Origin of the sequence: Pantoea sp. B_9, from assembly GCF_008632015.1 — a bacterium.
Lineage (GTDB): Bacteria > Pseudomonadota > Gammaproteobacteria > Enterobacterales > Enterobacteriaceae > Pantoea > Pantoea dispersa.
On record NZ_VWVL01000002.1, the window covers coordinates 570,813 to 628,483 of the forward strand.

General features: G+C 59.7%; 50 protein-coding genes (1 of these 50 only partly in view). 13 read left to right on the forward strand and 37 right to left on the reverse strand.

The window, feature by feature from the left end:
- Together mgtE and F3I21_RS09520 are read left to right on the forward strand one after the other, a co-directional pair.
- Positions 1-738, forward strand: partial view of a magnesium transporter gene (mgtE, locus tag F3I21_RS09515; protein ID WP_021506579.1) — the 3' portion only. Its footprint begins 699 nt before the window's first position; only the last 738 of its 1,437 coding nucleotides appear in the window; the start codon falls outside the window, past its left edge; it ends in the stop codon at positions 736-738.
- Between the two features lie 47 nt (positions 739-785).
- Positions 786-965 carry a hypothetical protein gene (locus tag F3I21_RS09520; protein ID WP_010617609.1) on the forward strand — a complete coding sequence of 60 codons (180 nt, stop codon included), beginning with the start codon at positions 786-788 and terminating at the stop codon, positions 963-965.
- Positions 966-1,019: 54 nt separating this feature from the next.
- Here the strand turns inward: F3I21_RS09520 and F3I21_RS09525 are convergent, their stop codons facing one another.
- The 4 genes from F3I21_RS09525 to F3I21_RS09540 form a co-directional block, all read right to left on the reverse strand.
- Positions 1,020-1,796, reverse strand: coding sequence for a DUF3750 domain-containing protein (locus F3I21_RS09525; protein WP_021506578.1), 777 nt, complete (start codon positions 1,794-1,796; stop codon positions 1,020-1,022).
- A gap of 108 nt (positions 1,797-1,904) precedes the next feature.
- Positions 1,905-2,684 (reverse strand): SDR family NAD(P)-dependent oxidoreductase, encoded by a 780-nt coding sequence (locus tag F3I21_RS09530; protein WP_150058753.1) that lies wholly within the window; start codon positions 2,682-2,684, stop codon positions 1,905-1,907.
- A 10-nt stretch (positions 2,685-2,694) separates the two neighbouring features.
- Positions 2,695-3,882: an arabinose transporter gene (locus F3I21_RS23340; RefSeq protein WP_072208956.1), complete on the reverse strand. Its 1,188-nt coding sequence runs from the start codon at positions 3,880-3,882 to the stop codon at positions 2,695-2,697.
- A 53-nt stretch (positions 3,883-3,935) separates the two neighbouring features.
- A complete protein-coding gene (locus tag F3I21_RS09540) occupies positions 3,936-5,252 on the reverse strand; it encodes an amidohydrolase family protein (protein ID WP_150058754.1) in 1,317 nt (438 codons plus the stop codon).
- A gap of 140 nt (positions 5,253-5,392) precedes the next feature.
- Between F3I21_RS09540 and F3I21_RS09545 the strand changes: the two genes are divergently transcribed.
- Positions 5,393-6,301 (forward strand): LysR family transcriptional regulator, encoded by a 909-nt coding sequence (locus tag F3I21_RS09545; protein WP_150058755.1) that lies wholly within the window; start codon positions 5,393-5,395, stop codon positions 6,299-6,301.
- Positions 6,302-6,307: 6 nt separating this feature from the next.
- Here the strand turns inward: F3I21_RS09545 and F3I21_RS09550 are convergent, their stop codons facing one another.
- From F3I21_RS09550 to F3I21_RS09560, 3 genes are all read right to left on the reverse strand, one after another.
- Complete coding sequence (locus F3I21_RS09550; RefSeq protein WP_150058756.1) at positions 6,308-6,676, reverse strand: hypothetical protein; 369 nt, start codon at positions 6,674-6,676, stop codon at positions 6,308-6,310.
- Between the two features lie 125 nt (positions 6,677-6,801).
- Complete coding sequence (locus F3I21_RS09555) at positions 6,802-7,722, reverse strand: NADP-dependent oxidoreductase (RefSeq protein ID WP_150058757.1); 921 nt, start codon at positions 7,720-7,722, stop codon at positions 6,802-6,804.
- 20 nt (positions 7,723-7,742) lie between these two features.
- Complete coding sequence (locus tag F3I21_RS09560; RefSeq protein ID WP_104188668.1) at positions 7,743-8,186, reverse strand: ester cyclase; 444 nt, start codon at positions 8,184-8,186, stop codon at positions 7,743-7,745.
- A gap of 95 nt (positions 8,187-8,281) precedes the next feature.
- Here F3I21_RS09560 and F3I21_RS09565 point away from each other — a divergent pair, with 95 nt between their 5' ends.
- Complete coding sequence (locus tag F3I21_RS09565; RefSeq protein WP_150058758.1) at positions 8,282-9,193, forward strand: LysR family transcriptional regulator; 912 nt, start codon at positions 8,282-8,284, stop codon at positions 9,191-9,193.
- A 25-nt stretch (positions 9,194-9,218) separates the two neighbouring features.
- Here the strand turns inward: F3I21_RS09565 and F3I21_RS09570 are convergent, their stop codons facing one another.
- Positions 9,219-10,100 (reverse strand): NAD(P)H-binding protein, encoded by an 882-nt coding sequence (locus tag F3I21_RS09570; RefSeq protein WP_150058759.1) that lies wholly within the window; start codon positions 10,098-10,100, stop codon positions 9,219-9,221.
- A gap of 99 nt (positions 10,101-10,199) precedes the next feature.
- Here F3I21_RS09570 and F3I21_RS09575 point away from each other — a divergent pair, with 99 nt between their 5' ends.
- A complete protein-coding gene (locus F3I21_RS09575; RefSeq protein WP_150058760.1) occupies positions 10,200-11,129 on the forward strand; it encodes an AraC family transcriptional regulator in 930 nt (309 codons plus the stop codon).
- A 364-nt stretch (positions 11,130-11,493) separates the two neighbouring features.
- Here F3I21_RS09575 and guaA read toward each other — a convergent pair whose 3' ends face one another.
- Together guaA and guaB are read right to left on the reverse strand one after the other, a co-directional pair.
- Positions 11,494-13,074, reverse strand: a complete 1,581-nt coding sequence (guaA, locus tag F3I21_RS09585) for a glutamine-hydrolyzing GMP synthase (RefSeq protein WP_021506569.1) — start codon at positions 13,072-13,074, stop codon at positions 11,494-11,496.
- 72 nt (positions 13,075-13,146) lie between these two features.
- On the reverse strand, positions 13,147-14,613 hold the full coding sequence (guaB, locus tag F3I21_RS09590; RefSeq protein WP_021506568.1) for an IMP dehydrogenase: 1,467 nt from the start codon (positions 14,611-14,613) through the stop codon (positions 13,147-13,149).
- Between the two features lie 168 nt (positions 14,614-14,781).
- On the opposite strand from guaB, the gene xseA reads away from it, so the two are divergent.
- From xseA to F3I21_RS09610, 4 genes are all read left to right on the forward strand, one after another.
- On the forward strand, positions 14,782-16,149 hold the full coding sequence (gene xseA / locus F3I21_RS09595) for an exodeoxyribonuclease VII large subunit (protein ID WP_150058762.1): 1,368 nt from the start codon (positions 14,782-14,784) through the stop codon (positions 16,147-16,149).
- Between the two features lie 125 nt (positions 16,150-16,274).
- Positions 16,275-17,288, forward strand: a complete 1,014-nt coding sequence (locus tag F3I21_RS09600) for a M4 family metallopeptidase (protein ID WP_150058763.1) — start codon at positions 16,275-16,277, stop codon at positions 17,286-17,288.
- Entirely contained in the window at positions 17,285-17,614 is a 330-nt protein-coding gene (locus F3I21_RS09605) for a protealysin inhibitor emfourin (protein ID WP_150058764.1), read from the forward strand. The genes F3I21_RS09600 and F3I21_RS09605 overlap by 4 nt, the downstream gene beginning before the upstream one ends.
- Positions 17,615-17,716: 102 nt before the next feature.
- Positions 17,717-17,899 carry a general stress protein gene (locus F3I21_RS09610; RefSeq protein WP_071813581.1) on the forward strand — a complete coding sequence of 61 codons (183 nt, stop codon included), beginning with the start codon at positions 17,717-17,719 and terminating at the stop codon, positions 17,897-17,899.
- An 86-nt stretch (positions 17,900-17,985) separates the two neighbouring features.
- Here the strand turns inward: F3I21_RS09610 and F3I21_RS09615 are convergent, their stop codons facing one another.
- From F3I21_RS09615 to F3I21_RS09675, 13 genes are all read right to left on the reverse strand, one after another.
- Positions 17,986-20,424 (reverse strand): glucose/quinate/shikimate family membrane-bound PQQ-dependent dehydrogenase, encoded by a 2,439-nt coding sequence (locus F3I21_RS09615; protein WP_150058765.1) that lies wholly within the window; start codon positions 20,422-20,424, stop codon positions 17,986-17,988.
- A 329-nt stretch (positions 20,425-20,753) separates the two neighbouring features.
- Positions 20,754-20,981: a zinc ribbon domain-containing protein gene (locus F3I21_RS09620; RefSeq protein WP_021506564.1), complete on the reverse strand. Its 228-nt coding sequence runs from the start codon at positions 20,979-20,981 to the stop codon at positions 20,754-20,756.
- Between the two features lie 84 nt (positions 20,982-21,065).
- A complete protein-coding gene (gene der, locus F3I21_RS09625) occupies positions 21,066-22,556 on the reverse strand; it encodes a ribosome biogenesis GTPase Der (protein ID WP_021506563.1) in 1,491 nt (496 codons plus the stop codon).
- 176 nt (positions 22,557-22,732) lie between these two features.
- Positions 22,733-23,914 carry an outer membrane protein assembly factor BamB gene (bamB, locus tag F3I21_RS09630; RefSeq protein WP_058758300.1) on the reverse strand — a complete coding sequence of 394 codons (1,182 nt, stop codon included), beginning with the start codon at positions 23,912-23,914 and terminating at the stop codon, positions 22,733-22,735.
- A gap of 19 nt (positions 23,915-23,933) precedes the next feature.
- A complete protein-coding gene (locus F3I21_RS09635) occupies positions 23,934-24,551 on the reverse strand; it encodes a YfgM family protein (protein WP_150058766.1) in 618 nt (205 codons plus the stop codon).
- Positions 24,552-24,590: 39 nt separating this feature from the next.
- On the reverse strand, positions 24,591-25,865 hold the full coding sequence (gene hisS / locus F3I21_RS09640; protein ID WP_031279395.1) for a histidine--tRNA ligase: 1,275 nt from the start codon (positions 25,863-25,865) through the stop codon (positions 24,591-24,593).
- Positions 25,866-25,970: 105 nt separating this feature from the next.
- Complete coding sequence (gene ispG / locus F3I21_RS09645; protein WP_150058767.1) at positions 25,971-27,092, reverse strand: flavodoxin-dependent (E)-4-hydroxy-3-methylbut-2-enyl-diphosphate synthase; 1,122 nt, start codon at positions 27,090-27,092, stop codon at positions 25,971-25,973.
- 38 nt (positions 27,093-27,130) lie between these two features.
- Positions 27,131-28,153 (reverse strand): cytoskeleton protein RodZ, encoded by a 1,023-nt coding sequence (gene rodZ / locus F3I21_RS09650; protein WP_150058768.1) that lies wholly within the window; start codon positions 28,151-28,153, stop codon positions 27,131-27,133.
- Positions 28,143-28,877, reverse strand: a complete 735-nt coding sequence (pilW, locus tag F3I21_RS09655) for a type IV pilus biogenesis/stability protein PilW (protein ID WP_058770850.1) — start codon at positions 28,875-28,877, stop codon at positions 28,143-28,145. Before pilW ends, rodZ begins: the two co-directional genes overlap by 11 nt.
- A 75-nt stretch (positions 28,878-28,952) precedes the next feature.
- A complete protein-coding gene (locus F3I21_RS09660; protein WP_021506556.1) occupies positions 28,953-30,122 on the reverse strand; it encodes a bifunctional tRNA (adenosine(37)-C2)-methyltransferase TrmG/ribosomal RNA large subunit methyltransferase RlmN in 1,170 nt (389 codons plus the stop codon).
- Between the two features lie 187 nt (positions 30,123-30,309).
- A complete protein-coding gene (gene ndk, locus F3I21_RS09665; protein WP_021506555.1) occupies positions 30,310-30,741 on the reverse strand; it encodes a nucleoside-diphosphate kinase in 432 nt (143 codons plus the stop codon).
- A 169-nt stretch (positions 30,742-30,910) separates the two neighbouring features.
- Complete coding sequence (gene pbpC / locus F3I21_RS09670) at positions 30,911-33,217, reverse strand: peptidoglycan glycosyltransferase PbpC (protein ID WP_150058769.1); 2,307 nt, start codon at positions 33,215-33,217, stop codon at positions 30,911-30,913.
- A gap of 6 nt (positions 33,218-33,223) precedes the next feature.
- Positions 33,224-38,104, reverse strand: coding sequence for an alpha-2-macroglobulin (locus F3I21_RS09675; RefSeq protein ID WP_150058770.1), 4,881 nt, complete (start codon positions 38,102-38,104; stop codon positions 33,224-33,226).
- A 146-nt stretch (positions 38,105-38,250) separates the two neighbouring features.
- Between F3I21_RS09675 and sseA the strand changes: the two genes are divergently transcribed.
- Positions 38,251-39,090: a 3-mercaptopyruvate sulfurtransferase gene (gene sseA, locus F3I21_RS09680; protein ID WP_021506552.1), complete on the forward strand. Its 840-nt coding sequence runs from the start codon at positions 38,251-38,253 to the stop codon at positions 39,088-39,090.
- Positions 39,091-39,237: 147 nt separating this feature from the next.
- On the opposite strand, the gene sseB is transcribed toward sseA, so the two are convergent.
- The 5 genes from sseB to trmJ form a co-directional block, all read right to left on the reverse strand.
- Positions 39,238-40,005 (reverse strand): enhanced serine sensitivity protein SseB, encoded by a 768-nt coding sequence (gene sseB / locus F3I21_RS09685; RefSeq protein ID WP_150058771.1) that lies wholly within the window; start codon positions 40,003-40,005, stop codon positions 39,238-39,240.
- A 52-nt stretch (positions 40,006-40,057) separates the two neighbouring features.
- Positions 40,058-41,344, reverse strand: coding sequence for an aminopeptidase PepB (gene pepB / locus F3I21_RS09690; RefSeq protein WP_058758293.1), 1,287 nt, complete (start codon positions 41,342-41,344; stop codon positions 40,058-40,060).
- A 57-nt stretch (positions 41,345-41,401) separates the two neighbouring features.
- Positions 41,402-42,571 (reverse strand): IscS subfamily cysteine desulfurase, encoded by a 1,170-nt coding sequence (locus F3I21_RS09695; protein ID WP_136545942.1) that lies wholly within the window; start codon positions 42,569-42,571, stop codon positions 41,402-41,404.
- An 89-nt stretch (positions 42,572-42,660) separates the two neighbouring features.
- Positions 42,661-43,158, reverse strand: a complete 498-nt coding sequence (gene iscR / locus F3I21_RS09700; RefSeq protein ID WP_031279392.1) for a Fe-S cluster assembly transcriptional regulator IscR — start codon at positions 43,156-43,158, stop codon at positions 42,661-42,663.
- A gap of 135 nt (positions 43,159-43,293) precedes the next feature.
- Positions 43,294-44,037 (reverse strand): tRNA (cytosine(32)/uridine(32)-2'-O)-methyltransferase TrmJ, encoded by a 744-nt coding sequence (gene trmJ, locus F3I21_RS09705; protein ID WP_031279390.1) that lies wholly within the window; start codon positions 44,035-44,037, stop codon positions 43,294-43,296.
- Positions 44,038-44,159: 122 nt separating this feature from the next.
- Between trmJ and suhB the strand changes: the two genes are divergently transcribed.
- A complete protein-coding gene (suhB, locus tag F3I21_RS09710) occupies positions 44,160-44,963 on the forward strand; it encodes an inositol-1-monophosphatase (RefSeq protein ID WP_058758291.1) in 804 nt (267 codons plus the stop codon).
- A gap of 48 nt (positions 44,964-45,011) precedes the next feature.
- Here suhB and F3I21_RS09715 read toward each other — a convergent pair whose 3' ends face one another.
- The 3 genes from F3I21_RS09715 to F3I21_RS09725 form a co-directional block, all read right to left on the reverse strand.
- Positions 45,012-46,025: a hypothetical protein gene (locus tag F3I21_RS09715; RefSeq protein ID WP_058758290.1), complete on the reverse strand. Its 1,014-nt coding sequence runs from the start codon at positions 46,023-46,025 to the stop codon at positions 45,012-45,014.
- Between the two features lie 201 nt (positions 46,026-46,226).
- Positions 46,227-47,204: a nickel/cobalt transporter gene (locus F3I21_RS09720; RefSeq protein ID WP_141496579.1), complete on the reverse strand. Its 978-nt coding sequence runs from the start codon at positions 47,202-47,204 to the stop codon at positions 46,227-46,229.
- The gene (locus F3I21_RS09725) at positions 47,195-47,821 is read right to left on the reverse strand and encodes a DUF1007 family protein (protein WP_150058772.1); all 627 of its coding nucleotides are present in this window, start codon (positions 47,819-47,821) and stop codon (positions 47,195-47,197) included. The genes F3I21_RS09720 and F3I21_RS09725 overlap by 10 nt, the downstream gene beginning before the upstream one ends.
- 158 nt (positions 47,822-47,979) lie before the next feature.
- On the opposite strand from F3I21_RS09725, the gene csiE reads away from it, so the two are divergent.
- Positions 47,980-49,248, forward strand: coding sequence for a stationary phase inducible protein CsiE (csiE, locus tag F3I21_RS09730; protein WP_150058773.1), 1,269 nt, complete (start codon positions 47,980-47,982; stop codon positions 49,246-49,248).
- Here csiE and F3I21_RS09735 read toward each other — a convergent pair.
- Together F3I21_RS09735 and glyA are read right to left on the reverse strand one after the other, a co-directional pair.
- Positions 49,245-50,381 carry a 3-phenylpropionate MFS transporter gene (locus F3I21_RS09735; protein ID WP_127834447.1) on the reverse strand — a complete coding sequence of 379 codons (1,137 nt, stop codon included), beginning with the start codon at positions 50,379-50,381 and terminating at the stop codon, positions 49,245-49,247. The genes csiE and F3I21_RS09735 overlap by 4 nt on opposite strands.
- Positions 50,382-50,505: 124 nt before the next feature.
- Positions 50,506-51,759, reverse strand: a complete 1,254-nt coding sequence (gene glyA, locus F3I21_RS09740) for a serine hydroxymethyltransferase (protein ID WP_150058774.1) — start codon at positions 51,757-51,759, stop codon at positions 50,506-50,508.
- A 337-nt stretch (positions 51,760-52,096) separates the two neighbouring features.
- Between glyA and hmpA the strand changes: the two genes are divergently transcribed.
- On the forward strand, positions 52,097-53,281 hold the full coding sequence (hmpA, locus tag F3I21_RS09745; protein WP_058775647.1) for an NO-inducible flavohemoprotein: 1,185 nt from the start codon (positions 52,097-52,099) through the stop codon (positions 53,279-53,281).
- 51 nt (positions 53,282-53,332) lie between these two features.
- Here the strand turns inward: hmpA and glnB are convergent, their stop codons facing one another.
- The 4 genes from glnB to F3I21_RS09765 all read right to left on the reverse strand — a co-directional run bounded on the left by glnB (position 53,333) and on the right by F3I21_RS09765 (position 57,185).
- Positions 53,333-53,671 (reverse strand): nitrogen regulatory protein P-II, encoded by a 339-nt coding sequence (glnB, locus tag F3I21_RS09750; protein WP_007886217.1) that lies wholly within the window; start codon positions 53,669-53,671, stop codon positions 53,333-53,335.
- Between the two features lie 77 nt (positions 53,672-53,748).
- A complete protein-coding gene (gene glrR, locus F3I21_RS09755) occupies positions 53,749-55,080 on the reverse strand; it encodes a two-component system response regulator GlrR (protein WP_058758284.1) in 1,332 nt (443 codons plus the stop codon).
- Positions 55,081-55,082: 2 nt separating this feature from the next.
- Positions 55,083-55,754 (reverse strand): two-component system QseEF-associated lipoprotein QseG, encoded by a 672-nt coding sequence (gene qseG, locus F3I21_RS09760; RefSeq protein ID WP_150058775.1) that lies wholly within the window; start codon positions 55,752-55,754, stop codon positions 55,083-55,085.
- Between the two features lie 3 nt (positions 55,755-55,757).
- A complete protein-coding gene (locus F3I21_RS09765) occupies positions 55,758-57,185 on the reverse strand; it encodes a HAMP domain-containing sensor histidine kinase (RefSeq protein WP_141496574.1) in 1,428 nt (475 codons plus the stop codon).
- Positions 57,186-57,671 lie beyond the last annotated feature (486 nt).

Genomic DNA, 57,671 nt, shown 5'->3' on the forward strand with positions numbered 1-57,671 from the left:
CCCACCACTTTCCAGCTGGATGACAAAGCGGAAGAGGCCGCCAGCGCCTTCGAACGCTATAACCTGATTTCTGCTGCGGTAACCGATGCTAAAGGCAAGCTGATTGGCCGTATCACCGTGGAAGATGTGATTGACCTGGTGAACGAAGAGAACGAAAGCAACATCCGTAAGATGGGCGGCATCAGCCAGGGTGAAGACGTGTTTGCACCGGTGCGCAAAGCGGTAAGAAAGCGCTGGACCTGGCTGGCCGTCAACCTGTGTACGGCGTTTATCGCCTCGCGCGTCATTGGTCTGTTTGAGGACACCATTTCGCAGCTGGTGGCGCTGGCCACGCTGATGCCGATTGTCGCCGGCATTGGCGGTAACACCGGCAATCAGACCATCACCATGATCGTGCGCGCGCTGGCGCTGCATCAGGTTGAACCCGGCAACTTTTCGTTTCTGATTGCGCGCGAACTCGGCGTGGCGCTGCTTAACGGCCTGTTCTGGGGCGGCATCATGGGCGGCGTGACCTGGCTGATGTACGACAACCTGCAACTGGGCGGCGTGATGATGCTGGCGATGGTGCTGAATCTGCTGCTGGCGGCGCTGATGGGCGTGCTGATTCCGCTGATTATGACCAAACTCAAACGCGACCCGGCGGTCGGCTCCAGCGTGCTGATCACCGCCATCACCGATACCGGCGGCTTCTTTATCTTCCTCGGTCTGGCCACGCTGTTTCTGCTGCACGGCCACTAAAGCGCAGCTACAATCAGCGTTGATCCCTAATCAGCTGGAGAGCAGTGATGTTTAACGTGGATGATTTTGTGCAGGCGAAAACCGGTGGGCCAAAAATGCAGGTGCTGCGCGTTGCGGGCGATACGCTGTGGTGCGCCCGCGTTGACGATCCGATCAAAAAAGAGATCGAGGTGAAGGCCGACAGCGTCAATCTCTATCATGAAGACGGGGATTTCGGCGTCTGTTAACGGCTGCGAGCCCGCGCCGCCCGCGAACCGATGCTGTCGCGGCGCGGCGCTGTCTCAGGGCTTATCCTTCTGTAAATTATCCTGCCCCACCCCGCCGATAAACGGCAGCCGCAGACGCAGCGGGGTGAAATCCAGCCCCAGATTCAGTCCCAGCAGATTCACCTCCACGCCCTCTTCCGCACCCAGCGTGACGCCCAGCACGCCGAGCAGCGACAGCTGCACGCCGCGCCCGGATGGCGGCAGGCCAAGCGGATGCAGCAGCGAACGGAAATCCTTACCGATAGCATTGGCGGGCAAATCGAGCTTCAGCGCCGGCACTTCACGGCCAATGTGAGCGAGGAAGGTGTTGCTGTTGGGGCCCGGCCACGCATGATAGGTGTTGGGCCACGGATAGGATTGAATCGCCGCTTCAATCTGCGGGATCATCGCCTGCGCAGCCGCACCGCGATGTGACACCAGCAAACGCGGACGCGCACCGTACCAGTAGCCGTCCGGCAGATTGCTGTTGCGCCGCACTTTATCGCCGCTGCCCCAGCTGATCACCTCATAACGATTGTAGCGGGTTTCTCCGGCGCGCTTAAAGATAATCCACGGATGCACCGCCACCGCGCCTTTCCAGCCGTAGGTCGGCGCGGCATACACCTGCACAATCGCCTCACTGGCGAAGCGCTGCGGATCCGGTGCCAGCCCGGCCGAATCACGCCGCGCCGTCGCCCAGCCGCCGCGTTCGGTGGTGAACTCACCGCTGCGCGTCGCCTGCGCCAGGCTGGCCGCCAGCGACAGTAACACCACACAGAGAAAAGAGAGTAAAACAGCTTTAACAGGCAACATGCATGAACATCCCGGTGGTGAAAAAACGCTCCCGCCATGATGCGCCGAAACGGCAGCGTCTGTATTCACCAACTATGCGGTGGACAAAAAATGCGTTGCGGTGCCCGGTCAGCTGATTTTTCCTAAGTCAGGCAGGGCGATACCGCTGATATCGGCGCATATCGCCAGCAACTGCTGCTGCAGCCGTGGATTGCGCGCCTGCGGATTAGCCGCCAGCGCCTGACGGTGATAAAAGTACTCTCCGCTGACCCGTGCCTCATCGGCGGTGGCTAACCACACCTGGGTACGATGCGCCTGATCAAGATCGTCGGGTGCCCCGGCACCGCCCATTTTGGTCGGCACCCAGCCTGGCTCCAGCGCGTTGCTGTATACCTGCGGCCAGCGCCGGGCGATGGCAAACGCCAGTATGGCATCATGCAGTTTACTCTCAGCATAGGCCTGCGAAGCGTGCCAGCGCCGCCGCTGCCACAAAATATCATCCAGGTTAGCTTCGGCATGATGATGCATGCCGGAGCTGAGGTAAATCAGCCGCTGCGGCCGTTCAATCAGCGCCGTAAGAATATAGGGTGCCAGCGTGTTGATGGCGAACAGATGCGGCAGGCCATCTGCGGTTAACTGATAAGGCTCGCGATAGCCAACCGCCACGTTGTGGATCACCGCATCAAATCTGCCGAGCGCATTAACCTGCTGCGCCACACTGCGGGCGCCGGCGATGGTTATCACGTCGCCGCTGACCACGGCTTCAGCCTGCGGTAGCGCCTCCTGCGCGGCGCGGGCACGCGCGGCGTTGCGTCCGTGCAGCACCACCTGATGGCCCTGCTCAACCAGCAGTTCAGCCGCCATCAGCCCGAGGCCGGTGGATGAACCGGAAATAAAAATACGTGACATGGAAAACTCCTTAAGCGTGAAGTGAAGCGGCGCGCGATGTCAGCGCCAGCAGCGCCCCGAGCAGCGCACAGGCCGCACCAAACAGATAGACAGCGGCATAGCTGAAGTGGCTGGCGATGGCACCGGCAATCGGTCCGGAAATACCATAAGCGATGTCGAGAAAAGCAACGAAGGCGCCCATGGCGCTGCCGCGACTGGCCGGCGGCACGCGCTTCAGCGCTTCCACGCCGAGGGCGGGAAAGATCAGCGCACAGCCAAGACCGGTAATCAGCGCGCCGGTGAGCGCCAGGGTTTCGTCAGGCGCAAACCACAGCAGCATCTGCCCCAGCGCCTCCACCAGCAGTGAATAAGCCGCCACGCGGTAGCCACCAATGCGATCCGGCAGATGTCCCAGCACCAGGCGCACGGCGATAAAACCAACGCCAAACGCGGTCATCACCCAGCCGGCCAGTTGCCAGTGGCGCGCGGCAAAATAGAGCGAGGCGAAGGCTGTCAGGCCGGCCAGTCCGACGCCCTGGAGCATCAGGCCACAGCCTTCACGCCAGATGCGGCCAATCACCCGATAGAACGGCAAACGTGTTCCCCCGACCACGCGATAACCGCTGGCAGCCGTGGCGATGAGCGCCGCCAGCAGCGGAGCCGCGATGCAGGCCAGCATCGCCGCCGCTAAGCCGACATGCTGATACAGCATCATGCCGGCAGGGGCACCGAGCGACAGCGCGGCAAACATGGCGATACCGGTCCAGGACATCGACAGACCGGCACGCTGTGGCCCGACAGAGGCGATTGACCAGGCCACGCAGCCGGTGACGAACTGGCTTTCGCCCATACCCGCCGCCAGCCGTCCGGCAATCACCAGCGCCAGACTGACCGCCGGTGAAAAGCCCGGCAGTGCGGCCAGCCAGTAAAGCACGCCAGCCAGCGCGCACACCGCCGCGCCCTGCAGCGCCGAGCGCTTACCGCCAACGCGATCGGTCAGTTGACCGGCGTAACCGCGCGTCAGCACGGTGGCGACAAACTGTATCCCGATCACCAGCCCGACCCACAGGTTGCTGAAACCGAGATGCTGATGGATAAACAGCGGGATTACCGGCAGCGGCAAGCCGACCGCCAGATAACCGCAAAACAGCGCGGCAATCACGCCGGTCGCCGGTCGCGACAAATGCGCAGCTTCAGCCTGCGCGCTTAATGCAGACATAACAGCCTCCATAAATGAACAGACAGCGCGGCAGGCCGCCGCGCTGCGGAAAATCAGGCAAACAAAGGATGGTGATAGCCGCTGGCATTCAGCAGATAGTCGCGCGAAGCGGTGATTTCCGCGTTCAGCTGTGCCACATCGACGTTGAGCAACTGACCATGACGTTTACGCAGTTCACCCGCCACCATCACGGTATCAACATCGGCGCGTTGCACCGCCTGCACCACCGTTGCCGTCACGCTGGTCAGCGGGAAAACGCCGATACCATCGGTGCGCAGCATAATAACGTCGGCCTGTTTACCTGGCGTGAGCGTGCCCGTTTGCTGCTCCAGCCCGGCCGCACGCGCGCCGTTAATCGTTGCCGACTGCAGTACGGCTTCCACGCTAATCGGTGCCGGTGCGTCGCTTTCGCCCCGGAAGCGGCGATAGCGCATCGCTGAGCGCTGCTGGTTAAACAGCGCCTGCATTTCACCGAACAGATCGCTGCCGAAGGCGGTATCGAGATCGATACCAAGCGCCGGCGTCATTCCGCGATCGACCGCCTGCTGCCAGGCAAAGCTGTCGTCGTCGAAACCAAACAGCGCATCCGAACGCGGATTCACGGTAATGTTGACGCCCGCGTCCGCCAGCTGCTGCCAGGTGTGCGCCGGTACGCGCGTACAGTGGTTGAAAATGTTGTGCGGACCCAGCAAGCCGGCTTCGGCAAACTCCGCCGGCAGCTGCGCCAGGTCACCAATAAACTCAGTGAGAATGCGCATATCCAGCTCGCGCGCCACGCGCCACCACGCCAGATTGAGCTGACCAAACAGGCCAACCTGCACACGGCTGCCGGCGTGGTTCCAGCGGCTGGCGAGACGGGCCAGATCGCCCGGCAGATGATCGCTGGAAGCCTGCTTATCCATTGCTGCGCCAACCATATGCAGCGCACGAATCCCGCTCTCCTGCAGCGCGTCGAGCGCCGCATCGGTATGCGCCGGACTGCGTGAACTGTGGCAGGCATCAATCACCGTGGTGATGCCGGCATCCAGGCAAGCCAGCGCCGTCAGCCGGGTGCTGAGGTACATATCCAGCGGACGGTAGTGCGCGCCGAGCGTTTCTGCCACCACATCGATATAGGCAAACAGGTCGTCAACGTTGGGCATCAGGCGGCGCATCGCGCCGAGCCACATATGGTGATGCGCATCCACCAGACCCGGCATCACGATATGGCCGCGGGCATCAATCATCTGCGCATCATCGGCGGAAAGGTTTTCCCCCACGGCGGCAATACGATCGTCCTCAATCAGCACATCGCCACAGACGAGGTCGGGCACGCTGGCGTCCAGCGTCAGGATAGTGCCGCCTTTAAAAAGGGTGCGCCGTACAGTCATAACATTCTCCTCAAAAGAGATCAGGAATCCGGCGGTCAGTGCCGGTCACGTTTCGGGGCACACAATAAGTTGCAGCGCATTTTTGATAAAGGTAGGCTCAGGCAAATGATCTTTGCTAAAAATCAAAAATGGAGAACAGGATGAGTTTTGATGGCCGACTATTATCCGGCATGAGCGTGCTGGCAGCCGTGGTTGAAGCCGGCAGCTTCAGCCGCGCCGGTGAGGTGCTGGGGTTGTCCGCCTCGGGCGTCAGCCGGGCGATTTCACGACTGGAACAGCGTCTCGGCGTGCGTCTGCTGGATCGCACCACCCGCACCCTGCATCTCACCAGCGAAGGCGCCAGCCTGTATGAGCGGGCAGCGCCGCATCTGGAAGGGATTGAAGAAGCAGCAAACTACGTCTCCGGCGCCGCCGTGACGGTGCGCGGTACGCTGCGCGTGAGCCTGAATCCGCTGTTTTCCCGCTATGTGCTGGCGGCAAAGCTGCCGCTGCTGCGTGCCCGTTATCCGCATCTGGAACTGACGATTTTGCAGCAGCCCGATGTGGGCGATTTGGTAGCAGAAGGTATTGATGTTGCGGTGCGTTTCGGGCCACAGCCGCCGTCCACCATGACCTCACGCCTGCTGTTACAAACGCGCGTCCTGACGGTGGCCGCCCCGGACTATCTGGTACGCTGTGGTCGCCCGACGCAGCCGCAGCAGCTGACTGAGCACAATTGTCTGCAATACATCGATCCGCGCAGCAATAAGCCCTTTAGCTGGGAGTTTCATCGTGGCACGCAGCGGCTGACGGTCGCCACCCACGGCCATCTGACCACCACCGATCCGGATTTAATGGTACAGGCGTGCGTCGGCGGTGCCGGCGTAGCCCAGGTGCTGGCACTGAGCGTGCAACATCTGATCGCCAGCGGTGAACTGGTCGAACTTTTCCCCGACTGGCCTGACGAAACCTATCCGCTGTTTATCACCCGACCTTCGCGCCGTCTGGCCCCGGCGGCGGTGGAGGCATTTCTCGGGTTTTGCCTGGAGATTTGTGCGGAACAGAACTGACGCAAATTACCGATTACCCTCAGCGCGTGTTTGCCGGTAATAGCCCACCAGCTGAACGATGAAGGTGAGCGTTGCGAGTAAAAACAGTATCCCACCCAGGGGAATCGTGCCGAGCAGGAACCAGCCCATGACGCCTAATTCATACAGCAACTGGCCGCGATCTTCTCCCAGGATGTAACAGGGATGCACGTTGCCTTCGTCCAGCTGGCAGCCCGCCAGACTGGCGACATATCCCGCGCCCATCGCGCAGATCAGCGGCAGAAACGCGAGAAAAGCCGTACCGCACAGCATCACAAGATAAAGAATGATGATGGATGTCAGCGAGCGTTTGCCAGGTGGTGCGCGCCTGCCCGCGGCTCTGAAATTAAACAGCACGTTTCCTCCTGAAGCCTCTGCCGTTAACGCCAGATTATTAACACATCCTTATCCCCTGCGACAGACCGGTAAACAAACGCCCGCGGGGTAGCGGGCGCGTTTTTACTGCGACATGACGCCAGGCGTTAAGGATTGGCGCGGATAATCACTTTGCCGCGCGCATGGCCGGTCGCCACCTTCTCCAGTGCGGAGCGTGCATCATCCAGCGAAAAGATAGCGTCGGTGATGACCTGTAACTGCCCGGCCTGGAACAGGCTGCTCGCCCGGGCAAGATACGGCGTCGCGCTGGCGAAGAAGACAAACTCGCCGTGCTGGCCGCCGACGGGCGTGATGCCAAACTCCACCAGCGTGGCAATGCGCCCGCCGGCGCGCAGCACGGACCAGGAGCGGCTCAGCGTTTCGCCGCCGACGCTGTCTATCACCAGGTCGATATCGCGCGTTGCTGCAAAGTCCTGCGTGCGGTAGTCAATCACCTCATCGGCGCCCAGACTGGTCACCAGCGCGTGGTTTTTCGCCGACGCCGTGGCGATGACATAAGCGCCCGCCTGATGCGCCAGCTGGACGGCCATGCTGCCGACGCCACCCGCTGCGGCGTGAATCAGCACGCGCTCGCCGCGCTGCAGCTGGCCCACATCGAACAATGCCTGCTGCGCGGAGCCAAACGCGGTAGGCAGCGCCGCGGCCTGTTCGGCGCTCATCGCTGCCGGGACAAGGCATACGTCATCGGCGGCGATCACCAGGCTTTGGGCAAAAGCCCCGCCTGCGCCAGGTGGCGTGCGCCCGAATACGCGATCGCCCGCGTTTAAATGGCTCACGCGCTCGCCAACCGCTGTAATCACGCCGCAGAAATCCATGCCCGGCACGTAAGGCAGATCCACCGGGAAAACCTGCTGCATATGCCCAGAGATGATTTTCACATCCAGCGGATTAACGCTCGCCGCTTCAACCTGCACCGTCACCTCATCCGGACTGGCGGCGCGAAGTTGACGTTCGCCAATCGTCAGCACATCGGCGGTGCCAAACGTATTAATCAATGCTGCTTTCATTATCAACTCTCCGGTCTGATTCAGGCTTGTGGCGGAAACTGGCCAAGCTGGAGGAACAGGCCAAACCAATCTTCCATGTGCCAGGTGGTGATCAGACGGGCGTCCTCCAGCGCATGGAACTCATGCAGACGGAAGCTCACTTTCTTGCCGGTCGGCGCGATACCGAAAATTTCGCCGAGATGGGTGCCGCTGATTTCCGCCCGCGCCGCGATGCGGCCAGGTTCCTGAATCATGTCATGCACCACGATCTGCACGTCCGGAAAAGCCTGCGCCAGCATGCGAATGATCGGCTTGATGCCTTCCGGCCCGGGCGCCTGTCCCGGCGCCAGCGGAATGTCTTCCCATGACGGAGCCAGCACGCTATCGACCAGATCGGGGTTGTTGTCGCTGAAGGCCTGATAGAGCGTCTCTACCGCCTGTCGTTCAATTTTCAGACGTTGTACGTATTCTGCTGCTGGATTCATCGTTATTCACTTTCAGGTGAGGGTTGGTTGTGGAATTTTGCGCAGCGCCCTACAATTCGTCCAACAAATATTCAATATGAGTGATTATTTGCCGTATGGATTTTCATGGCATCGATCTCAATCTGTTAGTGGCTTTTGACGCGCTGATGAACGAGCGCAACGTCACGCGGGCGGCAACCCAGGTGGGCGTCAGCCAGCCGGCGATGAGCGCCGCTTTGTCGCGATTACGCACCCTGTTCGGTGACCCGCTGTTCATGCGCAGCGCGGAGGGTTTATTGCCGACCGCGCGTGCGCGCGATCTGTCCGGCCCCATCGCCGGGGCGTTGCGCCAGCTCGAAGCGACGCTGGTGGCAAAGCCCGTATTTGCAGCGGAAAAAGCGCAAATAAACTTCAAACTGGGCGTGTCGGAGTATCCGGCTTTCGTGTTGCTGCCTTCGTTAATGCAGGCGCTACAGGACGCCGCCCCCGGCGTGTCATTGAATGTGCAGGCGTTTACCAACCGCGATCATGCGGTCGATTTGTTAGATGCCGGCGCGATTGATGTCGCCATCGGCGTCATGCCTACGCACAGCGATAGCCGCATCATCTCCCGGCCGGTATTGCGCGACGAATTCGTCACCATCGTCGCCAGCAACCATCCGGCGGCCAGACGCGGCATGGACATGGAGAGCTACCTGGCGCTGCCGCATATTCTGGTCTCGCCGGAAGGTGAACTATACGGCCTGGTTGATCAGGTGCTGGCGCAGCAGGGTAAAAAGCGCCGGCTGGGGCTGACGGTCCAGCAGATGTTTACGGTGCCGTCTATCGTGGCGCAAACCCACATGACGGGGACCGTGATGAAGCGCGTGGCGCTGCATGCGCAGGCCAGTCGCCAGCTAGTACTGTTCCCTCCCCCGCTGTCGTTGCCCGAAATGGTGTTCAACCTGATCTGGCACCGGCGCAGCGACGCGCATCCCGCCCAGCAGTGGTTCAGGGAATTTATTGAACAACAGGCGGCGCGGTTGTAGCGAAGGCAGCGGCCTGGTGACCGTTTCAGTTTCTTACAACTGCGGGTTTCAACTCGTTTTCGACCCATTGGCGGAAGCTGGTCTGACCGATGATGGCCGTCGAGCGGGGGGCCACGTTGTCCATGCCTTCCTCTTTTGCGCGTAGCATGTCGACATAGCCTTGCGCGAAAGCCGGCGTCAACCCTCTTTCAATCGCGGCTTGTTTGTAGGCTTCGTACGACTGGTGCACATAGCGAACTTCCGATCCGATAACGTCAGAGATGATGGCGGCGAGTTCGGCGTAAGAATGCTCTTCGGGCCCGAGAACCGGCACATCCTGCTGTCCCGACCAGGAACGATCGATCAGCAGCGCAGCGGCGGCAGCGGCGCTATCACATGCGGCAGTGTGCGGCAGTTTCTTGTTGGGGTCGATCGGTCCGAACATCTTCCCCTGACGAATGGCATCGACCTGACGCCGCGCATTATCCATGAAGGCTGGCAATGCGATGCCACGCACGGCGGCCCCGGTTTCGCGCAACAGATTGACCATCTGGATCGACCCGGTGGCATTGCCCGCGCTGTGCTCCCATGGCGTGTCGCGACCAAGCGTTGTAACTGCAACGACGTGGGCGACGCCGGCCCGGCGCAGCGCGTCAGCGGCGGGCCGCGCAAAATCGATCGTAGCTGCCGCAGGGGTCGGAGCTGGCGTCGGCGGGCATAGCCAAAAGACAGCGTCCGCGCCCCGAAACGCCCGATCAACTACCGCGGCGTCGCCGTGCGAACCCTCGACGATCTCGACGCTTTCGCGTACCGCCTTCGTTAGTTTGCTGGCATCGCGCACGATAAGGCGCAGCGGTTCGCCGGCGTTCAGCAGGAGCTGGACGACATGGGCACCTATGTTGCCGGTGGGCGTGGTAACAACGATCATTCTGCGATCCTCTCAAGGTAAAAAAAAACAATACCCTGCAGCCCCCAGACGATATACGATTATTCGTCCTTTATTTCTTCGCCATCGTCCGGATTTTCTATGGATCCGTTATCTGACATTCTCGAAATACTCAGACCAGAGAGCTACCTGACTGCGGGACTTGATATCGGTGGTGAATGGGCGATCCGATTTGGAAATCGCCCGGGAACCATTAAATGCCATGTCGTCACAGCCGGTGCCTGCTGGCTGAAGGTAGTGGGCATGGATGCCGCAGTAAGGTTGACTGAGGGCGATTGCCTCATCCTGCCCAGCGGGCGCCCCTTCGTGCTGGCAAGCGACTTAGGAATAGATCCGGTTGAGGCGCACGTCGTACTTGCCAACGCGCGCCCGGGGGATGTGATAGTTCACGAAGGCGGAGGCAGCTTCGCTTTTATTGGCACACGCTTCGAGGTAGACACCCGTAAGTCCGGCACACTACTCGGCACACTGCCCCCGCTGATTCATTTACACGAAGCAGAGGACAGAGCGGCAATGCGCTGGTGCATCACGCAGATGATGACAGAAATGCAGAATGGAAGGCCCGGTGGGACGCTCGCCGCCCGGCACCTGGCTCATCTGATGCTTTTGCAAGCGTTTCGACTCCACCTTTCACGTCAGGCTGGTGATCGCGTGGGTATCCTGTATGCCCTTGCCGATCCTTGCCTTGGCAGAGCGATCGAAGCGATGCATGCAAAGCCGGGGCATCGGTGGACACTTGCAGAACTGGCGGGGCGGGCCGGGCTTTCGAGGTCAATCTTCGCCCAGCGATTCAGGGAAAGGGTTGGGCAAACGCCTATCGAATATCTGACTCAGTGGCGCATGATGCTTGCAAAGGAGTTGCTGACAGGCGGTCGCGAGCCTCTTATAACGATTGCAAATGCTTTGGGCTATGAATCGGAAAACGCGTTCAACACCGCGTTCAAACGCGTGACTGGTTTTTCACCGCGGCGCTACGCTCGGGCGGAAGCGATCGAACGCAATAGCCATTGAGTCGCGCCTGTTCAGGCTATGCTTCGTCCTCGCCGTCGGCCGACTCGCCACAAAACGCTCGCGCCCCTGAGCGACGGCCTTTTTGGCGTCGATCCGTTTTCATGGGCCAGGAGATCTGCTGATGGCGGGAAAGCCGCATACAACAGGCTTTCCCGGGGAGACCTTTACCGTTAAGGACGAGTTTGGTCTGGATAGTGAACGGGACGGTCTTAATCCGGCCCTCGGTTCTTACCGCCAGTTTCACCGCCAGCCTGTTCTGCTGGCTGGCGATAGCCACCGATCGTCGTCGTGATGTTTTTTCTTTCAAATAAACACATTACGGCAACTTTTCAATGGCCCGCGATAGTCCCCGAAGGACCTGATGTTATTCCCACTCAATCGTCGCAGGAGGTTTACCTGAAATATCATAAACCACGCGTGAAATGCCGTTCACTTCGTTGATGATGCGGTTGGAGACGCGGCCGAGGAAGTCGTACGGCAGGTGCGCCCAGTGGGCCGTCATGAAGTCGATGGTTTCGACAGCACGCAGGGAAACCACCCAGTCGTATTTACGGCCATCGCCCATCACGCCGACGGAGCGCACCGGCAGGAACACGGTAAAGGCCTGGCTGACTTTGTTGTACAGATCGGCTTTGCGCAGCTCTTCGATAAAGATGGCATCAGCACGGCGCAGCAGGTCGCAGTACTCTTTCTTCACTTCACCCAGTACGCGCACGCCCAGGCCCGGGCCCGGGAAGGGATGGCGGTACAGCATGTCGTAAGGCAGGCCGAGTTCCAGACCGATTTTACGCACTTCATCTTTGAACAGCTCTTTCAGCGGCTCAACCAGGCCCATCTTCATCTCTTTCGGCAGACCGCCCACGTTGTGGTGCGATTTGATCACGTGCGCTTTACCGGTAGCTGAAGCCGCCGACTCAATCACGTCCGGATAGATGGTGCCTTGCGCCAGCCACTTCACGTCGGTCAGCTTCAGTGCTTCTTCGTCGAACACTTCCACGAACACGCGGCCGATGATTTTACGTTTGGCTTCCGGATCGTTCTCGCCCGCGAGCGCGTCGAGGAAGCGTCCTTCTGCCGCAACGTGCACGATGTTCAGACCAAAGTGGTCGCCGAACATGTCCATCACCTGCTCAGCTTCATTCAGACGCAGCAGTCCGTTATCAACGAACACACAGGTCAGGCGCTCACCAATCGCGCGGTGCAGCAGCATCGCGGTCACGGATGAGTCCACACCGCCGGACAGGCCGAGAATCACACGGTCTTCACCCACCTGCTCACGGATGCGCTCTACCGCATCTTCGATGATTTTGGCTGGCGTCCACAGCGCTTCACAGCCGCAGATGTCGCGCACAAAACGCTCCAGCATGCGCAGGCCCTGACGGGTGTGCGTCACTTCCGGGTGGAACTGCACGCCGTAGAAACGCTTCTCTTCGTTAGCCATGATGGCAAACGGGCAGCTTTCGGTGCTGGCAACCGTCACGAAGTCTGCCGGGATCGCCGTGACTTTGTCACCGTGGCTCATCCACACGTCGAGCAGCGGTTTACCCGCCGCGCTGATGGCATCTTCGATATCACGCACCAGCGCGCTCGGGGTTGTCACTTCAACCTGCGCATAACCAAATTCACGCTCGTTCGAGCCTTCAACCTTACCGCCCAGCTGCATCGCCATGGTCTGCATGCCGTAGCACACGCCCAGCACCGGCACACCGGCGTTGAACACATATTCCGGCGCGCGCGGGCTGTTGTGCTCGGTGGTGCTTTCCGGGCCACCGGAGAGGATGATGCCGTTCGGGTTGAACTGGCGGATTTGCTCTTCGGTGACATCCCACGCCCAGAGTTCGCAGTAGACGCCCAGCTCACGCACGCGGCGCGCGACCAGCTGCGTATACTGAGAACCAAAATCGAGGATCAAAATACGATGTTTATGAATATTTTCAGTCGTCATTGAGGCGTTTCCATTGGGATGGACTTAATAATAAAAGCGCCCGGCTGGAGCCGGGCGGGAAATCTTACGGGATTATGAACCCATGCGGTAGTTCGGTGACTCTTTGGTGATGGTCACATCGTGCACGTGGCTTTCGTTGATCCCGGCGCCGCTGATGCGCACGAACTCGGCTTTGGTGCGCAGATCGTCGATGGTCGGGCAACCGGTCAGGCCCATGCAGGAGCGCAGGCCGCCCATCTGCTGGTGCACGATCTCTTTCAGGCGGCCTTTATAGGCAACGCGCCCTTCGATACCTTCCGGCACCAGTTTGTCGGCAGCGTTATCGCTCTGGAAGTAACGGTCAGACGAGCCTTTGGACATCGCGCCCAGTGAACCCATACCGCGGTAGGATTTGAACGCACGGCCCTGGTAGAGCTCGATTTCGCCCGGCGATTCTTCGGTACCGGCCAGCATGGAGCCAACCATTACCGCCGACGCACCCGCAGCGATGGCTTTGGCGATGTCGCCAGAGAAACGGATACCGCCGTCAGCGATGACCGGAATACCGGTACCTTCCAGCGCTTCAACCGCGTCGGATACTGCCGTGATCTGCGGTACGCCAACGCCGGTAACGATACGGGTAGTACAGATGGAGCCCGGGCCGATGCCCACTTTCACCGCGCTCACGCCCGCGTTAGCCAGCGCCAGTGCGCCTGCACCGGTCGCCACGTTGCCGCCGATGATTTCGAGGTCCGGATATTTTGCGCGGGTTTCACGGATACGCTGCAGCACGCCTTCGGAGTGGCCGTGCGAGGAGTCGATCAGCAGCACGTCAACGCCCGCAGCGACCAGCGCATCAACGCGCTCTTCGTTGCCGGCACCGGCACCTACTGCGGCACCGACGCGCAGACGGCCCTGCGCATCTTTACAGGCGTTAGGTTTACGCTCAGCTTTCTGAAAATCTTTAACGGTAATCATGCCCAGCAGGTGGAAGCTGTCGTCAACAACCAGCGCTTTCTCGACGCGTTTTTCGTGCATTTTCTGCAGCACGACTTCACGCGCTTCACCCTCTTTCACTGTCACCAGGCGCTCTTTCGGCGTCATGACCGCGGTCACCGGCAGCGTCATATCGGTCACGAAGCGCACGTCACGACCGGTAATGATGCCCACCAGCTCGTTGTCGGCGTTAACCACCGGATAACCGGCGAAGCCGTTACGTTCGGTCAGCTCTTTCACCTCGGCCAGCGTGGTGGTTGGCAGCACGGTCTGTGGCTCCGTTACGACGCCGCTTTCGTGTTTTTTCACCTTGCGAACTTCATCCGCCTGGCGCTCAATCGACATGTTTTTGTGGATAAAGCCCAGACCGCCTTCCTGCGCCAGCGCAATCGCCAGACCGGCTTCGGTCACGGTGTCCATCGCTGCAGACAGCATAGGAATGTTGAGACGGATGTTTTTGGTCAGCTGGGTGCTGAGATCGGCCGTGTTGGGTAAAACAGTGGAGTGAGCGGGAACGAGCAGGACGTCGTCAAATGTGAGGGCTTCTTTCGCGATTCTTAACATTGCAATATCTCCACCTGGGGCGTTTAAAACAGATAAAATATTGCCGCGGCATTATACAGGCCGAAATCGGTTGCCTCCAGTGTTTTTTCGGAAAAAGTCTTGATCCTCCGGGGCAGGCATGTAGTATCGGTTAATTAACCCTCTGATTTGAAATTTGATCCTCATCACATGTCGCTACCGCCAACCGCCAATATTTTTACTGTCAGCCGCCTGAACACCACGGTGCGCCAACTGCTGGAAAATGAGATGGGCCTGGTGTGGCTCAGCGCTGAAATTTCCAATTTCACTCAGCCCGCTTCCGGTCACTGGTACTTCACCCTGAAGGATGATGGCGCGCAGGTGCGCTGTGCCATGTTCCGCAACAGCAATCGACGCGTCAGCTTTCGCCCGCAGCACGGTCAGCAGGTGCTGGTGCGTGCCAGCATCACGCTGTATGAGCCGCGCGGCGACTATCAGCTGATTATCGAAAGCATGCATCCGGCCGGTGAAGGGCTGCTGCAGCAACAGTTTGAGCAGCTGAAAGCCCGGCTGGCGGCGGAGGGCCTGTTCGACCAGCAGTTTAAACAACCGCTGCCGGAGCCGGCGCGCCAGGTGGGTGTGATCACCTCCGCCACCGGCGCGGCATTACACGATGTGCTGCGCGTACTGCATCGCCGTGATCCCTCGCTGCCGGTGGTGATCTATCCAACCGCAGTGCAAGGCGTTGATGCGCCCGCCGCCATCGTGCGCGCCATCGAGCTGGCCAACCAGCGTGACGAGTGCGACGTGCTGATCGTCGGGCGCGGCGGCGGTTCACTGGAAGATCTATGGAGTTTTAACGACGAGCGCGTGGCGCGGGCCATCTTTGCCAGCCGCCTGCCGATCGTCAGCGCCGTTGGGCATGAAACCGATGTCACCATCGCCGACTTTGTTGCCGATCTGCGCGCGCCGACGCCTTCTGCCGCTGCCGAACTGGTGAGCCGCAACCAGATCGAGCTGCTGCGCCGTTTGCAGTCTCAGCAGCAGCGCATGGAGATGGCGATGGATTATTACGTGGCGCAGCAGCAGCGCCGCTTCACCCGGCTGCAGCATCGTCTGCAACAGCAGCATCCGCAGTTGCGCCTGGCACGGCAGCAAACCACGCTGATTCAGCTGCAGCGCCGTCTGCAGGAAGTAGTCGACCAGCGGCTGCGCCTGGCGCATCGCCAGCAGGATCGCCTGCTGCAGCGCCTGCAATCCCAGCAGCCGCAGGGACGTATTCTGCGCGCTCAGCAGCAGTTACAGCAGTGGCACTACCGGCTGCAGCAGGGCATGGAAAAACAGATCAATCACAGCCGGCAGCGTTTTGGTATGCTGGCAGCACAGCTGGAAGGCGTGAGTCCGCTGGCGACGCTGGCGCGCGGCTTTAGCGTCACCACCGATGCTCAGGGCCAGGTGGTGAAAAAGACCCGTCAGCTGCATACCGGCGATCTGCTGCGTACCCGGCTGGATGATGGCTGGGTGGAGAGTCAGGTGACGGCGTTACAACCACAGAAGACGCGCAGCCGTAAGGCGTGATAATCTTTTCAGCCGCATAAATGGTTGATAAACCCCCGTAAATCGCGCGTGCTGCAGACGCAGCGGCGCGTGATTGATAAGCGGGTCTATACTTTCTGACATACCCAGCCGTCAGGGAGTCCGACATGCCTTACAGCGTTATTCCTCCGTATATTCTGCGAAACATCATCGATAACTGTTCCGGCGCACAGCAGGATTACGCGCGGCGCACCCTCACCCACGTGCAACAGCTGATGGCGGAACATCCTCACACCACCAGCGCAGCCAGCACCGCGCAGCCCGGCAGTGTTTTGCGCGCTATCTACAATGCGGGTAATACGCAAAATCTGCCCGGCACCCTGATCCGTGAGGAAGGCCAGCCCGGTAACGGTGACGTCGCCGCCGACGAAGCGTGGAACTATCTCGGCATCACCTATGATTTCTACTGGCAGATCTACCAGCGCAACTCGCTGGACAACAAAGGCCTGAAACTGGATGGCACCGTGCATTACGGCAAGGAGTACCAGAACGCCTTCTGGAATGGCCAGCAGATGGTATTTGGCGACGGCGACGGTGAGATCTTCAATCGCTTTACCATTGCCATTGATGTGGTCGCGCACGAGCTGACGCACGGCGTGACCGAAACCGAAGCCGGGCTGATTTACTTCCAGCAGGCAGGTGCGCTCAACGAATCGATGTCCGATGTGTTCGGCTCGCTGGTGAAGCAGTATCACCTTAAGCAAAGCGCCGACCAGGCCGACTGGATCATCGGCGAAGGGCTGCTGGCGGCGGGTATTAAGGGCAGTGGCCTGCGCTCGATGTCTGCGCCCGGTACCGCCTATGACGATCCGCTGCTCGGCAAAGATCCGCAGCCTGCCGATATGGATCACTATATCGACACGCGCGAAGACAACGGCGGCGTACATCTTAACTCCGGCATTCCCAATCGCGCCTTCTATCTGGCAGCGACCGCGCTGGGCGGCTTTGCCTGGGAACGGGCCGGTCAGGCATGGTACGACACGCTGTGCGATAAGGAATTGCCGCAGGATGCCGACTTCAGCACCTTTGCGCGCTTTACCGTACAGCATGCCGCAAAACGTTTTGATAATACGGTGGCACAGGCGATCCAGTCCGCGTGGCACGAGGTAGGTGTAAGGTGAATATTCAGCTGACCGATGACTCCATCATTGAGCTGGCGCGTGAAGGCGGCATTGCATTTATCCCCGGCCTGCGCAGCGAGCGGCGATTTGCGCTGGCGCAGTTGCCGGAACCGCAGAAGCAGCGCGTGTGCAACGTGCTGGAGCAGGCGCTGCCGCTCGGCGAGCCGGAGGAACAGGCCGCCAGCATCGGTCGTGGCGACCAGCGCTATTTCCGCATCCAGATAAGCTACGCGACCCACCGCGAAGCCGGAACGATTGTGATCCTGATTCCGGAAAACGTTGCGCCTCCTGAACTGCAGGCGCTGTGGCGCGACGGCGAAGAATAACTTAGACAGTTCCCAGAGCATCGCCGTAACTAACTGACTATACTGGATAACGTGGCTAGCTAGTCCACATCAAAGAAAATACCCTTAGATGAGGTCTCTGCTATGACACAAACCAAGCAACGAGGCGGTGCCGGGAACTTTGCAGAGGACCCGGAGCGCGCCAGGGAAGCCGGTAGCGCGGGCGGCAAAGTCAGTGGGGGCAATTTCAGGAACGATCCTGAGAGAGCCAGGGAAGCTGGAAGAAAAGGAGGTCAAAAAAGCCGTCGCCCCTCTAAGCAGAAGTAAGTAAGGATCCTTACAGGAAGGAGTACGCCACGGACGGTTAATAAAAAAGGCCGACATCATGATGTCGGCCTTTCTTTTACTGCGGCTTACTTGCTGTCGGCCAGCGCGTAAGCAATCACGTAATCACCGCGATCCGGCGACTGACGCGCACCGCCTGCGGAGATCAGGATGTACTGTTTGCCGGTTTTCGGCGAAACATAACTGATCGGTCCGCCCTGGCTGCCCACCGGCAGACGTGCTTTCCACACTTCTTTACCGGTTGAGCTGTCGAAGGCGCGCAGGTAGTAATCCTGGGTGCCGGCAATAAATACCAGACCGCCCTGCGTTGCCAGCGTACCGCCCAGCGTCGGCATACCGACCGGCATCTGCGCATGCATTTTGATACCAAACGGACCGGTATCCTGCACCGTACCCACCGGCACCTGCCACACAATCTGACGGGTCTTCATGTCGATGGCCGACAGCGTACCGAACGGCGGAGCCTGGCATGGAATGCCCAGCGGCGACATGAAGCGGTTTTTGTTTACTGCGTACGGCGTGCCTTTCAGCGGTACCGCACCCATGCCGGTGTTGATGGCTTCACCGCCGTTGCTGGCAGCCGATTTGGTGGTGTCCTGCGGAATCATCTGCACCCACAGGCCAAGGCGCATATCGTTGACGAACATGTACTGGTTGTTCGGATCGAACGAGATGCTGCCCCAGTTCATGCCACCGAGCGAGCCCGGGAAGCTGAGCGAAACATCGGTGTCCGGCACGGTGAACAGGCCGTCATAACGCATGCCTTTAAAGGCAATACGGCAAGCCAGCTGGTCAAACGGCGTGGCGCCCCACATGTCTGACTCGGTCAGTTTCTGATTGCCAATGTTTGGCATTTCTACCGAGTGCGGCTGAGTTTTGGTGTACTGCTCGTTCGGGATATGGCCCTGCGGCATCGGCAACTCTTCAACTTTGGTCAAAGGTTTGCCGGTCAGGCGATCCAGCACCCAGATCATGCCGGTTTTCCCGCCGATCACCACCGCAGGTTTGGTGGTGCCGTCCTTCATCGGGAAGTCCACCAGGCTCGGCTGCATTGGCAGGTCGAAGTCCCACAGGTCATTGTGGACCGTCTGATACACCCACTTCTCTTTACCGGTGGTGGCATCCAGCGCCAGCACCGACGCACCATATTTGTGATCCAGCGCGGTACGGTTGGCACCCCACAGGTCCACCGACGAGCTGCCCATCGGCAGGAACACGGTGTTCATCGCCGGATCGTAAGAGATTGGCGCCCATGAGTTTGGCGTGCTGCGGGTGTAATCCTGACCCGGCATCAGCACGGCATTCGGATCTTCATTGCCCGGGTCAAACGCCCAGCGCATCTGGCCGGTGATGACGTCGAAGCCACGCAGAACGCCGCCAGGCATGTCTGTCTGGACGTTATCCGCGACGCGACCGCCCACCACGACCGTGGTGCCCGCTACCTGCGGCGGCGAGGTCAGCTGATACTGCGGGTCCGGCGCGCTGCCAAGACCTTGCTTCAGATCGACCACGCCGTGGTTGCCGAAGTTTTCACACAGCTCGCCGTTATCGGCGTTGATGGCAATCAGACGTGCATCGATGGTGTTCATCAGGATGCGACGCTGGCAGCTATCGCCCGCCGTCAGCGTTACCGCTGGCACCGGCGTGGAGCCCGGCTGCGTTGGCTGCTGTACCGGTTTGGTGGCATCAAAGTACGCCAGACCACGGCAGCGGTTCCACACCTGCGCCTGCGCATTGATTTCGCGCTTCCAGATCTGCTTACCGCTGTCGGCTTCCACCGCAATCACGTTGTTGTGCGGCGTACACAGATACAGGGTATTACCCACCTGCAGTGGTGTTTCCTGATCTTCTGCACCGTTACCGGTCGGGCTGATCGGCGTGTCGCCGGTATGGAACGTCCAGGCAACCTGCAAGTCTTTCACGTTGTCGCGGGTAATCTGGTCGATAGCAGCAAAACGGTCGCCCTGCGGCGTACGGCCGTAGCTGCTCCAGTCCTGCTGCGGTTTGCTTTTATCTACCGGGATCAGCGGCAGTTGCTTGCCGGTGAAGGCCACGGTCGGATGCGGCTGGAACATCTGGACAAAGGTGACCACCATACCAACGGCAATCACCGCTGACAGTGCATACGAAAGCTTCGCCAGCGAGGCCTTGCCTTCACGCTTACGCAGCGCCGGCCAGGTAATAAATGCCAGCACCATCAGGCCGGCCGGCACCATCAGGCGCGACACCAGCGGCCAGAACTGCCAGCCAGCATCGTACAGCGCCCAGATCAGCGTGCCGGCGAAGACCAGAATGAACAGCGTAACCGCCGAGGATTTACGGCGAAAGAACTGAATCGCCGACAGTAACATGACGATACCGGCAATGAGGAAGTACCAGCCGCCGCCCAGGGCCACCAGTTTACCGCCACCGATCGCGAAGAACAGGCCGATCGCCAGCAGGACCAGCCCGAATAACACGGACCAGAGACTCAACCCTTTACCGGGACGAGCGGAATTTTCTGCCATAACACAAACTCTCCTGAAAAAATAACGCGTGGCGGCCGGAATGCGGGAGCAGCCGGTCAATGTCTTCCTGGCTGAGCAGGGACAGGAAGTTATCCGTTACGCTTTATTTTATATCTGTTGGTACGGGAGCTACGCCCGTTATGCAGCGCTTGTGAGCGAGGCCGCAGGATCAACATCCGCTGGCATTCGCCACAAGGCGGGCAGGATTGTACCATCCGGTACAATTAAAAGTGAACATCCATAACGCGGTAGTTACTGAGCAATAGCATTTTTGCTACAAACGCAGCGCGAAGCGAGCAGCCAGCGCCACTTCGCGCTATCGCAAACCCTCATTCGATGACGTCTTCCGGGCGATAATGCACGCGCCTGCTGGAGATCAGGCCGTGACCGTGGGTACAGAAATAATCTATGGCACCGCACGCTTTTAGCACCTGCAGCGGCTGCTGGCAGTCGGGACAGCAGGCCAGCGCGGTGAAATGACGCTGGCAGTGCGGGCAGTCGAAGCGCTGTTCGCTGTAAGTGAGCGGTTGCTGACAGTGAGGGCATGGGGTGAGCATGATGACTCCGGAATCGTGGCTGAGGATCGTGATAAACCGGATGTTACGCCAAAAAAAGAGGGCCCATCCGGGCCCTCATCATGTTTAGCGTTTGTTTTTCTTCAGATGCGATATCAGACGCTTACGCTTACGCTGCTGGGTTGGCGTCAGCAGGTTACGTTTGCCCGCATACGGGTTATCGCCCTCTTTAAACTGGATGCGAATCGGCGTTCCCATCACGTTCAGCGAGCGGCGGAAGTAGTTCATCAGGTAACGCTTGTAAGAATCCGGCAGATCCTTCACCTGATTACCGTGAATCACCACAATCGGCGGGTTATAACCACCGGCATGCGCGTATTTGAGTTTCACGCGACGGCCACGCACCAGCGGCGGCTGATGGTCGTCAGCAGCCATGTTCATGATACGCGTCAGCATGGAGGTATTTACGCGTTTGGTCGAGCAGTCGTACGCTTCGGTCACGGATTCGAACAGGTTGCCCACGCCGCTGCCGTGCAGTGCCGAGATAAAGTGTACGCGCGCGAAGTCGATAAAGCCGAGACGGAAGTCCAGCGTCTCTTTCACTTCATCTTTAATTTCCTGCGACAGGCCATCCCACTTGTTGACCACAATCACCAGTGAGCGCCCACTATTCAGGATAAAGCCGAGCAGCGACAGGTCCTGATCGGAAATGCCCGCGCGCGCGTCAATCACCAGCATCACCACGTTGGCATCTTCAATCGCCTGCAGCGTTTTGATGACGGAGAATTTTTCCACCGTATCAGTGATTTTGCCGCGCTTACGCACGCCCGCGGTATCAATCAGGATGTACTCGCGGTCATCACGCTCCATCGGAATGTAGATGCTGTCGCGCGTGGTGCCCGGCATGTCGTACACCACTACACGGTCTTCACCGAGGATACGGTTGGTGAGCGTTGACTTACCTACGTTCGGACGCCCGACAATCGCCAGTTTGATCGGCAGACCGGTCGGATCGAAGGCTTCTTCCTCTTCTTCCTCCAGCGCTTCACCGTTCTCTTCGGCGGCTAACGCGGCCCAGTAGGCTTCGTTTTCGTCCTCTTCGCTGACTTCCCGCGGCGCGATATCATCCATCCACGGCAGCAGCGCGGTTTCCAGCAGGCTGGTGACGCCACGACCGTGCGACGCGGCAATCGGGTGAATCTCACCCAGGCCGAGCGCGTAGAAGTCCAGCACCGCAGCATCCGGATCGAGACCATCAGTTTTGTTGGCAACGAGGAACGTCGCTTTATCGCGCGAACGCAGATGATTGGCGATCTGCTGATCCGCCGGCATGACGCCAGCACGCGCATCAACTAAAAACAGCACCACATCGGCCTCTTCAATCGCCAGCAGCGACTGTTCCGCCATGCGGTTTTCCACGCCTTCCTCGGTGCCATCAATACCGCCGGTATCGATAACAATAAATTCGCGCCCTTCCACTTCGGCGCGACCATATTTGCGATCGCGAGTCAGTCCAGGGAAATCGGCCACTAACGCATCACGTGTGCGCGTTAAGCGGTTAAACAGCGTGGATTTCCCCACATTGGGACGCCCAACCAGCGCGACCACAGGTACCATAACACTTGCCTCAGTTTTAAAAATAAATCGCCCGAATGGCGTGATTATAACGGCATTTGCCGTCAGGTTCAGGCCGCAGGCGCCAAGAATATCATGCCTGACTAAAAACAGAACGGCCCCTGACGAATCAGGAGCCGTATCAATGCGTGCGAAACGCTGCCCGTCGGGCCATCGCCTTAACGGGTGATGGCGTAGACCTCACCGCCTTTCGCCTGGATCAGCAGCTTGTCACCGGCCACGACTGGCTCGGTCTGGAAGCCATCGCTGTCCAGTTTCTGCTGCGCCACGAAGCGGCCGTCCAGGGTGTTGATCCAGTGCACATAGCCTTCGCTATCGGCGACCACCAGGTAACCGTTGAACAGCACCGGCGACGTCAGGTTACGGTGCAGCAGATCGCTCTGACGCCAGATCGCCACGCCGCCATCGGCGTTGAGCGCAATCACGCGGTCATCCTGATCCACCAGATAGATGCGACCGGCATCGACGATCAGATCTTTGACGCCGCCGATTTCACGCTTCCACAGAATCTGACCGGAACGCAGATCCAGCGCCGTCAGGTTACCGTTGTAGGCCAGCGCATAAACCACGCCATTGACGATCACCGGCGTGGTGTCGACATCGTTAAGACGATCGATCTCGGTCGCACCGCTTGGCTGGGAGATACGCTGCTGCCAGATCAGCTGGCCCTGGTTCATGATCACCGCGCTGACGCGACCGTTATCACCGCCAACAATCGCGCCGCCGAACGCCACCGCAGGCGCCGATTCACCGCGCAGCGACAGCGCTGGCATATCCAGATTCACGCTCCATTTCACCGCGCCGCTGCTCTGATCGAGCCCCTGCAGCATACCGTTGCTGGTGTGAATCAGTACCAGACCATCGCTGACCACCGGACGCGACAGCGCTTCGCCAGCCACTTTGGTCTGCCAGGCAATGCTGCCGTCGCTGCTGTTCAGAGCAAATACCTGCCCCCGCTCGCTACCGATGTAGAGACGATCGCCATTGGCCGTGATACCGCCAGACAGCAGTGCCGAAATGTTTTTCGAGAAGAAGCCGGTTTTCTCAGAGAGGTTCACTTTCCACTTCTCTTTGCCGTTGCTGGCGTCGAGCGCTTTCACGATACCGAAGCGATCGGCGGCATACACGGTGCCGTCCTGCCAGGCGGGATGCAGATTGGAGTAGAAATCACCCACGCCGTCACCGACCGAGGTGCTCCACGCGGTTTCCGGCGTGAACTGGTTTTCAACCTTCGGCAGCGGGGCCATTTTCACTACATCTTCTTCGCCGCTGAACAGCGAGCAACCGCTGAGCAGAGTGACTGACATCAGCCCTGGCAGCAGGTATTTACGTAATTCCATGTGCGCTCTCTTGACTGGCTTAACTTAAGTTATTCATCTTCATCTGCAGCATCTGCTTCAGCGCAGGAGAAGCCTGCGATTCCGCACCTTTGCTCCAGGCATCGCGGGCGCCCTGCTTATCGCCTTTGCTCAGTAGTGCTTCGCCACGAATGTCCGCCACAATGGCTGTCCAGCCATCACCCTTCACATTGTTCAGGGTAGTAAGGGCGGCATCGGCCTGGTTTTGCTGCAGTTGAATGCGTGCCAGACGCAGGTTGATCACCGCCTGCAGATTGGCATCTTTGGTGTCTTTCAGCCCGCTCTGTAACAGCGTGATGGCTTTGTCTAACTGATTGGCGGCAACGTACTGTTTAGCCAGATCCAGCGCGGCCAGCGCACCGTAGGTGTTGTTGTTCTCGCTGGCGAATCTGGCGACCGCTTCCAGCGTCTGCGGCTTGTCTGCCTGCATGGCGCTGGTCAGCTGCTGATACTGCGCCGACGCGGCTTTGTCCGCTCCTTCCTGATGGCTGCTCCAGAAACGCCAGCCACCCAGTGCAGCGATACCGACGATAACCCCGACCGCCAGCGCTTTGCCATTATTGGCAAAGAAGCGACGCAGCGCATCAACCTGTTCGTTTTCGTTGCTGTAAACTTCCACGCAATCCCTCTCCTTAAAATGCCTGTTGCAGTGCTGCGCTTACTGCAGCAGCGTGTGCAGCGTCGCGGCGGCGTCGCTCTGCGCCAGCGTCTGCTGATCGCCGGTGCGCAGGTCTTTAATCACCACCTGGCCCGCTTTCACTTCGTCTTCGCCCAGCACCAGCGCAATGCGTGCGCCCCACTTGTCTGCACGGGCAAACTGCTTTTTGAAGTTACCGCCGCCGAAGTTGGTCATCAGCTTCAGCGCCGGGTCGGCATCACGCAGTTTTTCCGCCAGTTGCATCGCGGCGGACTGCACGCCCTGCCCCGAAGCGATAACATAGACATCAACAATGCGCGTCGGTTCAAATTCCGGATTCACCGCCTGCACCAGCAGCACCAGACGCTCGAGCCCCATGGCAAAACCGACCGCCGGCGTCGCGCGGCCGCCCAGTTGCTCCACCAGACCATCATAGCGACCGCCGCCGCACACGGTGCCCTGCGAGCCGAGGCTGCTGGTCACCCATTCGAACACGGTGCGGTTGTAGTAGTCGAGGCCGCGTACCAGGCGCTGATTGATGCGGTATTTGATGCCGGCATCGTCGAGCAGCGCGCACAGGCCGCTGAAGTGTTCACGTGACTCCTCGTCGAGGAATTCACCCAGCGTCGGCGCGTCGTTAAGCAGCGTCTGAATATCCGGATTTTTGCTGTCCAGCACGCGCAGCGGATTGGTATACATGCGGCGTTTGCAATCTTCGTCCAGCACCTCTTTATGCTGTTCGAGGAAGGCCACCAGCGCGCTGCGGTAGTTGGCGCGCGCGTCCAGTGAACCGATGGAGTTCAGCTCCAGCTCAACGTGGTCAGCAATACCCAGCGCTTTCCACCAGCGATGGGTCAGCATGATCAGCTCGGCGTCCACGTCCGGCCCCTGCAGGCCAAACACTTCGACACCCATCTGGTGGAACTGGCGATAGCGCCCCTTCTGCGGACGCTCGTAGCGGAACATCGGACCGATGTACCACAGGCGCTGCTCCTGATTGTACAGCAGACCATGTTCTATACCGGCGCGCACGCAGCCTGCGGTGCCTTCCGGACGCAGCGTCAGGCTCTCGCCGTTGCGGTCTTCAAAGGTGTACATCTCTTTTTCAACCACGTCGGTGACTTCACCGATCGCGCGGCTGAACAGTGGGGTTTGCTCGACGATTGGCAGACGGATTTCACTGTAGCCGTAGCTGGCCAGCACCTGCTTCAGGGTGCCCTCAATACGCTGCCAGATGGCGGTATCTGCCGGCAGGTAATCGTTCATCCCGCGAATCGCTTGAATATTCTTCGCCACGTTAGAATCTCTTAATACAAAAAAACCTGTCCGGCATCATACCTTATGAGGATGAAACCGCACAGGTTCAATCACAACTGGCGTGCGCCGGGCGCACACCGTCCTTTATTTTTCCAGCTGCTGCACGTTGATGCGGCGGCTCTCGTCCAGCATGGTGGCTTTCGCACGGATGCGCGCTTCCAGCTGATCGATCATGTCATTGTTGTCGAGGCGATCGCGCTGGCGCACGCCATCTTCGTAGAAGCCGCTCTTCTTGTTGCCGCCGGTGACGCCGAGCGTCGAGACCGTGGCTTCGCCGGGGCCGTTCACCACGCAGCCAATGATCGAGACGTCCATCGGCGTGATGATGTCTTCCAGCCGCTCTTCCAGCGCGTTCACCGTGCCAATGACGTCAAACTCCTGGCGCGAACAGGTCGGGCAGGCGATGAAGTTGATGCCGCGTGAGCGGATGCGCAGTGATTTCAGGATGTCGTAGCCGACTTTAACCTCTTCAACCGGATCGGCGGCCAGCGAAATGCGCAGCGTATCGCCAATCCCTTCCGCCAGCAGCAGACCAAGGCCGATTGCCGACTTCACCGCTCCCGCACGCGCGCCACCGGCTTCGGTGATGCCAAGGTGCAATGGCTGATCGATGGCTTTTGCCAGCAGACGGTAAGATTCCACCGCCAGGAACACATCGGAGGCTTTGACGCTCACTTTAAACTGGTTAAAGTTGAGGCGATCGAGGTGATCAACATGACGCATCGCGGATTCAAGCAGCGCCTGCGGCGTTGGCTCACCGTATTTTTCCTGCAGATCTTTTTCCAGCGAACCGGCGTTAACGCCGATACGGATCGGAATATTGTGGTCACGGGCGCAATCCACTACCTGGCGTATACGCTCGTTGTTACCGATGTTGCCCGGGTTAATGCGCAGGCAATCGACGCCGTACTCGGCCACTTTCAGAGCGATGCGGTAGTCAAAGTGAATGTCCGCTACCAGCGGCACGTTGACCTGCTGCTTAATAAGTTTGAAGGCTTCCGCCGCATCCATGGTGGGCACGGACACACGCACGATATCCACGCCGACGCGCTCCAGCTGACGGATCTGATTCACCGTGGCTTCGACGTCCGTGGTACGGGTGTTGGTCATTGACTGAACGGCGATAGGCGCGCCATCGCCAACCGGCACCTTGCCGACGTAAATACGTGTAGATTTGCGACGGATAATGGGTGCTTCGTTATGCATATTCTCTCTCCACAATTACCCGGAAAGCGCGCTGCGCGTTATTGCGCACCCAGCGTCAGACGGGCAACCTGGTTATTACGGATAAAACGACTTAAATCAACGGGCTGATTCTGATATTGCACGTCAACCGCACCCGGAGCGCCAATTTTCAGACGATACGGAGCGGTGCCGGACAGGCTGAGTTTACCGCCGCTACGTTGCAATCCGCTGAACAGCTTCTTACCGGTCGCATCGGTGACTTCCAGCCAGCAGTCAGCTTTGAAGTTCATCACCACGGCGTTAGGGTCGCCCGCAGGCTGGCTGACGGCAGCGGTACCGGTTGGCATTGAGCCTGCCGGCACGCTGTTAGCCGGTGCCGGTGAGGTGGCCGCTGGCGGTGCGTTATCAATCGGCGCCTGGCTCGGGGACACCACCGCGTTGTCGCTGCTGGTTGCCGTGTTGCTGCTGGTCGCTGCTGGCGCACTGCTGGTACTGCCAGCATTGTCTGGCGTGCTGACCGCACCGGCACCGGTGTCAATCGGGGTACCGGCCGCGTTAGTGTCGCTGTCGGTAGTGCTGTCCGTGCTGTTGTCACCCAGCGGAATCGACTGGCTGTTGTCGCTGCTGCTGCCGTTCTGGTCAGCCATCGACACCAGATCCGCCTGCGAGGCTTTATGGTTCTGCCACCACCAGGCGCCGGTCAGGCCGACCACCACGAAAATCACCAGCCAGGTGAAGATCATCAACCAGCCGTCACGCTTTTTACGACGCTTACCCAGTGAGAAGCTCTGCATCGGCTCAATTTTCGCCGCACGCACCGGAGCCTGCTTCGCCATCATCGGCAGCAGGTCATCTTCAGGTACATGCACCAGACGCGCATAAGAGCGAATGTAGCCGCGCAGGAAGGTCGAGGCCAAATCCGCCGGGGATTTATCCTCTTCAATATCACGCACGGTAGAAAGTTTCAGGCACAGGCGCTCAGCGACGTTTTGCTGGGTCAGCCCCATCTGCTCACGGGCCAGACGCAGGCGTTCACCTGTGGAATGTACTGCAGAATTCTCTTGAGTGGCTTCAGTATTCATTAGCTAAATAACGCTGGTACTGTATCGATTGTGGAAAACTTCGCGCCAACCGGTCGCCATAACGTGTAACGTCAGCAGCGTTTCCCTGTTGCGCGGCGAAACGTATCTGTAACCCCAGACTCTCTGCCGTTGCCGGCAAATGCTGATGGTAAACTTCTAAAAGCAGCGGCACTGAAGCCCACTGCTGCTGTTCAAGCCGTCGTTCCACTTCCGTCAGCAGCATACTGCCCTGCTCCGGTGCGGCATCCAGCGCGAGATCGAACTGCTGGCGCGCGGCGCGATCCTCTCCCGCCTGCAGGTAACAATAGCCCGAAAACAGCAGGGCATCCTGAGCGGCATCGCTGTGCTGCGCTTCAGTTGCCAGCTTAAACTGTTGATGCGCTTCGTCATACTGCCTCAAACCGCAGAGAAACGCACCGTAATTGTTAGCCACATAACCATTCAGCGGCGCTAACTGCTGCGCGCGCTGGTAGTAATGGCGCGTCCGGGCGTTATTCTGCTGTGCCTGCGCGACGCGCGCAAGCGCCAGCGGCACCCGGTAATCGCGCGGCGCGGCCTGCTGCGCGCGCAGCAAATTGCGCTGCGCCGCGGCATAATCCTTCACCGCCAGATAGTGCAATCCCAGCTGCAGCCGGATATCGGCCGCGCCGTGCCGCGCCGGTGCTTCGACACACCCGGTTACAACAAAGCCGGCCAGCAGCGCGGCGGGTAATCCTTTACGCATCTCAGTCTCTCCCTGTCAGTTCAGCGCAGAGACTGCCACGCCTGACGCCCGATGCGTAGCAGCGGGCGCGATCTTTCAGAGCGCCTTCACAGAGATGGCTTCACCGGCCATTTTTTTACGCAGCGTACGCTTGGTGCGGTCGATAACATCGCCGGCCAGCTGACCACAGGCGGCATCAATGTCATCGCCGCGCGTTTTACGCACGATGGTGGTGAAACCGTACTCCATCAGCACTTTGGAGAAGCGGTCGATACGGCTGTTCGAGCTGCGGCCATACGGCGCGCCCGGGAAGGGGTTCCACGGAATCAGGTTGATCTTGCACGGCGTCTCTTTCAGCAGCGCCGCCAGCTCATGCGCATGTTCGGTGCTGTCGTTGACGTGATCCAGCATCACGTACTCAATCGTCACGCGGCCCTGATTGGCGTTGGATTTGCCAATGTAGCGCTTCACCGCCGCCAGGAAGGCTTCGATGTTGTACTTTTTGTTGATTGGCACGATGTCATCGCGGATGGTGTCATTCGGTGCGTGCAGCGAAATCGCCAGCGCCACGTCGATCATATCGCCGAGCTTGTCCAGCGCCGGCACTACGCCCGAGGTCGACAGCGTCACGCGACGTTTGGAGAGGCCGAAACCGAAGTCATCCAGCATGATCTCCATCGCCGGCACCACGTTGGTAAGGTTGAGCAGCGGCTCGCCCATGCCCATCATGACCACGTTGGTGATCGGACGCTGGCCGGTCACTTTAGCGGCACCGATAATTTTCGCCGCGCGCCATACCTGACCGATGATTTCAGACACGCGCAGGTTACGGTTAAAGCCCTGCTGCGCGGTCGAACAGAATTTACACTCCAGCGCACAACCTACCTGCGAGGAGACGCACAGCGTGGCGCGGTCGGCTTCCGGGATATACACGGTTTCCACCAGCTGATCGCCGACGCGAATCGCCCACTTAATGGTGCCATCGCTGGAGCGCATCTCTTCCGCCACTTCCGGCGCACGAATTTCAGCGCGCTGCATCAGCTTGCCACGCAGCACTTTATTGATGTCTGTCATCTGCTCGAAATCATCGCAGCAGTAGTGGTACATCCACTTCATGACCTGATCGGCACGGAACGGTTTTTCGCCCATCTCAACAAAGAATTCGCGCATCTGCTGACGGTTAAGATCCAGCAGGTTAATTTTTTCGTTTTTCGGGGAAACAACCACGGGGGAAGCGGACGACGGCGTCACAATCTGTTCGGACATAATGTTCTCTGGCCTCGTTGTTACACGTTACGGCTCTGGTTAAGAATAGGAAAAAAACAGCGCCCTCGCTGAGCCAGGCTCAACAAGGGCGCATAATTGTACTACATCTGCTGCGTGATGCCAGGGGAACGTCTTAGCCACCGGTTACAAGGTGTAAAGACGCCTGTCCGCATCCGCTACCGCGCACTTAGCGGGTACGTGGGCAGACTTCGTTTTCTGCGAAGAAGTAAGCGATTTCGCGTGCCGCAGATTCTGCAGAGTCAGAACCGTGGGTGGCGTTTTCGGTGAAGCTGTCTGCGTAGTCAGCACGCAGCGTACCGGCCAGCGCGTTGTCCGGGTTAGTTGCACCCATCAGATCGCGGTGACGCTGGATAGCGTTTTCGCCTTCCAGAACAGATACCACAACCGGGCCAGAAGTCATGAACTCAACCAGACCATCAAAGAACGGACGGCCTTTGTGCTCCGCGTAGAAGCCTTCAGCCTGCTCTTTGGTCAGGTGCAGCATTTTCGCACCAACGATTTTGAAGCCAGCGCTTTCGAAACGGTTGTAGATAGCACCAATCACGTTCTTAGCGACGGCGTTTGGTTTGATGATGGAGAAAGTGCGTTCGATTGCCATGATTACCTCTGATTAGCATCCTGAAGAAACCGGGAACCCGCTCCCGGTAAGAAAACGCGCCGATTATAGGGAGATCGGCGCGCCTTGCCTATGAGTGAAGAGAGGAATTATTGAAAATAATTGATTTCTGTCGGGGCAAACACGCAAAAAATATGCCATAGCGCTGCGTTTAGCCACGCGTGAAGGACACCGAAGCCAGCTGCCCGGCCTCATCCATCACCACCAGCTGATAACGACCGGGCTCGCGCAGCACCAGCGAGGCGCTGTTTTTTCCCGCCGCCAGTTCCACCGGCTGCCCGTTTAAAAACCACCAGCGCTGCGTACCCTGCCCGCCCTGCACCGCCACCGGCAGCAGCAATACGACCTTACCGGGCAGCGGCTGCACGCGCTGGCCATTGATCACGCCGGTCACCAGCAGCGGCGCGCTGTCCCCCTGATTCAGCGGCGGACAGGTCGCATCCACTGGCGGCAGGCGCTGCGCCCGCCGTTCGCCCGGTGGCAGCCATGGCTCGAGCGGCAGCGGCCACATCACGCGTTCCCGGCTTTGCGCATCCGGACAATCCGCCGCCACGCGCAGCCCTTTGCTGTTTTGCCAGAAGCGCTGGCGTAAGCCATTGACGCCCTCCTGCCCCGGCGCCAGCAGCGTTGGCGGCACGGTCTGATTCAGCACCCAGCTGTAACGCCGCTGCCGGCAGTTCTCGTCGCCGGCGGGCAACGGCTGGCCGCCGGGCCAGCAGATACTGACGGCGCTGACCGTCGCCGGGCGCGGATCGCCGGGCACGCCGCGCGCCGGCAGGTGTCCCGCCAGCAGGTGATTAACCTGCTGCATCACCGGCACCGCCGACGCGTAACCGAACTGGCCGGCAACCGGTGTGGCATCCGGCCTGCCCACCCAGACGCCAATCAGATAGCGTGGCGTGATACCAACGCTCCAGGCGTCGCGATAGCCGTAGCTGGTGCCGGTTTTCCACGCCAGCGGCACGATATCGGCGACCGCCCCGCTGGCGGCAGGCTGCGCCTCACCGGCGAGGATGCGGCGTACAATCCACGCCGCGCCGGGCGACAGTAACGGACGCTGCAGCAGCGGCTGCTGCGGCAGCCAGCGCAGCTGCGCAGCATTACCGTGGCGGGCAAAGGCGCTGTAGGCGGCGACAATGTCGTCCAGCCGCGCGCCGGTGCCGCCCAGAACCAGCGACAGATTCGGTTCACCGCCCGCCGGAAAGCGCAGATTCAGGCCGACGTTGCGCAGCCGCGCGGCGACGTTTTTCGGTCCAAGCGCCTCCAGCAGCTGCACCGCCGGCAGATTGAGCGAACGCTGCAGCGCTTCGCTGGCGCTGACCGGGCCATGAAAGCCGCTGTCGAAATTGCCGGGACGATAGTCGCCAAAGCGGCGTGGCACATCCTGCAGCAGCGATTCGCCATGAATCAGACCATCATCCAGCGCTATGCCGTAGACAAACGGCTTGAGCAGCGATCCCGGCGAACGCACGCTGGCAATCATATCCACATGGCCAAAGCGGCTGTCGTCATTGAAAGACACCGAGCCGACGTAGCCGCGCACCTTCATGCTGCTGTGGTCGACAACCAGCAGTGCCAGCGAGGTGCGCGGCGGCAGCCGGGTTTGCAGCGACGCAGCGAGGTTCTCCAGTTCGCGCTGCAGCGACACATCCAGCGTGGAGGTAATTTTGCTGTCGGGCGACAGCGACAGCAGCCGGCGCGCCAGCAGCGGTGCCAGCTGCGGCAGCTGACGCGGCGGCAGCCATACCGGCTCCTGTTTGATTTCGGCGACGGTCTGCGCCGGCCACACCTGATACTGCGCCAGGCGATCCAGCACTTTATTGCGGGCAGCTTCAGCGCGCTGCGGCCAGCGGTCCGGGCGCAAACGGCTGGGTGCCTGCGGCAGCACCGCCAGCAGCGCCGCCTCGCCGCGGGTAAGCTGCGACGCCGGTTTGCCCAGCCACATCCAGCTGGCAGCGCCGACGCCCTCAACCGTGCCACCAAACGGGGCGCGGTTGAGATACAGCGTGAGGATCTCGCGCTTCGACAGATGCCACTCCAGCTGCAACGCGCGCCACGCCTGCACCACTTTGCCACGCAGGGTACGCGGCTGCGGATCAATCAGCCGCGCCACCTGCATGGTCAGCGTGCTGCCGCCAGAGACAATGCCGTGCTGCAGCAGGTTTTGCCCGACGGCGCGTACTATCGCCAGCGGGTTAATGCCGGGATGGTGCCAGAACCAGCGGTCTTCGTAGGTCAGCAGCGCCTCAATATAGGCCGGAGACACCTCGTCCAGCGTCACCGGATAGCGCCACACGCCCTGTCGATCGGCAAAGCGCCACAGCGGCGTGCCATCTTCCGCTACCACCACCCGCGCCGGCTGTAACTGGCGCAGCGGCAGCGGATCGAGCCGGTCCAGCAGCCATACTGCGCCCACCAGCAGCGCCAGCCCGCACAGGCGTCGGTGGCGCTGCGTCACGGGCGCTTAACGCACATGAAGTTTTTCCGGCGTGGTGCCGATGGCGCGCCACGCGGGCACATACATCGACTCCACCTGCGGTGGCGGCAGACGATAACTGCCCGGCGTCACCGCGCGCGCCAGATACAGCAGCGTGCCGGGCGTGTAGCCATCCAGCGCCAGCGCGGCGACAAAGCGGTCGTCGCGGAACTCAAGATGTTTGATGTTGGCCTGCTGCATGTCCATCATGCTCTCTTTCAGCGCATCGGCACTGTCGCCCAGGCTGGCGCTGCTGTCGCTCAGGTTTTGATTTTCCAGCTCCAGTCCGGCCGGCAGCAGATCCACCACCAGCGCATCGCTAACGCGCTGGCTGGCCCCCACCTTCAGCCGCACCACCAGCAGCTCACCGCTACTGAGGTTGTTGAGATCGGCCGGTTTGCCGTCCAGCGTGAAGTATTCGCGACTGATGCTGAGCACGTTGCTGACCGGTGACGGCGCGGTGCGCGGATAGCCGACCACATTGAGCGTACCATACAGCGGCGACGGCGTGTCGCTGGTCACCGTCAGGCCCTGCTGCAACTGCTGCGCGCTCAGCCCGAGACTCAGCGGTCGATCGCTGCGCAGCGGCTGGTCCTGCAGCGTGGCCTGCCAGGTCTCACCCGGATGCTGCTGCAGCGTCCGCGCGGCGAGGAACAGCGCATTGTTCTCCTGCGTAGAGAACCAGCGCTGCCCGTGCAGCGTTTGCGCCAGTCCAATCAGCAACGGCCCCTGCTGCTCCGGCAGCAGCTGATTTTCCGTCAGCAGCGCCAGCGTCAGCGCGCGGTCACGCAGCGGGCTGCCGTAATCGCCCAGCCACATGTCAGGCTGGCGTTGCAGCGCGATGCCCTGCATCAGCGCCAGCTGCGCGCGCTGCGTATCTCCCATCTGCTGCAACGCCACACCAAGCTGCACCAGCGCCAGTCCGGACTTCGCCTGGGCGCGTTGGTCATACAGCGCCCGCAGCGCGCCGAGCGGCGCCTGCTGCTGACGCGCCAGCACCAGCCCCGCGTAGGCCTGCACGCTAAAACGCAGCGCATCGGCATCGCTGCTCCAGCTGGTTTCGATTTGTGCCGGATCCTGCAAATAACGCAGCAGGCGCTGGTCGGCGCGATTAATCACGCCCTCCGGCACGCTGTAGCCCGCTTCGCTGGCGCGCAGCAGGAAGTCAGTGACGTAAGCGGTGAGCCAGAACTCCTCGCTGCTCTCTTTGCTCCACAGGCCAAAGCTGCCGTTACCGCGCTGCATGCCGGCCAGGCGCGCAATGCCGGTGTCAATTGCCGCGCGGCGCGCCTCATCAGTGCTGGTTTTGATGCCCATCGCGCTGAGCTGGGCGTGATTGATGAAGAGTGAAGGCCAGATGCCGCTGGCGGTCTGCTCCAGACAGCCATAGGGATAAGCGTAAAGCTGGCTGATGTAGCTGGCGATATTCAGCGGCGGCTGAGAACTCAGCGACAGCTGGCCGCTCAGCGTGCCAGTCTGCAGGCCGTTAAAAGCGCTTGCCATCACCTGCCAGCGCTGCCCGCTGTTCATTACGTTATCGAAACTCAGGGTTTGCGCCGGATAAGCCGGACGAACACCAATCTTCCAGCGGCGCACGCTCGGTGCCAGCGTCTCGTTCGGCAGGCTCAGCCCCGAAACGGTCACCTGCACGTCGCCTTCACCAAAACCGTCCTGCGCTTTAACCGGAATCGCCAGCGTGGTTCGCGCCCCCTTCGCCAGCTGCACCCTGGCCGGGATTTGGCCGTTGAGTGCAATCAAGCCGCTGGCGTTAACCGCGACGTTCAACGTTTGAGGTTGATCGGTAAGGTTGGTCAAATCCAGCGCCAGTGTTGATTGATCGCCGCTGGCAAGAAAGCGCGGCGTCGCCAGTTCGCTTACCAGCGGTGCGGCGACCACCATTTTACGATCCGCCGCGCCGAAACTGTCTTCGCTCCACACCTGCGCCATCAGCCGCAGCTCGCCGTTGAAGGCCGGTACCGGCAATTCCAGCGTGCCCTCGCCGCTGGCATCCAGCGTCACCGGTTGCAGCTGCTGCGCCACAATCTGCGCCTCGGTGACCGGCTTTTTACCGCCGCGCGACAGCGCATCGGCATCATCCCCGTCACCGCCAAAACGCAGCGCCGCCAGTTTGCCACCGCCCTCAATCAACTGTCCGAACACGTCATACTGATCGGCGTTGTAGCGCTTGCGGCCAAAGAAGCCGTTCCACGGATCGGGGGTGGCATAGTCGGTAATGCTCAGCACGCCGCTGTCCACCGCCGACAGCAACACCTGCACCTGCTGCGGCAGCGTACCGCCCTCACGGCGGGCTTTAACCTTGACTTGCACGGTTTGTTCCGGCCGAATCCTGTCCGGTGCCTCAAGCGCCAGCGTCAGGCGGCGCGCGGCGGTTGCCATTGGCAGATGCAACAAGCCGACCGCGCGTTTTGGCGTGGTGCCGTTCGCTTTGTCGCCGTCGCGCACCACAATCGCGCTGAGATACAGATCGTGGCGTTTCCACTCCGCACTGACTGGCACATCAATGGTTGCGCCGCCCGCCGGCACATCCAGCGGTTGCCACCACAAGGTGCCGCTGCTCGACTCCACCAGCAGATAGCCTTTGCCGGCCGCCGGGGATTCCACCGTGACACGCGCGGTGTCGCCGGGTTGATAGGCGGCTTTGTCGATCTTCAGTTTGACCTGATCCGGACGCAGCGCGCCGGTGCCGTTAGTGTTGTCCTGCCACCAGTAACCAGCCTGGAAACGCACGCTGCTGACGATGTTGTCACCGGCATGCACTTCAAGACGATAGGTGCCCCACTCTACCGGGAAGCTGACTTTCTGGCTGCCGCCCGCCGCAATGCTGATGCGCTGCTGCTCTTCCTGCAGATCTTTTTCATCGTAACGTGACTGCCAGCCTTCGCTGTCGGAGAAGCTCCAGAAGTAGTCGCGACGTTCGTGGATCAATCGCACATCAAGATCCTGCGCCGCCAGCTTTTCGCCCTGCGCATTGGCGTATACCACGTCAAATTCGGCGAGGCTGTTTTCCGGCACGGTTGGCTCATCGTTATAACGATCGGTGCGATAGTCGTACACCGATTCGCTGTTAAACAACGGACGAATGCCCGGCAGCGCGGCCGCAGGCCAGATCGCTTGCGTGGCACGCCGCGTTACCGGACGACCGCCGGTCTCCAGCAGGCTGGCCTGCAAAATCAGGTTGAGCGGAGAGTGGCTCTCCGCCCAGCTGCTTTCGACCTTAAGCTGCAGCCTGCCGCTGTCGTCCAGCTTTTCATCCACATCATCAAGGCTTCGTTTCAGTTCCTCCGTGATGTCGCCAAACTGATAACCTGGCAACGCAGCGACCGCTTCACGCGCCGGACGCAGGAACAGCTGGCCCTGTAGTTCGTTGCCTGCCGCTGGCGCGCCATACAAATAACGACCTTCGATATCAAAGGTGACATCGGCATCTGGCGACAGGGGCTGAGTGTTGCTTTTAAGCGACAGCGCCATCCGTTCGGGCAGGAAATCCTCTACATTGAACGGCCAGGTGCGCGGCTGGTTGTCACCGCTGTTAATACGCAGCGTCCATTTACCGGTCATCGCCGAGGCCGGTAAGGCAAAACGTTGTTGATAAACGCCGTTCTCTGGCTGCCAGACGAAGGTTTGTGCCACTTCACCATTCGGCTGCACCACTTCAGCTTTCACCGGCTGCGGTGGCAGTGGTTTGCCATCGGCATCGCGCAGCAGCGCATTAACGATGACCGTTTCGCCAGGGCGATAGAGATCGCGCGGGCCAAAAATGAAGAACTGTTTGTCGTAGCCTTGCGGGCCATCAATCGGGAATTCGGCCAGATCCAGCGCCGGGCGATTAAGGTCGATGAGCGAAGTCTGGCCTTTACTGGTCGTCAGCAGCAGCTTGCCTTTGGCGTTAGCCGCTAAACGCAGATGACCCTCGCTGTCGCTGCTGCCGCTCGCCAGCTGTTGGCCTTTTTCATCCAGTAGCTGCACGCTGACATCCGCCAGCGGATCGCCACTGGCGAGGCTTTGTGTAAACAGTTCCAGTTGGGTGGGAAAACGGTGCAGCGACAGACCAATGTCGCTCAGGGTGAACAGTGTCGCCGGTTGCGTGTAGTTGTAGGTGCCGGCCTGTTTCATCACCGCCAGGTAGACACCCGGCTGTTTCAGCGCCGCGACGTCGCCGAGCGGCAGCTGCATTTTTTCCCGCGTATTGCGTGCCGGGTTGAGATCGAAGCGGCCGCTGTAAACCAGATCGGCGTTTTTCAGCAGATCGCGCGATTCCCAGTACGACAAATTGTTGCCGTAATTCCACTGGGCGAGAAAATCCGCCAGCGAGGCATTTTTCACCCGGAAGAAATCAACATCGATCTGGTTAACGTTGAGCGCCAGCACCGGCAGTCCCTGCGCCAGGCGCAGCGGCAGCAGCGAGCCACGACTGGCGAAACCGACCATCGGCTGGATGTCGCGCGTGGTGAGTGTCTGGCTGAATGGGCTGGCTAAGGCACTGCCATCGGCGGCCTTCAGGCCAGCATTGACGGTGACGGTGAGCTTGCGCGCCGGCTGCGGATGGCGGAAGCGCAGCACTTTGCCGTTCTGCGCCAGCTCCCAGCCTCCGTCGACCTTGCCGCTGCTGTCGTCGGTGAGGCTGATCCAGTGGTTGAAATCCTGCTGACCGTCGAGCGCGCGGTTGAAGGTCAGTACCAGCGCCGCCGCGCCGTCCAGCTGCAGCTCGGAAAGGTCGATCACCGCGAGATCGCGTGTCGCGGCCTGCGGCGCAGGCGTATCAGCCGCCTGCAGCGACGGCTGCGCGCCGCCCAGTAATGCGCCGCCGAGCAGCACGCTGAACAGCAGTCGTTTTACACATCTTGCCATGGTAATTCCCTCACCAGCCCCAAAAGGTTAAACGTGTTGTGCTGCGCAATTTCACATCAAGCCGCCAACTTTAGCAATGTTACCCTTGAGATAGCCTTCACATTCCCGGACACTGGGCCTTTGCCGCTGATGGAGAAGAGGTTGCTATGACAGCCATGTTTGTGTCCGCTGATTGGTTGAATGAACATTACCACGAAGAGCGTTTGCAGGTGCTGGATGCCCGCATGCTGCCGCCAGGTCAGGAAGCGGTGCGCGATATCACGGCGGAGTATCTGGCCGGGCATCTGCCGGATGCGCCTTTTTTCAACATCGAAGCGCTGTCCGATCACACCAGCCCGTATCCGCATATGATGCCGCGCGCAGAGACCTTTGCCGTGGCGATGCGCGAGCTGGGCATCAGCCAGGATAAGCATCTGGTGGTGTACGACGAAGGCAATCTGTTTTCCGCGCCGCGCGCCTGGTGGATGCTGCGCGCCTTTGGCTGTGAGCAGGTGTCGATTCTGGCGGGCGGCCTGCAGGGCTGGAAAGCCGCTGGCTTCAGCCTGGCTACCGGTCCGGTAAATCTGCCTGAAGGCGAGTTTGATGCGCAGTATGACAGCAGCCAGGTAAAGCGCCTGACCGATGTCCTGCTGATCAGCCACGAGGGCGGCGCGCAGATTGTCGATGCGCGCGCGGCCAACCGTTTCAATGCCGAAGTGGATGAGCCGCGTCCCGGCCTGCTGCGCGGCCATATCCCGCACAGCCTGAATATGCCGTGGAACGATCTGGTGGCCAACGGTGAGCTGAAACCGGCCGCCGAACTGCGCGATCTGTTTGCAAAGGCAGGTATTAAGCTGGATCAGCCGATTGTCGCCAGCTGCGGCTCCGGTGTGACGGCGGTGGTGGTGATTCTGGCGCTGACCGCGCTGGGCGTGCGTGACGTGACGCTGTACGACGGTTCGTGGGGAGAATGGGGCAGCCGCGACGATTTACCGATTGAGAAATAAGTGTATCCGGTCGCCGTGAACGGCGACCCTACACGTAGGGTGCGCATTTATGCGCACCTGGGTGAAATCGGTGCGATTTTGATGACGCATTTATGCGCACCTGGATGAAATCGGTGCGATTTACCGGCGCACTGATGCGCACCGGCACTAGATAATCCGCTGGCTGCCTTTGAAATCGCGCAGGAAACTGCCCCAGCGGCGCTCATAAAACGGCGTAATGTGCGCGGTGAAGAAATGGCTGACACCCTGCTCGTTGCTGACCACTTCACAGATATCAATTGGCGCGTCATCGGGCAGCGTATCGGTCGCCACGCTACCGGCCGCCTGAATAATCGCATCAATATCGCTGTCGGCTTCAATCCCAATCAGCAGATTCGCCTGTTCATCGGCATGCTCACGAATGCTGGCAACGTAGGCGCGACGCACCTGTTTGTATTTCGCAAACAGCTGGGTCAGCGAATCGATCATCTGCGCTGGCGGCTCGGCCACTTCGGACAGCAGCAATGCATGACCGCCCTCCAGCACCGTTTGCTGGCTCAGCGCACTGCCCTCTTCGCCCAGCAGATGCGCGATCTCGCCGGGTGAAAACTCTTTGCCGGCCGGCAGTTTCGGATTGAGGAACAGCGTTTCGCCCAGCGTCATTTCAAACAGCGTGCGCGTCGGTAAACGCAGGTACGGCTGCTCACCCTGGATGGCTTCGCTCATCGCTGCTTCTGAGGTAAAGAAAGGGATCACGCTGCCGCCGCCCTCTTTCTCCCAGTGCTGTAATTCTACCGGTGAGGTGGCATCAAACTGCTCCGCGGGACTCTCGCCCGGCACCCAGACATCGGCCTCCAGCAACAGCTGGAAAAATTCCGGACGGTGCGCAGGCTCGGTGGCCGCCAGCTTCAGCACCTCTTCAAGACGGTTACTCATAAGGGATAGGCTTCCAAAAAAGACGGCAGGTTGCAGCCTGCCGTTGTCGGGATTATTTCAGTAACAGATTGGCAATGGTACGCACGCCAAGGCCTGTCGCACCGGCGGACCACTGATCCACCGCGCTTTTGCGATAGGTCGCGGAGCAGTCAATGTGCAGCCAGCCCTGCTGATAGTTGCTGACGAACCACGAGAGAAACGCTGCCGCGCTGCTGGCACCCGCCGCGTGGGCTGCGCTGGCGATGTTATTCAGATCGGCAAAGTTGGACGGCAGATGGTTGCGGTGGAACTCGGCCAGCGGCAGACGCCAGAAGGCTTCGTTCTCGCTGGTGGCGCTGCCCAGCAGCGACTCCGCCAGCACGTCGTCAAAGGTAAACAGCGCATGGTAATCGTTGCCCAGCGCGGTTTTCGCGGCACCGGTCAGCGTGGCCGCATCAATCAGCAGCTGCGGACGCTGTTCGCTGGCGTCGATCAGTCCATCGGCCAGTACCAGACGCCCTTCGGCGTCGGTGTTCATCACTTCAACGGATTTCCCGTTGCGATAGCGGATGATGTCGCCGAGGCGGAACGCGTTGCCGCTGACCATGTTATCGGCGCAGCACAGGAACAGCTTCACGCGCTTATCCAGGCCGCGCGCGATCGCCAGCGCCAGCGCACCGGTTACCGTTGCCGCGCCGCCCATGTCGGATTTCATCGAATCCATGAACGCGCTCTGCTTCAGGCTATAACCACCGGTATCAAAGGTGATGCCTTTGCCCACCAGGCAGGCGTACACCGGCGTGCTGTCGTCGCCGCCGGGGTTGAAGTCCAGCGTCAGCAGCACCGGCGGACGCGTCGAGCCGCGGCCTACGGTATGAATTCCGGCATAGCCCTGCTCACGCAGATCCTCACCTTTGATGATGCGATAGCTCACCGCATCACCGCCTACTTCGCTGATCAGATCGATGGCACTGTGCGCCAGCTGCTCCGGACTCAAATCTTCCGCAGGCAGGTTGATGGTGTCGCGCACCCAGTCAACGATCTTCAGGCGCCGATCGAATTCGGCCTGATCGGCCTCACTCAGCGTCGGCCATTCGACCTGACGCTGGCCTTTCGGGCTGCGGAAACCCTGCCAGAACGCCCAGCATTTCTCCAGATCCCAGCCTTCGCCGCTCAGCGCGACGTGGCGAATGCCCTGACCGTCCAGCTTGCGTCCGGCACGTTGAATGCTCATCAGCGCATCGGCACCGGTCAGGTGAACGGTCATGCCACTTTCATTGCTGCTCAGCAAGGCTTTCTCGCCCCAGCGCGCGTCGGCGGCCTGGGAGCTGAGCGTAATCGTCATGGGTTGTGTTGTCATCGCGTGGCTCCGTTTGCGTTTGTTATCCCTGCGCACTGACCGGCGCAGGGCGAAAATTTAGCGGGAAGTGGCCGGCGTCAGCGCCCGTAAGCGCGTTACCGCCTTATGTACCACCCCGATGGCATAATCGATCTCTTCCTGCGTGGTAAAACGACCCAGCGAAAAGCGCAGCGAGCTGTAAGCCAGCTGCTGATCCACGCCCATGGCGCGCAGAACGTAGGAAGGTTCAAGGCTGGCAGAAGTACAGGCGGATCCCGACGACAGCGCCAGATCTTTCAGCGCCATGATCAGCGATTCGCCATCGACGTGGGCAAAACTGATATTGAGGATATTCGGCGCGCCCTGTTCGAGTGAACCGTTGAGCTGTACGTCGCTTAGCGTGCTGATGCCCTGCCACAGACGATGGCGCAGCGTAGCCAGGCGCGCGCTCTCGTCCGCCATCTCTTCGCGCGCGATGCGATAGGCTTCGCCCATGCCGACAATCTGATGCACCGGCAAGGTCCCCGAACGCATGCCGCGCTCGTGACCACCGCCGTGCATCTGCGCGTCGATCTGCAGTTTTGGTTTACGCCGCACCCACAGCGCGCCGATGCCTTTCGGCCCGTACAGTTTGTGCGCTGAGAACGACATCAAATCCACCGGCAGCGCGCTGACGTCGAGCGGCAGTTTGCCCACGCTTTGCGTGGCGTCCACGTGGAACAGGATGTCGCGCGCGTGACACAGGGCGCCCAGCGCGGCGATGTCCTGAATCACGCCGGTTTCATTATTGACGTGCATCAGCGACACCAGCACGGTGTCGTCGCGCAGTGCCGCTTCCAGCATCGCAGGCGTGACGATGCCGTCCGCGCCGGGCTGCAGAAAGGTGACGTCAAAGCCTTCGCGCGCCAGCTGGGCACAGCTGTCGAGCACCGCTTTGTGTTCGGTCTGACTGGTGATGATGTGTTTACCGCGCGCCTGATGCTGCTGCGCCGCGCCTTTGAGCGCCAGGTTATCGGCTTCGGTGGCACCGGAGGTAAACACGATTTCGCGTGGATCGGCGTTGATCAGTTCGGCAACCTGGTTGCGCGCCACGTCAACGGCCTCTTCAGCCTGCCAGCCAAAACGGTGGGAACGGGAAGCGGGGTTACCGAAAGTGCCATCCAAAGTGAGGAACTGCATCATTTTGCTGGCGACACGCGGATCCGCAGGCGTTGTCGCTGCGTAATCCAGGTAGATCGGTAATTTCATTGCGCTAAAACTCCGTATAAAAAATCATACGTCTTTATAGCACGATTCAGCCTCTCCTGGGTTAACAGCAGAGGCTGAACGGGAGAGGATCAGGCGCGCAGATTGACGTTGATGGTTTCCTGCACGCGATGCTGCTGGAAGCGACGGTTATCAACGCTGTTCTGGCGATCGGCCACGTCGAGGATCTCCTGGTTATTCACCAGTTCCGCCAGCGTGATGTTGTTGAGAAAATCGCTGATGCGCTCGCTCAGGTCGCGCCACAGAACGTGGGTCAGGCAGCGCTCGCCGCCCTGGCAACCCTCTTTACCCTGGCATTTGGTGGCGTCAACGGATTCGTCCACCGCGGTGATCACCGCACCAACTGCAATCGCGCCGGCGTCTTTGCCTAACAGATAACCGCCGCCCGGACCCCGCACGCTGGCCACCAGACCGTGCTTACGCAGACGCGAGAATAACTGCTCCAGATAGGAGAGCGAAATGCCCTGACGCTCTGAAATATCGGCCAGCGGTACCGGGCCCTCGTGCGAGTGCAGGGCAACGTCCAGCATAGCGGTTACGGCATAACGTCCTTTGGATGTCAGTCTCATAGCATACAACCTCGTAAGCGTCCGCCAGCGAGTCGGCGGGTTATCTGAAGAATGGAGGCCAGTCTGACATTCCCGAGTATTTTGGTCAACTATTTAACCGAGTATTTCGCTCAACTATTTAACCTGGTGTTTTACTCAACTATTACCCTTGTCGTTTTTGGGTTTTTCAAACGACGACAGCATGCCGCGCAGAATGTTGAGTTCGTCGCGCTCCGGACGCGCACGGGTATAGAGGCGACGCAGTTTGCTCATCACCTGGCTCGGTGTGCCCTGGCGGATAAAGCCGCTGTTTAGCATCATCTGCTCGATGTGCTGATAGAAGCGCTCCAGATCGTCAACCAGCGGATACGGCGAGGCTTCGTACTGCGGCTGCGGACTGGCTTTCTCCTGCGCGTCCAGCCACGCCATGCGCACTTCATAGGCAATAATCTGCACCGCCATCGCCAGGTTGAGCGAGCTGTACTCCGGGTTGGCCTGAATGGCGACATGATAGTGGCACTTCTGCAGCTCTTCGTTGGTCAGGCCCACGCGCTCGCGACCAAACACCAGCGCTACCGGCGCCTGCTGGCCCTCTTCCACGCTTTTGATGCCGCATTCACGCGAGTCAAGCATCGGCCACGGCAGCGAGCGCGAACGTGCGCTGGTACCCACCACCAGGCTACAGCCGGCAATCGCCTCATCCAGCGTATCGACGATCTTCGCCTCACCGATCACATCGCTGGCACCGGCAGCCAGTGAAATAGCCTGCGAGTCCGGTTTCACCAGCGGATTGACCAGATACAGGTTGCTTAAGCCCATGGTTTTCATGGCGCGGGCAACGGAACCCATGTTGCCGGTGTGCGAGGTTTCTACCAGTACGATTCGGATATTTTGCAGCATAATAGATAGCGATAAGGAAATGATGGCGCGCATCCTAACATAAAAGCAGGACATTTGCTGAACACCCTGATATACTCCGCGCCGTTTTCACCCCGTTCTTTAACATCCAGTGAGAGATACCGATGCATCCGATGCTCAACATCGCCGTGCGCGCAGCGCGCAAGGCCGGAAATTTAATTGCCAAGAATTATGAAACCCCGGACGCCGTCGAAGCCAGCCAGAAAGGCAGCAACGACTTCGTTACCAATGTTGACCGCGACGCAGAACGTCTGATTGTCGAAGTGATTCGCAAATCCTACCCGCAACACACCATCATCACCGAAGAAAGCGGTGAGCTGGCGGGCGACGATCAGGATGTTCAATGGGTAATCGATCCCCTGGATGGCACCACCAACTTCATCAAACGTCTGCCCCACTTTGCTGTTTCTATCGCCGTGCGCATCAAAGGCCGCACCGAAGTGGCGGTGGTTTACGATCCAATGCGTAACGAACTGTTCACCGCGGTACGCGGTCAGGGCGCGCAGCTTAACGGCTATCGCCTGCGCGGCAGCACGGCGCGTGACCTCGACGGCACCATTCTGGCTACCGGCTTCCCGTTCAAGCTGAAGCAGCACGCTACGCCGTTCATCAACATCGTGGCAAAACTATTTACCCAGTGCGCTGATTTCCGCCGTACCGGCTCTGCTGCGCTGGATTTGGCCTATGTGGCCGCAGGTCGCGTTGACGGTTTCTTTGAGATTGGCCTGAAGCCATGGGATTTCGCTGCCGGTGAACTGCTGGTGCGTGAAGCGGGCGGTCTGGTGACCGATTTCACCGGTAACCACGGCTATATGCTGTCTGGCAACCTGGTGGCCGGTAACCCGCGTGTGGTGAAGGCGATGCTGGCCAGCATGCGCGAAGAACTGAGCGAAGCGCTGAAGCGCTAAGCAAAAATAAGGCGGCTAAATCAGCCGCCTTTTTTATTACTGACTTTGTTACCGACGCTCGTGGGTTAACACGGTGCGCGGCTGGGTACGCCGACCGACACCACCGAGGACCGCCGCCAGCACCGCCTCGATCAGCATCATGAAGAAGGCAAACCAGCTGGCTTTCGCCGTTGCCGCCGCGGCTTTCTCTGCGGCTTCACGCGCTTTCTGCTCCGCTTCCTGCTTCAGCTGCTGATATTTCTGCATCGCCTGTTGATAGCTCTGCTCAGTCTGATTAACGATCTGCTCCGCTTCCTGATCGCTTTTTCCGGTCCGCGCTTTAATAATGTTTTTCAGCGCATCGCGGTCTGCCGCCTGCAGCGTATCGGCATGGCGACTCAGTACACCACGGATCCAATTGGCAATATCATTGTCGGCATTCTGTGGATTCTGTGCCGTCTGTTTCGCCTGGTTTTGCGCATTATTCGCTTCGCTATTTACATCCTGCTGTAAATTTTCCGGCTGCAGTTCCGGTTTGCCGGTCTGACGCAGCGTGGTTTGCAATTCATTTTGCAAATCATCCAGGTTGATATTATTTTCCTGCAGCTTCTCTTTCGCCATATTGGTCACCGATGGCGCTACCGCAGAAATACCGTTACCCAGGGCATTAAAACCGGAGCCTAAAATATTAAAGGCGCCGCCGATAATACCGCTGGCAAGTGAAATCGCCAGCCAAAGCGTAATCAGGGTACTGACACCAAACATCAGCAGACCGTGCAGCGCACCTTCGCGCTGAGCCAGCCGTCCGGCAACGTAGCTACCGACCGCTAGCGCAATCAGCATGCTGGCCCCGGTCCAAATCAGCGCCCCGGTCCCCAGATGTTCCAGCGGATTTTGTTCCTGCTGGGGATCGATGGTCGTGGCGCCGATCGCGGTTCCCAGCAGCCCCAGTAAAATATGAATGATTAATGCCGCAATCACCCCTGCAAATACGGCACTCCAGGAAATGCGTTTCAACGGTAAACCGCCGTGCGTTTCCACCACCGTTTCCGTGCTGCCATTATTAGTCCAGGTTTCAGGCATATTTATTTCCTCACAAACATTGACGATAAAGAGTAACGCATATAAGAGCACACCCTGTCCTTTTTGATATTATCTAGCGTAGACAGAGAAAACTCTTTTCACCAGATCGTCGGGCAAGAGAAATTAAAGTCTGCGTCGCGGGCAAAAAAAAACGCAGCATATTCAGGGAATATGCTGCGCTTATTTTTTAAAGCGTATTAATTAAAAAGGACGCAGACCGCCACCGAAGCCGGGCGTAGCACTGTGCCATAAAATAAAGCCGGCCAGCAGCAACAGCAGGCTGCCAGCCAGCATCACGGCCGGCAACAACCATTGCGCTGCCCCTCTGCTGCTGACCCTGCCGAGACGCACCGCCAGCACGCGCGAGCGTTGCACCAGCAAACCCAGCAGCGACACGGTGAGCGCGGTGCCCAGCGCCATGGTCAGCGCCGAGGCCACGCCCCAGCCATATACGCCAATCACTTTGGCAAACAACAGCATCATGATGGCACCGGAACAGGGCCGCAGCCCCATCGACAGCACCACCAGCGCCTGGGTTCTGCCGCTCACCGCACCGGCCAGCTGTTGCGCGCTCGGCAGGTGGGCATGACCGCAGCCGCAGTCAGCATGATGCTGATGATGTGGCCGTACCGCGCGAATCTGGAGCCCGGTCGCCGGACGGAACGCGCGGCGTAACCCCTGCAGCGCGCGCCAGCCCACCCAGACGCCGAGCGCCATCACCAGCAAATAGCTACCTTTCTCCAGCCAGTAACTGGTGAGATGCAGCTGGCGCGACGAGGTTTGCAGCACCACCAGCATCAGCGTCACCAGAGCAATCGCCACCGCGCCCTGCAACAGCGCCGCCAGCAGCGTCAGCTTCATGCTGGTTTTCAGCTGCGCCGGGTGGGTAGCGAGAAAGGTGCTGATCACCACTTTGCCGTGGCCCGGCCCCAGCGCATGCAGCACGCCATAGGCAAGGCTGAACAGCATCAGCGTGACACCGGCCTGCTGCGGCTGCTGCGCCACCTGTTGCAGGAGCTGCGTCATCTCACGGTGCAGCACCTTCTGCCACAGTACGCTTTGCAGCAGAATCTGCGGCCAGTGCAGCCACAGCAACGCGCCTGCGGTAATCAGCAGCGCAGCCAGCAGCCACAGCGGCCACCAGCGACGGGAAGCGCCAGGCAGTGAAATTAACGACATGTCAGGGTTACCGTCTGGGCAAACTGCTGGCCGAGATCCATATCTTCGGGCGGTGCGTCAGCTTTATCCAGCGACAGCGCGTACTGTTTTAGCGAGTCATCCGGTTTGGGCGTGTGTAAGTCAAACTGGCAATGGGCTTTCACGGTCTCATCCATGGTGATGGCTTGCGGATTGTCATAATACATATCAACAAAGTAACTGGGATCGAAGGTCTGGATGCGGTATTGCCTGGCGCTTAACGACTGCGGTTCGCCGAACGGCACAATGAACTCCAGCACCGCTTTATTGCCCTTGCGCGACAGCTGATACTCCTGCGGCAGGTTGAGAAATTTCACCCGATTTTTATCCTGCCACACTTCGGTAAAATAGTGCTGGCCCAGCACATTGGCCATTACCTGTGCCGCCAGCTTTTTCCACACCACCTCGCCGGGTTTGGCGTTGCCGGCATCGTACAGCAGATCGGCGGAGGTGATTTCATCCATGATCCATACCATCTTCATCGCGCTGAGATGATCGTCCTTACCGATCAGTTCGGTCTGCATATCAATAAAGCTGTGTGGATGCGCCCACACGGCGCCGCTGAACAACAGCGTAAAGCTAACGAACGCAATTTTCATATGTTATAAAGTAACAAATTTTAAAGTCAGAAGGATACCGGGCCAGAAAAAACTGTGACCCGCCCTGAAGCTCTGAACAAAAGTCATGACAAAGGCCAGGGTCAGCGCGTGGAGTTGGCTATTCTTAGCTGAAAAATGACCTGCGGATAACACGATTGATGAGTTCAGCGCATTCTACTGCTCCCCTCTTCAGCCGCGCCCAGCGTCGTTGCCATCTGCTGTTGCTGCTGTTTCTGCCTGCTCCCGCGTTAACGCTTGAAAAGCTCTGCCAGTTGAATGGCGTGGACCCTGTTGTCGCCCGACAGGATATCGCGGATGTCGGAGATGAGATACAGCGCTTTCACCAGCTGGAATTACACCAGATGGTGGATGGCAGCTTTCGCATTCATGGCACGGAACTGGACCGGCGTCTGTGCCTGCTGCACTGGCTGCGCCGCGCGCTGCGTCTGTCGCAGGATTTCGTCTGCACGCATTTTGCGCCGGCACTGCGCCAGCGGCTGAAGGTGCTGAAAATCGAGAAAGCGCTGTGGGATGAAACCAATCTGCAGGCGCTGATCCAGCACTGCAGCCTGCGGCTGGCGCGCGATTTCACGCCGCGCGACCGGCTGTTTCTGCAAATCTTCATGAAATATGCGCTGTGTCAGCGTCAGACGGCGCTGTTCAGTGAGCGCCAGCGCGCCTGGCTGGCGGCAAAGATTGAACGTAGCGCAGCAGATGACGTGATCCATCACTGGCAAAAACGTTGCCATCTGGCACCGGACGTCAGCGAAACCGATTTCTGGACGCTGCTGTTCAGCCTGATTCACGCGCCAGACGGCAACCAGCTGGCGGGCAGTCAGGCACACAAGCTGATGGCTGCGGTGGAAGCGCTGATCGCCCGCTTTGAGCAACTGGCGCAGACGCGCATCAAAAATCAGCAGCAGCTTAAGCTGCAGCTCTATACTCATCTGGCGCAGGCGCTGGATCGTAGCCACTTTGCCATCGGCATTGATAACAGCGTGGCGCTGGACGTGGCGCGTCTCTATCCGCGCCTGCTGCGCACCACGGCGCGCGCGCTGCAGCACTTCAGCAGCGATTTCGGCACGCAGTTTAGCGCAGAAGAAGTGAGCCTGGTGGCGGTGCAGTTTGGTGGCTGGCTGATGCAGGAGAGCGCGCTACAGGAGAAACAGGTGCTGTTACTGACCGGCGCTGACGCGGCGCTGGAACAGCTGCTGGAGCAGCAGCTGCGGGAAATGATGCTGTTGCCGATCAATATTACCTATCAGGATATGCTGCACTTTCAGCGTGAAGGCGCACCGCGCGATGTGGCGCTGGTGGTGACGCCCTACGCCACCGCCCTGCCGCTCTATTCGCCGCCGCTGATCCACGCTGAGCTGCCGCTGAGCGATCACCAGCAGCAGCGCATTCGTCAGCTGCTGGAGTCTTAAGCCGCGCGTGGCCGCAGGAACAGCGCCGGCAGCGCCACCAGCGCCATGACCCAGAACAGCTGGCCGTGCAGGTGGGTAAACAGCACGCCGCACACCATCGTCATCACCGCGATGCCGCCGCCCATTGCCAGCGCCGAATAGAGCGACTGCAGACGAATCACCTCTGCGCCTTTGCGCGCGGCAATAAAGCGCATCGCCGCCAGATGGCAGACGGTAAAGCTGCCGCAGTGCAGAATCTGCGCCACAATCAACAGCGGTAGCGCTGTGCTGGCACCCAGCAGCGTCCAGCGCACCAGCGCGCACACGCCGGACAGCAGTAGCAGATCGCGCGCGCTCCAGCGGCGAAACAGCCGGTTACTCAGGGCAAAAATCACGATTTCGGCCACCACGCCCAGCGACCACAGGTAGCCCACGACCGACGCGGAATACCCCGCTTCCTGCCACCAGATGGCGCTGAAGCTGTAATACGCGGCGTGCGCGCCCTGCATCAGCGTTACGCACAGCATGAAACGCCAGACACTGTTCTCGCGCAGCAGGTCACGCCACGCCGCCCAGCCACCGCTCGCGCCCTGGCGTAGCTCACCCTGCGGTCGGGTTTGTGGCGGCAGCAGCATGCCGGACAGCATCGCCAGCGCACCGACGCTCAACAGCAGCAGAATCACCTGCGATGACCAGGCGCTGACCAGCATACCGGTAAGCGCCGAACTGATAACAAACGCCAGCGAGCCCCACAGCCGTACCGGACCATAGGCCAGCCCGATTTGCTGCGTCCAGGTGGCCGCCAGCGCATCACTCAGCGGCACCAGCGGCGAGAAGAACAGGTTAAAACCAATCATCACCAGCAGCAGCCATAGCCACTGACCGCCCAGCCAGAAACCGAGCGCGAACAGACAGGTCGCCAGCGCCAGCAGGCGCAGCGCAACAATCAGCTGCGCTGGATTTTTCACCTGCGAAGCAATCAACAGGCTGCCGGCAAAGCGCGCCACCATGCCACAGCCGAGCAGCAGGCCAATTTTTTCCGCATCCAGCCCGTTGCCCTTCAGCCACACGCTCCAGAACGGCAGATAGATGCCATAGCAGAAAAAGTAGGTGAAGTAGCTCAGTCCCAGCCACCTGGCCGATCCGATGGTCATGTTTCCTCCTGTTGACGCTCCGCCGTGCGCGGAATGGCCGTTACTTTCTCAAAGCCGCCTGCGAAAGGGAATAAAAAAAGGATGGCTTGCGCCATCCTTCTTCACACTGCGGGTTTAGCGCTTATCAGGCATAAACCGGCAGACGGGCACAGATATCCAGCACTTTCTGTTTGGTGCGCTCGATAGTGGCTTCGTCGTTGATGTTGTCGAGAACGTCAGCGATCCAGCCCGCCAGTTCGCGCACTTCCGCTTCTTTGAAGCCGCGACGGGTTACTGCTGGCGTACCGATACGCACACCGGAGGTCACAAATGGGCTCTTCGGATCGTTAGGTACGCTGTTTTTGTTCACGGTGATGTTAGCGCGGCCCAGAGCGGCATCCGCCTCTTTACCGGTCAGACCTTTGCTCACCAGATCGATCAGGAACAGGTGGTTGTAAGTACCGCCTGAGACGATGTTGTAACCGCGCTCCAGCAGCACTTCCACCATCGCTTTGGCGTTCTTCGCGACCTGCTGCTGATAAGCCTTGAACTCAGGCTCCATGGCTTCTTTGAACGCGACGGCTTTACCGGCGATAACGTGCATCAGCGGGCCGCCCTGACCACCCGGGAACACCGCGGAGTTCAGTTTCTTGTACAGCTCTTCGTCGCCGTTTTTCGCCAGGATCAGGCCACCGCGCGGGCCGGCCAGCGTTTTGTGCGTGGTAGAGGTCACGATGTGCGCGTGCGGTACCGGGTTCGGGTACACATCAGCAGCGATCAGACCGGCAACGTGGGCCATATCAACAAACAGCCAGGCGCCGATGCTGTCGGCGATTTCACGCATTTGGGCCCAGTCGCACACGCCAGAGTAAGCAGAGAAGCCGCCCACGATCATTTTTGGCTTGTGGGTCTGCGCCAGTTCGGCCAGCTCTTCGTAATTGATTTTGCCGGTTTCATCGATGCCGTAAGGGATAACGTTGTACAGCTTACCGGACAGGTTGACCGGCGAACCGTGGGTCAGGTGACCACCGTGTGCCAGGTTCATGCCCAGAATGGTGTCGCCCGGCTGCAGCAGCGCGGTGTACACCGCGAAGTTAGCCTGGGAGCCGGAGTGCGGCTGCACGTTAGCGTAATCCGCGCCGAACAGCGCTTTGGCGCGATCGATCGCCAGCTGCTCAACAATATCCACATATTCACATCCGCCGTAGTAGCGTTTGCCCGGATAGCCTTCGGCATATTTGTTGGTGAGCTGTGAACCTTGCGCCTGCATAACGCGTGGGCTGGTGTAGTTTTCCGAAGCAATCAGTTCAATGTGCTCTTCCTGACGCACCTTCTCCTGCTCCATAGCCTGCCACAACTCGGCATCATAATCGGCAATGTTCATATCACGCTTTAACATCCGCATCTCCTGACTCAACAACTTTTTAACGGCAGTTTAAGCCCCGGCTAAGGGGCGAAGGCCAACAGTGTAAACGGTTTTGCCAGGGGACGGTAGCGCCAATCCCCTCTTTTTACGCAAACGATTGGCAAGGCGCTGGCACGGGATTTTTACGCTTTTTAGCCGGGGAAGAAAACCGGATATTTGTTCATCAGCAGCGGGAAAATTTTTCAGCTTTGCGCGCCCGCCAGCAGATTGTCACTCGTCACCCCAGACAAAACGGGGGATTTACAGTGCGCGGCAACAGGCATAACATGCATTTAAAATACATGTTTAAAATTACTCTGAGGATCAGCCCATGCTTGACGCGCAAACCATCGCCACCGTGAAATCTACCCTGCCCGCGATTGCTCAACTCGGCCCGCAGCTGACCGGTCACTTTTATCAGCGGATGCTGACGCAGCATCCCGAGCTGAAGAACGTGTTTAATATGAACAACCAGCGCAGCGGCAATCAGCGTGAAGCGCTGTTTAACGCGATCTGCGCGTACGGCAGCAACCTGGAAAATCTTGCGGTGCTGCTGCCGGCGGTGGAGAAAATTGCGCAGAAGCATGCCAGCCTGAATATTCAGCCGGCGCAGTACGCGATTGTCGGGGAAAACCTGCTGGCGACGATTAAAGAGCTGCTCAATCCAGGCGATGAAGTACTGGCGGCGTGGGGCAAAGCCTATGGCGTGCTGGCTGAGGTGTTTATCCAGCGTGAAGCAGCGATTTACCGTGCGTCGGAAGAAAAGGTCGGCGGCTGGCGCGGCGCGCGCGATTTTCGTATCCGTGCGATTACCGCGCAGAGCTCGGTGATCAAAAGCATTGAGCTGGTGCCGAATGATGGAGAGCCGGTGGCGGACTTCCTGCCCGGCCAGTATCTGACCCTCAGTCTGCGCCCGGCGGACAGCGACTACATTCAGCACCGCCAGTATTCGCTGACGCATCTGCCGGATGGCAAAGCCTATCGCATTGCAGTGAAGCACGAAGCGCAGGGCAGCGTCTCCGGCTGGCTGCATCAGCATGCGAAGGTTGGCGATATCGTGCAGTGCGCCGCGCCGGCCGGGGATTTCTTCCTGCAGGCAGCAGCGCAGACGCCGGTGACGCTGATCTCAGCCGGCGTCGGGCAAACGCCGCTGTTAGCCATGCTGGCCAGCCTGGCGGAGCAGCAGCATCCGGCCGCAGTATGCTGGCTGCACGCCGCCGAAAACGGCGCGCAGCACGCGTTTGCTGATGAGGTCGCGGCGCTGGGTGCGCAACTGCCGCGCTTTAGCCGCCACGTCTGGTATCGCCAGCCGCAAGCTGATGACGCGGGACGTTACGACGCGCAGGGTCTGATGGATTTAGCCACCGTCTCAACTGCACTGACCCAGCCCGAGGGTGAGTTCTGGATTTGCGGCCCGCTGGCATTCATGCAGTTTGTTGCGCGCCAGCTGACCGACGCCGGCATCAGCGCCGAGCGCATTCACTACGAAGTGTTCGGTCCGCATAAAGTGCTGTAAAGGAAAAAGCCTGCACGCGGCAGGCTTTGTGTCTGGTGAGGAGCGAAGGGCTCAGATGGCCTCTTCGTCTTCCTCGCCGGTACGAATACGCACGACGCGCGCCACGTCAAAGACAAAGATTTTGCCGTCGCCGATTTTACCGGTCTGCGCGGTTTTCATGATGGTTTCTACGCAGGTATCGACGATATCATCGCCCACCACCATCTCGATTTTCACTTTTGGCAGAAAATCGACCATGTATTCGGCACCGCGATACAGCTCGGTGTGGCCTTTCTGACGTCCGAAGCCTTTCACTTCGCTGACCGTCATCCCGGTGATGCCCACTTCTGCTAAGGCTTCACGCACATCATCGAGTTTGAATGGTTTGATAATTGCATCGATCTTTTTCATCACAGATCCTTTTTTCGCTCCCTCCATGATGGACGGGTAACTATGAGTATAAGTGTTCCTGACGCTGCCGCAGCAAGCTACTCTTTAAATTCGCTGGCGTCCAGTTCGTGGCGCGACAGCAGCTTATAAAACTCGGTACGGTTGCGTCCAGCCAGACGCGCCGCATGCGTCACATTACCTTTGGTCATCTGCAGCAGTTTGCGCAGATAGTTAAGCTCAAACTGGTTGCGTGCTTCGACAAAGGTCGGTAGCGCCGTGTTCTCGCCAGCCAGCGCCTGCTCTACCAGCGCGTCACCAATTACCGGCGACGTAGTAAGCGCCACGCACTGCTCAATCACGTTAACCAGCTGGCGCACATTTCCCGGCCAGCTGGCACTCACCAGCCGTTTCATCGCATCGACCGAGAAGCTGCGCACAAACGGTTTGTGGCGATCGGCCGACTGGCGCAGCAGATGGTTGGCCAGCAGCGGGATGTCTTCGGCGCGTTCGTGCAGTGCCGGGATCCTGAGATTCACCACGTTGAGACGATAGTAGAGATCTTCGCGGAAGCTTTTCTTCTCCATCGCCTTCGGCAGATCGCGGTGCGTGGCAGAGATGATGCGCACGTTGATGTCGAGATCGCGGTTGCTGCCCAGCGGACGCACTTTGCGCTCCTGCAGCACGCGGAGAAGTTTTACCTGCAGCGCCTGCGGCATGTCGCCAATCTCATCGAGAAACAGCGTGCCGCCTTCCGCCGCCTGAAACAGCCCTTCGCGCGCACTTACGGCACCGGTGAAGGCGCCTTTGGCGTGGCCAAACAGCTCCGACTCCAGCAGCTGTTCCGGCAGCGCGCCGCAGTTGATGGCAATGAAAGGTTTGCCGGCGCGCGGACTGGCAGCATGAATCGCCTGCGCCAGCACCTCTTTACCGGTGCCGCTCTGGCCGTTGATCAATATACTGACGTCAGATTGCGCCACCATGTGCGCCTGCTCCAGCAGCCGCAGCATCAGCGGATTACGCGTGACGATCGCTTCGCGCCAGCCGTCATCGCTGACCGGCGCGCGCTGCGCCAGTGCTTCGTCAATCGCTTTGTATAGCGCATCGCGATCGACCGGTTTGGTCAGAAAGCTGAACACGCCCTGCTGCGTGGCGGCTACCGCGTCCGGAATCGAGCCGTGCGCGGTCAGGATGATGACCGGCAGTCCGGTATGGCGCTTCTGGATTTCAGCAAACAGCGCCAGGCCATCCATTTCATCCATGCGCAGATCGCTGATCACCAAATCGACTTTCTCTTTCTGCAGATGACGCAGGGCTTCCGGCCCGCTGGCCGCGGTCGCTACCTGATAGCCTTCACTGCTGAGACGCATACCGAGCAGCTTGAGTAAGCCCGGATCGTCATCCACCAGCAGTAAGCGTGCGGCCTGTTTCATGGTTACTGCTCCTCGCTTTGGGCATCGCTGGCACCGTGTGTGCTGTCGCCGCTGTCCGGCGCTTTGCGCGATGACAGCTGACGCTCGATGTCAGTCAGTCGCTGCAATTTACGCTGGGTATCGTCCAGCGTTTGCCGCAGTTGCGTTTGCTGCTGACGCAGGCGATCCAGTTCGGCGTCATTGCTTTGCTGCAGCGCGGCGTAGCGGCCGCGCGCCTCGCTCAGCTCCAGCTGCGCGGCCTGGTTACTGCGCCACAGCTGCAGCAGCGGACGCACCGCCGCCGGATAATCCGCGCTATAGCTGTCGAGCGTATCAACGTACTGACGGCGCTCCACCGGCGTCACGTTGCCGTTCGCCAGCAGGATGCCCTGCTTAAAGGCGCGCGCCCAGTTCTGTACCGGCCAGCGCCGCGCTTCCGCCCGCGCTTCGGCCGCCGACAGCCGCTCACCGCAGTCGATAGCGCGCTGCCAGTAAAGTGGATTGCTCATGGCCGCTGGTGCTTCAATCTGCCAGACATTCTGGCAATCGGTGGCCAGATAATCCGCCAGGCGCACGTCCGGCTCCGGCAGGTTCACCGCACCGCGCGGCGTACTGCTCTGGGGCGGCGCCTGACAGGCGCTCAGGCCGATGGCAATCAGTGCGCCGATGAGAAATCGGCTGGATGTGAGTTTCATTAATCAGGCATTCCCGGCGCTGGTAGTCAAAATGATACGAAAACAGACGTCCGCGTCCGTGCGCGTGACCAACTGCAAATCACCCTGCATCCTGCGCAGGCAATCTTTGGCGATGCTTAATCCCAGCCCGCTGCCTTTCACCGGCCCTTTGCGCTGCTGGCTCCCCTGATAAAAGGGCTCAAAGATCATCGCCTGCTCTTCAGCCGGAATCGGCGTGCCGGTGTTCGCCACCTCAATCCACACCTGGTTGCCCTTCTGCTGGCTCTGAAGCCAGATGTTACCGGATTCGCTACCGTAGTTCACGGCGTTCGAGTAGAGGTTATCAATCACTCGCTGCAACAGCGTCGGTTCCGCCAGACAATAACGGGCCTGCAGATCGACATGCGTGTGCATCTGGCGCGCGCTGGCGGGCAGTGAGTGCACCCTGACGACGCTATCAATGATAGCGTCGATAGCCACCGGTTCCAGCCGCATTGGGCTGTCCGCCAGCCGGCGATTGTAGTCGAGCAGCTGTTCAATCAGTCGCTGCAGATGACGGCTGCTGGTGTCGAGAATGGCGACAACTTCCTGCTGTTCCGCATTGAGCGGGCCGGCAACCTGGTCGGCCAGCAGTTCGGTGCCTTCGCGCAGGCTGGCCAGCGGCGTTTTGAGTTCGTGCGACAGGTGGCGCAGAAACTCATGCCGCTGTGCTTCCAGCCAGCTAAGACGTTCGCTAAGCCAGACTATGCGCTGTCCCAGCGAGCGAATTTCGCGTGGCCCGCGAAAACTGACGCTATTGCCCAGCGTTTTGCCCTCACCCAGCCGGTTAATCATGCGTTCGACGCGCTTAACCGGGCCGATAATCATGCCGGTGAACAGCAGTACCAGCACCAGACTGATTAAAAACAGTATCAGCGCCTGCCAGCCAAAAAACTGGCCGCGATCGGCAATTTCGCGCTGTAGCTGCAGGCCGCGTGAAAACACCACTTCACGGGTAGCCTGCACCATGCGGGTGTTGGCGGCGGAGAATGCCTCCAGCGCGCTCGCCGCCGGTGCCAGCAGATTGCCGTTATCACACTGCAGCTTTTCCAGCTGCGGCAGCGCGCTCTGCAATATTTTGAATGTTGGCAAATCGGGCAGGCTGGCGGCATGGCTGCTGAGCATCTGGCCATAGCGGCTCCACTGCGTTTGATACAGGCGTGCCAGACTGGCATCGCCCAGCACGCAATACTGGCGATAGCTACGCTCCAGCTCCAGCGCCGTACGCGCCATCGCCTCGCTGCGACGCACGTCGGTGAAGGTGTTGCGGTTAGTGTCCGCCGCCTGATTACTCAGCGCTGACAGGCTTTCCCACGCCTGCCATGCCAGCACCAGCAGCGGCAGCAGCACCAGCAGAAAGGCCATTAAAACCAGTTGCCGCAGGGATCGGGGAAACAGACGCCATCTCTTCACAACCGCGCTTCCTTTGAGGTGAGTTGCAGGCATGCTAGCGAAGTCCGGCAAGGTTAGAAAGGCTGAAAACGAAAACGGCAGGCCTTTTGGCCTGCCGTGAGAGCGACGCCGCAGCATCGCCTGCAAAATAGGTGGAGCCTAACTCAACGTTGCGTCCGGTGTTTGATAACGTTGCAAAGCAAGCGATTATCGGTTGGGTGGACGGCAGGCTCCGTTTGGTGCGTCATTCGATATTTTATGAGCTCAACCGCAGTGCGGGGCAATCATAGACAGGAGAATGAGCAACGTAATGAGTATAGCAACTATCGTGCCAGAAAATAAATAGCCTTGTTAATCAGCATACTGCCAGCTTAGAGAGGGGAATTAACGACGCTTTCGGACCAGCTGGTCTGGAAAAGTGTCGCCGATTAGCAACGGCTTTAACGCGCTAACTTCGCTCCCATAAAAAACAACGGTTTAAATGTCACCTTTTAGCGACAGTTCAGT

Coding starts and splice junctions, on each gene's coding strand:
- F3I21_RS09520 (WP_010617609.1), top strand. CDS start 786: ATGTTTAACGTGGATGATTTTGTGCAGGCGAAAACCGGTGGGCCAAAA.
- F3I21_RS09525 (WP_021506578.1), bottom strand. CDS start 1,796: ATGTTGCCTGTTAAAGCTGTTTTACTCTCTTTTCTCTGTGTGGTGTTA.
- F3I21_RS09530 (WP_150058753.1), bottom strand. CDS start 2,684: ATGTCACGTATTTTTATTTCCGGTTCATCCACCGGCCTCGGGCTGATG.
- F3I21_RS23340 (WP_072208956.1), bottom strand. CDS start 3,882: ATGTCTGCATTAAGCGCGCAGGCTGAAGCTGCGCATTTGTCGCGACCG.
- F3I21_RS09540 (WP_150058754.1), bottom strand. CDS start 5,252: ATGACTGTACGGCGCACCCTTTTTAAAGGCGGCACTATCCTGACGCTG.
- F3I21_RS09545 (WP_150058755.1), top strand. CDS start 5,393: ATGAGTTTTGATGGCCGACTATTATCCGGCATGAGCGTGCTGGCAGCC.
- F3I21_RS09555 (WP_150058757.1), bottom strand. CDS start 7,722: ATGAAAGCAGCATTGATTAATACGTTTGGCACCGCCGATGTGCTGACG.
- F3I21_RS09560 (WP_104188668.1), bottom strand. CDS start 8,186: ATGAATCCAGCAGCAGAATACGTACAACGTCTGAAAATTGAACGACAG.
- F3I21_RS09565 (WP_150058758.1), top strand. CDS start 8,282: ATGGATTTTCATGGCATCGATCTCAATCTGTTAGTGGCTTTTGACGCG.
- F3I21_RS09570 (WP_150058759.1), bottom strand. CDS start 10,100: ATGATCGTTGTTACCACGCCCACCGGCAACATAGGTGCCCATGTCGTC.
- F3I21_RS09575 (WP_150058760.1), top strand. CDS start 10,200: ATGGATCCGTTATCTGACATTCTCGAAATACTCAGACCAGAGAGCTAC.
- guaA (WP_021506569.1), bottom strand. CDS start 13,074: ATGACGACTGAAAATATTCATAAACATCGTATTTTGATCCTCGATTTT.
- guaB (WP_021506568.1), bottom strand. CDS start 14,613: ATGTTAAGAATCGCGAAAGAAGCCCTCACATTTGACGACGTCCTGCTC.
- xseA (WP_150058762.1), top strand. CDS start 14,782: ATGTCGCTACCGCCAACCGCCAATATTTTTACTGTCAGCCGCCTGAAC.
- F3I21_RS09600 (WP_150058763.1), top strand. CDS start 16,275: ATGCCTTACAGCGTTATTCCTCCGTATATTCTGCGAAACATCATCGAT.
- F3I21_RS09610 (WP_071813581.1), top strand. CDS start 17,717: ATGACACAAACCAAGCAACGAGGCGGTGCCGGGAACTTTGCAGAGGAC.
- F3I21_RS09615 (WP_150058765.1), bottom strand. CDS start 20,424: ATGGCAGAAAATTCCGCTCGTCCCGGTAAAGGGTTGAGTCTCTGGTCC.
- F3I21_RS09620 (WP_021506564.1), bottom strand. CDS start 20,981: ATGCTCACCCCATGCCCTCACTGTCAGCAACCGCTCACTTACAGCGAA.
- der (WP_021506563.1), bottom strand. CDS start 22,556: ATGGTACCTGTGGTCGCGCTGGTTGGGCGTCCCAATGTGGGGAAATCC.
- bamB (WP_058758300.1), bottom strand. CDS start 23,914: ATGGAATTACGTAAATACCTGCTGCCAGGGCTGATGTCAGTCACTCTG.
- ispG (WP_150058767.1), bottom strand. CDS start 27,092: ATGCATAACGAAGCACCCATTATCCGTCGCAAATCTACACGTATTTAC.
- rodZ (WP_150058768.1), bottom strand. CDS start 28,153: ATGAATACTGAAGCCACTCAAGAGAATTCTGCAGTACATTCCACAGGT.
- pilW (WP_058770850.1), bottom strand. CDS start 28,877: ATGCGTAAAGGATTACCCGCCGCGCTGCTGGCCGGCTTTGTTGTAACC.
- F3I21_RS09660 (WP_021506556.1), bottom strand. CDS start 30,122: ATGTCCGAACAGATTGTGACGCCGTCGTCCGCTTCCCCCGTGGTTGTT.
- ndk (WP_021506555.1), bottom strand. CDS start 30,741: ATGGCAATCGAACGCACTTTCTCCATCATCAAACCAAACGCCGTCGCT.
- F3I21_RS09675 (WP_150058770.1), bottom strand. CDS start 38,104: ATGGCAAGATGTGTAAAACGACTGCTGTTCAGCGTGCTGCTCGGCGGC.
- sseA (WP_021506552.1), top strand. CDS start 38,251: ATGACAGCCATGTTTGTGTCCGCTGATTGGTTGAATGAACATTACCAC.
- sseB (WP_150058771.1), bottom strand. CDS start 40,005: ATGAGTAACCGTCTTGAAGAGGTGCTGAAGCTGGCGGCCACCGAGCCT.
- pepB (WP_058758293.1), bottom strand. CDS start 41,344: ATGACAACACAACCCATGACGATTACGCTCAGCTCCCAGGCCGCCGAC.
- F3I21_RS09695 (WP_136545942.1), bottom strand. CDS start 42,571: ATGAAATTACCGATCTACCTGGATTACGCAGCGACAACGCCTGCGGAT.
- iscR (WP_031279392.1), bottom strand. CDS start 43,158: ATGAGACTGACATCCAAAGGACGTTATGCCGTAACCGCTATGCTGGAC.
- trmJ (WP_031279390.1), bottom strand. CDS start 44,037: ATGCTGCAAAATATCCGAATCGTACTGGTAGAAACCTCGCACACCGGC.
- suhB (WP_058758291.1), top strand. CDS start 44,160: ATGCATCCGATGCTCAACATCGCCGTGCGCGCAGCGCGCAAGGCCGGA.
- F3I21_RS09715 (WP_058758290.1), bottom strand. CDS start 46,025: ATGCCTGAAACCTGGACTAATAATGGCAGCACGGAAACGGTGGTGGAA.
- F3I21_RS09720 (WP_141496579.1), bottom strand. CDS start 47,204: ATGTCGTTAATTTCACTGCCTGGCGCTTCCCGTCGCTGGTGGCCGCTG.
- F3I21_RS09725 (WP_150058772.1), bottom strand. CDS start 47,821: ATGAAAATTGCGTTCGTTAGCTTTACGCTGTTGTTCAGCGGCGCCGTG.
- csiE (WP_150058773.1), top strand. CDS start 47,980: ATGAGTTCAGCGCATTCTACTGCTCCCCTCTTCAGCCGCGCCCAGCGT.
- F3I21_RS09735 (WP_127834447.1), bottom strand. CDS start 50,381: ATGACCATCGGATCGGCCAGGTGGCTGGGACTGAGCTACTTCACCTAC.
- glyA (WP_150058774.1), bottom strand. CDS start 51,759: ATGTTAAAGCGTGATATGAACATTGCCGATTATGATGCCGAGTTGTGG.
- hmpA (WP_058775647.1), top strand. CDS start 52,097: ATGCTTGACGCGCAAACCATCGCCACCGTGAAATCTACCCTGCCCGCG.
- glnB (WP_007886217.1), bottom strand. CDS start 53,671: ATGAAAAAGATCGATGCAATTATCAAACCATTCAAACTCGATGATGTG.
- glrR (WP_058758284.1), bottom strand. CDS start 55,080: ATGAAACAGGCCGCACGCTTACTGCTGGTGGATGACGATCCGGGCTTA.
- qseG (WP_150058775.1), bottom strand. CDS start 55,754: ATGAAACTCACATCCAGCCGATTTCTCATCGGCGCACTGATTGCCATC.